At 50.0% G+C, this 57,671-nt stretch carries 45 protein-coding genes and 1 tRNA gene (1 of these 46 running past the window's edge); 22 read left to right on the forward strand and 24 right to left on the reverse strand.

What is annotated here, in order from left to right; genetic code table 11:
• Window positions 1-273: 273 nt before the first annotated feature.
• Window positions 274-798, reverse strand: a complete 525-nt coding sequence (gene purE / locus AS151_RS09600) for a 5-(carboxyamino)imidazole ribonucleotide mutase (RefSeq protein WP_071516832.1) — start codon at window positions 796-798, stop codon at window positions 274-276.
• Between the two features lie 80 nt (window positions 799-878).
• Here purE and nagA point away from each other — a divergent pair, with 80 nt between their 5' ends.
• Together nagA and bchM are read left to right on the forward strand one after the other, a co-directional pair.
• Window positions 879-2,063, forward strand: a complete 1,185-nt coding sequence (gene nagA, locus AS151_RS09605) for an N-acetylglucosamine-6-phosphate deacetylase (protein ID WP_071516833.1) — start codon at window positions 879-881, stop codon at window positions 2,061-2,063.
• A 68-nt stretch (window positions 2,064-2,131) separates the two neighbouring features.
• On the forward strand, window positions 2,132-2,827 hold the full coding sequence (bchM, locus tag AS151_RS09610; RefSeq protein ID WP_071516834.1) for a magnesium protoporphyrin IX methyltransferase: 696 nt from the start codon (window positions 2,132-2,134) through the stop codon (window positions 2,825-2,827).
• Window positions 2,828-3,041: 214 nt separating this feature from the next.
• On the opposite strand, the gene AS151_RS09615 is transcribed toward bchM, so the two are convergent.
• A tRNA-Lys gene (locus AS151_RS09615) sits at window positions 3,042-3,113 on the reverse strand.
• An 8-nt stretch (window positions 3,114-3,121) separates the two neighbouring features.
• Between AS151_RS09615 and AS151_RS09620 the strand changes: the two genes are divergently transcribed.
• Window positions 3,122-3,373 (forward strand): hypothetical protein, encoded by a 252-nt coding sequence (locus AS151_RS09620; RefSeq protein WP_071516835.1) that lies wholly within the window; start codon window positions 3,122-3,124, stop codon window positions 3,371-3,373.
• 89 nt (window positions 3,374-3,462) lie between these two features.
• Window positions 3,463-3,780, forward strand: a complete 318-nt coding sequence (locus AS151_RS09625) for a DUF6679 family protein (protein ID WP_071516836.1) — start codon at window positions 3,463-3,465, stop codon at window positions 3,778-3,780.
• A 378-nt stretch (window positions 3,781-4,158) separates the two neighbouring features.
• On the opposite strand, the gene AS151_RS09635 is transcribed toward AS151_RS09625, so the two are convergent.
• Window positions 4,159-4,611 carry a hypothetical protein gene (locus AS151_RS09635; RefSeq protein ID WP_071516838.1) on the reverse strand — a complete coding sequence of 151 codons (453 nt, stop codon included), beginning with the start codon at window positions 4,609-4,611 and terminating at the stop codon, window positions 4,159-4,161.
• A gap of 35 nt (window positions 4,612-4,646) precedes the next feature.
• Between AS151_RS09635 and AS151_RS09640 the strand changes: the two genes are divergently transcribed.
• Complete coding sequence (locus AS151_RS09640) at window positions 4,647-4,994, forward strand: hypothetical protein (protein ID WP_071516839.1); 348 nt, start codon at window positions 4,647-4,649, stop codon at window positions 4,992-4,994.
• A gap of 48 nt (window positions 4,995-5,042) precedes the next feature.
• Here AS151_RS09640 and AS151_RS09645 read toward each other — a convergent pair whose 3' ends face one another.
• The 4 genes from AS151_RS09645 to AS151_RS09665 form a co-directional block, all read right to left on the reverse strand.
• The gene (locus tag AS151_RS09645) at window positions 5,043-7,367 is read right to left on the reverse strand and encodes a heavy metal translocating P-type ATPase (protein ID WP_071516840.1); all 2,325 of its coding nucleotides are present in this window, start codon (window positions 7,365-7,367) and stop codon (window positions 5,043-5,045) included.
• 228 nt (window positions 7,368-7,595) lie between these two features.
• Window positions 7,596-8,303 carry a helix-hairpin-helix domain-containing protein gene (locus tag AS151_RS09650; protein WP_071516841.1) on the reverse strand — a complete coding sequence of 236 codons (708 nt, stop codon included), beginning with the start codon at window positions 8,301-8,303 and terminating at the stop codon, window positions 7,596-7,598.
• A 52-nt stretch (window positions 8,304-8,355) separates the two neighbouring features.
• The gene (locus tag AS151_RS09655) at window positions 8,356-8,709 is read right to left on the reverse strand and encodes an NINE protein (protein ID WP_071516842.1); all 354 of its coding nucleotides are present in this window, start codon (window positions 8,707-8,709) and stop codon (window positions 8,356-8,358) included.
• A gap of 414 nt (window positions 8,710-9,123) precedes the next feature.
• The gene (locus AS151_RS09665; RefSeq protein WP_071516843.1) at window positions 9,124-10,704 is read right to left on the reverse strand and encodes a type II CAAX endopeptidase family protein; all 1,581 of its coding nucleotides are present in this window, start codon (window positions 10,702-10,704) and stop codon (window positions 9,124-9,126) included.
• On the opposite strand from AS151_RS09665, the gene AS151_RS09670 reads away from it, so the two are divergent.
• Both AS151_RS09670 and AS151_RS23075 read left to right on the forward strand, forming a co-directional pair.
• Window positions 10,676-11,665, forward strand: a complete 990-nt coding sequence (locus tag AS151_RS09670) for a class I SAM-dependent methyltransferase (protein ID WP_343327427.1) — start codon at window positions 10,676-10,678, stop codon at window positions 11,663-11,665. The two genes, AS151_RS09665 and AS151_RS09670, sit on opposite strands and share 29 nt — an antisense overlap.
• Window positions 11,666-11,721: 56 nt before the next feature.
• A complete protein-coding gene (locus tag AS151_RS23075) occupies window positions 11,722-13,023 on the forward strand; it encodes a GH25 family lysozyme (protein WP_071516845.1) in 1,302 nt (433 codons plus the stop codon).
• Window positions 13,024-13,089: 66 nt separating this feature from the next.
• Here AS151_RS23075 and rimK read toward each other — a convergent pair whose 3' ends face one another.
• Genes rimK through alr form a run of 3 tightly spaced genes read right to left on the reverse strand, consistent with a single transcriptional unit; the run spans window position 13,090 to window position 15,595 of the window.
• On the reverse strand, window positions 13,090-13,989 hold the full coding sequence (rimK, locus tag AS151_RS09680; protein WP_071516846.1) for a 30S ribosomal protein S6--L-glutamate ligase: 900 nt from the start codon (window positions 13,987-13,989) through the stop codon (window positions 13,090-13,092).
• 35 nt (window positions 13,990-14,024) lie between these two features.
• Window positions 14,025-14,474, reverse strand: coding sequence for a RimK/LysX family protein (locus AS151_RS09685; RefSeq protein ID WP_071516847.1), 450 nt, complete (start codon window positions 14,472-14,474; stop codon window positions 14,025-14,027).
• A gap of 8 nt (window positions 14,475-14,482) precedes the next feature.
• The gene (gene alr, locus AS151_RS09690) at window positions 14,483-15,595 is read right to left on the reverse strand and encodes an alanine racemase (protein ID WP_244532965.1); all 1,113 of its coding nucleotides are present in this window, start codon (window positions 15,593-15,595) and stop codon (window positions 14,483-14,485) included.
• Window positions 15,596-15,896: 301 nt separating this feature from the next.
• Here alr and rfbC point away from each other — a divergent pair, with 301 nt between their 5' ends.
• From rfbC to AS151_RS09725, 7 genes are all read left to right on the forward strand, one after another.
• A complete protein-coding gene (gene rfbC / locus AS151_RS09695; RefSeq protein ID WP_071516849.1) occupies window positions 15,897-16,445 on the forward strand; it encodes a dTDP-4-dehydrorhamnose 3,5-epimerase in 549 nt (182 codons plus the stop codon).
• A complete protein-coding gene (gene rfbD / locus AS151_RS09700) occupies window positions 16,442-17,341 on the forward strand; it encodes a dTDP-4-dehydrorhamnose reductase (RefSeq protein WP_071516850.1) in 900 nt (299 codons plus the stop codon). The genes rfbC and rfbD overlap by 4 nt, the downstream gene beginning before the upstream one ends.
• 301 nt (window positions 17,342-17,642) lie before the next feature.
• Window positions 17,643-19,475 carry a hypothetical protein gene (locus AS151_RS09705; protein ID WP_139240596.1) on the forward strand — a complete coding sequence of 611 codons (1,833 nt, stop codon included), beginning with the start codon at window positions 17,643-17,645 and terminating at the stop codon, window positions 19,473-19,475.
• A gap of 226 nt (window positions 19,476-19,701) precedes the next feature.
• Window positions 19,702-21,888: a hypothetical protein gene (locus AS151_RS09710; protein WP_139240597.1), complete on the forward strand. Its 2,187-nt coding sequence runs from the start codon at window positions 19,702-19,704 to the stop codon at window positions 21,886-21,888.
• Between the two features lie 56 nt (window positions 21,889-21,944).
• Complete coding sequence (locus AS151_RS09715; protein ID WP_071516853.1) at window positions 21,945-22,745, forward strand: class I SAM-dependent methyltransferase; 801 nt, start codon at window positions 21,945-21,947, stop codon at window positions 22,743-22,745.
• Window positions 22,746-22,758: 13 nt separating this feature from the next.
• Window positions 22,759-23,706, forward strand: a complete 948-nt coding sequence (locus AS151_RS09720) for a glycosyltransferase family 2 protein (RefSeq protein WP_071516854.1) — start codon at window positions 22,759-22,761, stop codon at window positions 23,704-23,706.
• Window positions 23,706-24,134: a VanZ family protein gene (locus AS151_RS09725; protein ID WP_071516855.1), complete on the forward strand. Its 429-nt coding sequence runs from the start codon at window positions 23,706-23,708 to the stop codon at window positions 24,132-24,134. Before AS151_RS09720 ends, AS151_RS09725 begins: the two co-directional genes overlap by 1 nt.
• A 127-nt stretch (window positions 24,135-24,261) precedes the next feature.
• Here the strand turns inward: AS151_RS09725 and AS151_RS09730 are convergent, their stop codons facing one another.
• From AS151_RS09730 to AS151_RS09745, 4 genes are all read right to left on the reverse strand, one after another.
• Window positions 24,262-25,431, reverse strand: coding sequence for a PAS domain S-box protein (locus tag AS151_RS09730; protein WP_071516856.1), 1,170 nt, complete (start codon window positions 25,429-25,431; stop codon window positions 24,262-24,264).
• Window positions 25,432-25,434: 3 nt separating this feature from the next.
• Window positions 25,435-25,959 carry a Rab family GTPase gene (locus AS151_RS09735; RefSeq protein WP_170861360.1) on the reverse strand — a complete coding sequence of 175 codons (525 nt, stop codon included), beginning with the start codon at window positions 25,957-25,959 and terminating at the stop codon, window positions 25,435-25,437.
• 232 nt (window positions 25,960-26,191) lie between these two features.
• Window positions 26,192-28,627, reverse strand: coding sequence for a PAS domain-containing hybrid sensor histidine kinase/response regulator (locus tag AS151_RS09740; RefSeq protein WP_071516857.1), 2,436 nt, complete (start codon window positions 28,625-28,627; stop codon window positions 26,192-26,194).
• Window positions 28,628-28,679: 52 nt separating this feature from the next.
• On the reverse strand, window positions 28,680-30,989 hold the full coding sequence (locus AS151_RS09745) for an OmpA family protein (RefSeq protein ID WP_084639488.1): 2,310 nt from the start codon (window positions 30,987-30,989) through the stop codon (window positions 28,680-28,682).
• A gap of 21 nt (window positions 30,990-31,010) precedes the next feature.
• On the opposite strand from AS151_RS09745, the gene AS151_RS22070 reads away from it, so the two are divergent.
• Entirely contained in the window at window positions 31,011-31,154 is a 144-nt protein-coding gene (locus tag AS151_RS22070; protein WP_170861361.1) for a hypothetical protein, read from the forward strand.
• Between the two features lie 5 nt (window positions 31,155-31,159).
• Here AS151_RS22070 and AS151_RS09750 read toward each other — a convergent pair whose 3' ends face one another.
• Window positions 31,160-31,774 carry a hypothetical protein gene (locus AS151_RS09750; RefSeq protein ID WP_071516858.1) on the reverse strand — a complete coding sequence of 205 codons (615 nt, stop codon included), beginning with the start codon at window positions 31,772-31,774 and terminating at the stop codon, window positions 31,160-31,162.
• A gap of 212 nt (window positions 31,775-31,986) precedes the next feature.
• On the opposite strand from AS151_RS09750, the gene AS151_RS09755 reads away from it, so the two are divergent.
• Window positions 31,987-32,703 carry a phosphate ABC transporter permease gene (locus AS151_RS09755; RefSeq protein WP_071516859.1) on the forward strand — a complete coding sequence of 239 codons (717 nt, stop codon included), beginning with the start codon at window positions 31,987-31,989 and terminating at the stop codon, window positions 32,701-32,703.
• A 4-nt stretch (window positions 32,704-32,707) separates the two neighbouring features.
• On the opposite strand, the gene AS151_RS09760 is transcribed toward AS151_RS09755, so the two are convergent.
• Window positions 32,708-33,331 (reverse strand): precorrin-8X methylmutase, encoded by a 624-nt coding sequence (locus AS151_RS09760; protein ID WP_071516860.1) that lies wholly within the window; start codon window positions 33,329-33,331, stop codon window positions 32,708-32,710.
• A 161-nt stretch (window positions 33,332-33,492) separates the two neighbouring features.
• Window positions 33,493-34,317, reverse strand: coding sequence for a TPM domain-containing protein (locus AS151_RS09765; RefSeq protein WP_071516861.1), 825 nt, complete (start codon window positions 34,315-34,317; stop codon window positions 33,493-33,495).
• Window positions 34,318-35,121: 804 nt separating this feature from the next.
• On the opposite strand from AS151_RS09765, the gene glpX reads away from it, so the two are divergent.
• The 3 genes from glpX (at window position 35,122) to AS151_RS09785 (ending at window position 40,868) form a co-directional block, all read left to right on the forward strand.
• Entirely contained in the window at window positions 35,122-36,159 is a 1,038-nt protein-coding gene (gene glpX / locus AS151_RS09770) for a class II fructose-bisphosphatase (protein WP_071516912.1), read from the forward strand.
• Window positions 36,160-36,420: 261 nt separating this feature from the next.
• On the forward strand, window positions 36,421-37,722 hold the full coding sequence (locus tag AS151_RS09780) for a glutamyl-tRNA reductase (RefSeq protein WP_071516863.1): 1,302 nt from the start codon (window positions 36,421-36,423) through the stop codon (window positions 37,720-37,722).
• A 107-nt stretch (window positions 37,723-37,829) separates the two neighbouring features.
• A complete protein-coding gene (locus tag AS151_RS09785; RefSeq protein WP_071516864.1) occupies window positions 37,830-40,868 on the forward strand; it encodes a UPF0182 family protein in 3,039 nt (1,012 codons plus the stop codon).
• Window positions 40,869-40,960: 92 nt separating this feature from the next.
• Here AS151_RS09785 and AS151_RS09790 read toward each other — a convergent pair whose 3' ends face one another.
• Window positions 40,961-43,057 carry a S8 family serine peptidase gene (locus tag AS151_RS09790; RefSeq protein WP_071516913.1) on the reverse strand — a complete coding sequence of 699 codons (2,097 nt, stop codon included), beginning with the start codon at window positions 43,055-43,057 and terminating at the stop codon, window positions 40,961-40,963.
• Window positions 43,058-43,373: 316 nt separating this feature from the next.
• Here AS151_RS09790 and AS151_RS09795 point away from each other — a divergent pair, with 316 nt between their 5' ends.
• The gene (locus AS151_RS09795) at window positions 43,374-44,003 is read left to right on the forward strand and encodes a hypothetical protein (protein WP_084639494.1); all 630 of its coding nucleotides are present in this window, start codon (window positions 43,374-43,376) and stop codon (window positions 44,001-44,003) included.
• A gap of 94 nt (window positions 44,004-44,097) precedes the next feature.
• Here the strand turns inward: AS151_RS09795 and AS151_RS09800 are convergent, their stop codons facing one another.
• Window positions 44,098-47,073, reverse strand: a complete 2,976-nt coding sequence (locus AS151_RS09800; RefSeq protein WP_071516865.1) for a tetratricopeptide repeat protein — start codon at window positions 47,071-47,073, stop codon at window positions 44,098-44,100.
• A gap of 148 nt (window positions 47,074-47,221) precedes the next feature.
• On the opposite strand from AS151_RS09800, the gene AS151_RS09805 reads away from it, so the two are divergent.
• Window positions 47,222-47,932 (forward strand): HAD family hydrolase, encoded by a 711-nt coding sequence (locus AS151_RS09805; protein WP_244532963.1) that lies wholly within the window; start codon window positions 47,222-47,224, stop codon window positions 47,930-47,932.
• 64 nt (window positions 47,933-47,996) lie between these two features.
• Here the strand turns inward: AS151_RS09805 and AS151_RS09810 are convergent, their stop codons facing one another.
• Window positions 47,997-48,605 (reverse strand): CPP1-like family protein, encoded by a 609-nt coding sequence (locus AS151_RS09810; RefSeq protein ID WP_071516867.1) that lies wholly within the window; start codon window positions 48,603-48,605, stop codon window positions 47,997-47,999.
• A gap of 639 nt (window positions 48,606-49,244) precedes the next feature.
• Here AS151_RS09810 and AS151_RS09815 point away from each other — a divergent pair.
• Entirely contained in the window at window positions 49,245-50,018 is a 774-nt protein-coding gene (locus AS151_RS09815; RefSeq protein WP_071516868.1) for an SDR family oxidoreductase, read from the forward strand.
• 360 nt (window positions 50,019-50,378) lie between these two features.
• Here AS151_RS09815 and AS151_RS09820 read toward each other — a convergent pair whose 3' ends face one another.
• From AS151_RS09820 to AS151_RS09835, 4 genes are all read right to left on the reverse strand, one after another.
• Window positions 50,379-51,374: a hypothetical protein gene (locus AS151_RS09820; protein WP_071516869.1), complete on the reverse strand. Its 996-nt coding sequence runs from the start codon at window positions 51,372-51,374 to the stop codon at window positions 50,379-50,381.
• Window positions 51,375-51,717: 343 nt separating this feature from the next.
• On the reverse strand, window positions 51,718-52,596 hold the full coding sequence (locus tag AS151_RS09825; RefSeq protein WP_071516870.1) for a DUF928 domain-containing protein: 879 nt from the start codon (window positions 52,594-52,596) through the stop codon (window positions 51,718-51,720).
• A gap of 886 nt (window positions 52,597-53,482) precedes the next feature.
• Complete coding sequence (locus AS151_RS09830; RefSeq protein ID WP_071516871.1) at window positions 53,483-56,122, reverse strand: CHAT domain-containing protein; 2,640 nt, start codon at window positions 56,120-56,122, stop codon at window positions 53,483-53,485.
• A gap of 8 nt (window positions 56,123-56,130) precedes the next feature.
• Window positions 56,131-57,671, reverse strand: the 3' portion of a protein-coding gene (locus AS151_RS09835; RefSeq protein WP_211517566.1) for an S-layer family protein. It continues 1,117 nt past the right edge of the window; the window shows 1,541 of its 2,658 coding nt (coding positions 1,118-2,658); its start codon lies off the right edge, out of view; it ends in the stop codon at window positions 56,131-56,133.

Raw genomic sequence — 57,671 nt, forward strand, 5'->3', positions numbered from 1 at the left:
TAGCTGAGAGTCAACATGATGTACGAAAAAAGATTTATAAAATTTCGCCTGCTTTTCCAAATTCTAGCACATCAACTTGATTTTAACGGCGGCTAAAGCCGCACGGGTCGCTTTTCATCCCTGCTTTAAAAAGTCAGGGCTTTCAAGCTCCCGATTCATGCTCGTAAAATTGCGGAAGAGAAGCGTCGGGGCGTCGGGGCGTCAGAGCTTCGGGGTATGGGAGAAAACAATTGATTGTACTTTTCGCTCTCCCAAGCTCCCCATCTCCCACATCTATTTTTCTTTCGAGTGCAAGTAGGCTTGATACCCCTGTTGTTCTAAGTTTTCCTGTTTTTGATAGACCGATTCTGCTAGATTTTGGCGGTATTGCTGTACCTTTTCCAATAGTTGGGGCTGGTGAGCGGCTACCATCTGTACGGCAAGCAATCCGGCGTTTTTGGCGTTGCCGATGGCGACGGTGGCGACGGGGATGCCTCCTGGCATTTGCACGATGGAGTATAGGGAATCAACGCCTTGGAGGTGGCGGCTGGGAATGGGTACGCCGATGACGGGTAAGGGGGTTAAAGACGCTACCATGCCTGGTAAGTGGGCAGCGCCGCCAGCGCCGGCAATGATGGCTTTTAATCCCCGTTGGTGGGCGTTTTGGGCGTACTCGACCATCCGTTGTGGGGTACGATGGGCGGAGACGATCGCGACTTCGTGGGCAATGTCAAATTCTTCGCAAATTGCGATCGCTTCTTTCATGGTGGGCAAATCGGAATCGCTGCCCATGATGATGCCGATGATAGGTTGCGTCATGGTGGTTGGTTCTCCCAATCGTTGCTGTTTGTTATTGGTTGTGTGTCTCGCGTTTTTTGTCAAGAGCTAGGGAAGGTGCCATGACTCTAGAGATTACCAATGCCCGCATTGTCGGCAAGCAGGGGTTGTATTGGTTGCGTGTAGGCGCTGGCGGTACGATCGAAGCGATGGATACGATGGAGAAGGCTCCCAGCGATGGCGAACCCCCACAGCTAGATTTGGCGGGAGATTGGCTGTCGCGGGGTGGTCTGGATTTGCAAATAAATGGGGCTTTGGGATTTGCTTTTCCCGATATGGATGGGCAACACCAACACCAGCTTTCTGAAATTTGTCAGTGGCTTTGGATGCAGGGTATTGATGGGTTTTTACCGACCATTGTTACTACTTCGGTGGCCAAAATTCAGAAAGCGCTGGCTGCCTTTGCTGATTTTATGGACCAACAGCAGGCACAAATTCAGCCCACAAATGCTGCCAAAGTTCTGGGCGTACATTTAGAGGGTCCGTTCCTCAATCGCCAAAAATGCGGCGCTCATCCCCCGCAACACTTACAAACGTTTGATGTGGAACATATAAAGCGGGTATTGGGCGATCGCGCCGAGATTGTCAAAATGATGACCGTTGCTCCGGAACTAGACCCTACTGGCGAAGGGATTGCTTATTTATCGAAATTGGGTATTCGGGTTAGTTTGGGGCATTCCATGGCTACCTACGAACAGGCGAATCGAGCGTTTCAACAGGGGGCTACTTTGGTAACTCATGCCTTTAATGCCATGCCCGGTTTGCACCACCGAGAACCGGGTCTTTTGGGGGCGGCGATGGTCCATCCTCACGTAAAATGCGGTGCGATCGCGGATGGGGTTCACGTTTGCCCCACCATGCTACAAATTTTACTCCGTGCCAGCGAATACCAGCGGGGCGTATTTTTGGTCAGCGATGCCCTGGCACCTTTGGGATGCCCCGATGGGGAATATCCTTGGGATACCAGAGCGATCGCGGTGAAAAACGGTACGGCGCGTTTGTCGGATGGTACCCTGGCGGGGACGACGCTGCCTTTGCTAGCAGGGGTAAAAAATTTGGTACGCTGGCATCTGTGCGATGTAGAAACCGCGATCGCTCTAGCAACTCACACCCCCCGGGAAGCTTTGGGAGAAGCAACCATTGCCCCAACCCAACCGGCAACCCTGCTGCGCTGGCATTGGGATGCTACCGAACAACAACTAACCAGCCAGCGTTTGCTTGCGGATAGACAAAAAGAAAAATGTTGATATTATAATAGTTTCCCGTTATCCAACAAGCGAACCTTATTCACCCACCAGCCCAAGGGCAATTTTTTATGAAAACTGCTGACGATAAAACCGAAGTCAAAGAATATTTCAATACCACTGGTTTCGATCGCTGGCGGCGTATTTACGGCGAAGGCGATGATGTCAACAGAGTACAACTAGATATTCGCAAAGGGCACCAACAAACTGTTGAAACCATTCTCAATTGGCTCCAAAAAGATGGCAATTTAGCGGGCATGTCTATTTGCGATGCTGGTTGCGGTGTCGGTAGCCTCAGCATTCCCCTTGCCGAAGCGGGCGCGATCGTTTATGCCAGCGATATTTCTGAAAAAATGGTTGGCGAAGGTTGGGAACGGGCAAAAGCCACCCTATCTCCAGCCCAGTTGAACAATTTGCATTTTTCCGTGCAAGATTTGGAACAGCTCAGTGGCAAATATCACACCGTGGTTTGTTTGGATGTGTTGATTCACTATCCTCAGGAAAATGCCGTGGAAATGATGAACCATCTGGCATCCATGGCAGAATCGCGCTTGATTGTCAGTTTTGCCCCCAAAACTTTTGCCCTGAGCTTATTGAAAAAAATTGGCGAAATGTTCCCCGGTCCCAGCAAAACCACGCGTGCTTACCAGCATCGGGAAGCCGATATCGTGCAAATTTTACAAAACAATGGTTTGACCATCCAACGCACGGATATGATTCGTAGTCGTTTCTACTACGCCTGTATTTTAGAAGCTGTTCGCCAGTAACGTCCGTGGCCATCCCTCTAGTCTCCTAATTGTAGATGTTGGAGGCTGGAGGCGACCCCCACGAGAAAATTTCCATTGAGAAAATCCTACAAAATCAAAATATCGATATCTTTTCCTGTCTCCCAAACAGGGAAGACAAACATAGAAAAAACCGCACTCACTCTGGGGGAAAAGCACGGCTTTGGAGATTTTCTGGGTTGGTTGATTTGAAGAATGGGTCGCCTGGGATTCGAACCCAGAACTAATCGGTTAAAAGCCGAGTACTCTACCGTTGAGTTAGCGACCCAACCCTGGGTGGGTGTTGTACTGTATCGCTCAGCACAGTTTCTAAATGTAGCACAGGTTTTGCTGGTTGTGCAAGCGATCGCCCCCAAAAAATATGGAGAAACCTGGAAATTTTCCAAAACTTCCTTTGAAGGTTTTTTGCGACAGGGATGTAGGCCAAGCCATAATGAGTTAAAATCTAGTCTGAAAGCCATGCCTGTGGGGGAGGTAAGCATCCACCAACTGGCAGTGGTTCGGTGGCGTTGGCATCTGAATATCTGAGCTGGATATTCCCCAAAAACGCACTTCCCACCGATCGATAGCAAAACCTATATTTGGGAAAGAAGTTGACGGCCCAGGAGAAGCGACTCATGTTAAACCGCAAGATTTATCAACTTTGTTGCGATGGTCAGGAAATCTGCGTCTTCTTGCGGGATCAACAGCGCTGGATTGAACGAACTCGCATTGTTGATATTGAAGGAGATTTGGTAACGCTGCGGTACGAAACCGAAGAAGAAGAAGAAATTTGCTCTTGGGAAGAAATGGTGCGCCTGGAAAGCATCGGTGCCATTACACAAAAGTTAGCAGGGGTTCCAAAAGGTAACGTGGATCCTTTGGTTTCGGATGAATGTCCGGAAGCAGAACAACTGCGCAACAATCAATATCCGGACTCAAACTCGGAATCGTAAGCAAGGGATTCGGTTGGTTGGTCGTGTCGGTAGGTTAGGGAACACCGATCCCATCCAGTGGAAGAACGGACGCCCAAAATCGACTTGCAGCGCCCTGGCTTCCCATCCCACCACACAAAGCAACCAACCGAACGGGAAAACGAAGCCTTCCCAAACAGCATGGGGGTTTTTCCCAACCGAAAAATAGCGTTGCCGCGCGTAGCAAGTTCCATAGCCAGACAGCGGCTACGAACTGCTATTTGTACATTTTCAAAACTCAGCATGGCTCTGGGAGGGAGGGAATTGTAACGGGAAAGCGTTAGATGCTCTTATCAGTAGCGATCGCGTTTTCCATCCCTCTCTTTTTCATTTTTTGGCAGGGAAATTTTTCTATTGCCATCATGGCCAACTTAACACCATGCCACCCAAGCGGATTCCAGTTACCTGGTAGTTGCTTGGCTGTTTGGCCTTGGGAAATAAGGAAATTCCGGTATAATTGCGATTAAGTGGGGAAAACGGGGTGCGATCGCGGGTGGCAATGTTTCCCTTTCCTAGATAGCGGTCAAAAACGCCACCATGTCCCAGGGGCGATTGGCAGCGTTGCTGGCGTTTGGGAACTCTTGCAGCCGCTGGCGTTTCCCGCCCCATCAAATCGCCAAAAACGAACGATTCCGTACCGCCAGGCAAACGGGAACGGGTACTCTCAAAGTACGGAACGCTTGGGGAGAGCCACTGGAGGGCAGTTGCCCCACCACAGACCAACGGTTCCAGTCTTGCTGGTTGCCAGGCTGCTGGAAAAAGTGGACTCAGCGAACCAAGAATCCGCGTTTGGTTGCAAACGTGGAGTGTCAAGCCAGAGTTGTTCTACGAAAGGCCGGGAGTTCTCTATGGCTCGCTACACGGGTTTATTCGTTGTTGCCGTTTCTGTTGAAGGTTTCCGGCAGTTACTAGCAGAGATGTTGGAGTCCTGCGGCTTTGATATTATTTACGATACGGGGGATTACATGATGGCACGGGAAGTGCCGGGGAAAGTCCCCTTTGGCAAGTTAGTGACTGTGGAAATCTTAATCGACAAAACCACTACCACCAATGAAGAAGTCCACATGAACTTCGTGCTCAAAAACGAAGAGTTACCGTTGCAGGTAAACAATCACTGCCATCAAATGTTCGATTTGCTCAGTAACGCCATTGCTAACAACCAGCAGTGGAAATTATTGGAAAGCGTGGCTGGCTAAGCATCCCCCCAACCTCCGGGCAAGGCTAGGGGGTATTTTTTTTGCCTTTTAGCGATCGCTGGAGCGTAGCAACAGAGAATTAACAGCGACGCTAACGGAACTGAACGCCATCAACGCACCGGCTGTAGAGGGATTGAGCATAATTCCCCAACCAGGCAACAGCACTCCTGCCGCCACGGGAATGCCTACGGTGTTGTAAATCAAAGCCCAAAATAGATTTTGGCGAATTTTGCGGAAGGTCGCGCGGCTGAGGCGAATGGCTGCGATCGCATCGGTGAGGCAATCGCGCATTAAGGTAATGTGAGCGGTTTCCATCGCCACATCGGTAGCCGCCGACATGCTAATGCCCACATCTGCCTGTGCCAGTGCCGGCGCATCGTTAATACCATCGCCTACCATAGCCACCCGATGCTGGTTTTTCTGAATGGCTTCGATCGCGGCTGCTTTGCCATCCGGGGGAACCTGCACCATAATATCTTCCCGAGGCAATCCCAAAGGTGCGGCAACGGTTTCCGCCGTGCGATCGCCAGTTAAAACCATCACCCGCAAGCCCATCGCCTGCAAGCCTTTTACCGTTTCTACGGCCCCTTCCTTCAAGCGATCGCTGAGAGCAATCACCCCCGCCAAAGCATCGTTGACCGCTACGTAGGCTACCGTCTTGCCAGCGGCTTCTAATGCCGCCACTTTCTCCGCCGCCGCTTCTACTGAGATCTCGTGTTTGACCAACCAATCCGACGTTCCCACCAAAACCCGGTCTGTTTCCACGGTCGCGCGAATCCCCCAGCCAGGTTCTGTATGAAAATCTTGCGCCGGTAACAGTGTCTTGCCATTTTCTGTGGCTGCTGCCTGCATGGTGGTGGCGAGGGGATGGGAAGTACCGCTTTCTGCCGCTGCTGCTACCTGCAACAAGCGATCGCGAGTCATTTCATCCGTCAAAGGCAAACAATCGGTAATCGTAGGCTTGCCGGTGGTCAGGGTTCCCGTCTTGTCAAACACCACCGTATCCAAATGGCGTACCCGTTCCAAGACATCGCCGCCTTTGATGAGCAATCCCTTTTCCGCCCCCCTGCCGGTACCCACCAAAATCGCCGTTGGCGTTGCCAATCCCAACGCGCAGGGGCAGGCGATGACCAAAACTGCAATGCTCAATTTCAAACTCACCAACAATGGCGAAGCGGTTTGGGTAGCTGTATGGGTAAGGGTGGGAACGTTCGCTGCTACAATTTCCGGCCAAATCTGACTGCCGAGGAAATACCAAAATAGAAATGTCACCGCCGCGATCGCCATGACCCCGTAGGTGAAATACCCCGCCACCGTATCTGCCAGTTTTTGCACTGGGGCCTTGCGCGTCTGGGCATTTTCCACCAGAGAAATAATATGGGAGAGGGTGGTATCTTCGCCGGTTTGGGTGACCCGAACCACCACAACGCCTGATTGATTGCTGGTTCCCCCTGTCACGCGATCGCCGGTTTGTTTGCTTGCGGGTAGGGATTCCCCCGTCAGCATCGACTCGTCAACTGCCGTGGTGCCCCAAACCACTTCTCCATCTACCGGAATGGTTTCCCCTGGTAGCACCCGCACGTATTCTCCCACACGCACGCGATCGGCTGGTACTTCTACACTGGTACTACTGTCAGCCTCCGGATGGTTGACCAACCTAGCAGTGGTAGGTTTGAGGGATAGTAAAGAACTCAGCGAAGATACGGCGCGATAGCGGGCAATTTGTTCTAACGTGCGACCGAACAGAATAAATCCCAGCAACATCACCGGTTCGTCGAAAAAGCATTCCCAACCCAACTGGGGAAACCACAAAGCCACACAACTTGCCGCATAGGCACTCATTGCCCCCAATCCCACCAACGTATTCATGTTGGGGTTGCCATGCCACCATCCTTTCCAGCCATCCTGCAAAATCGTCCGCCCAGGTAGCAATAAGGTTGCAGTCGCCAATCCCCAGTGAAACCACATATTGCTCAGCCAGGGAATTTGACCGAAATGACCCCAGCCAGAAAGCACAATTAACACCGCTGCCAGGGAAAGACGCCAGATGGAGGCGCGAATCTCTTGGCGTCTGGAAGCGTTGATATCTTTGTTTTGGCTGGTATTTCCCAAACGGGGTTGACTGGGAAAGCCCGCTTCCGTGAGGGTTTTTGCCAATCCTTCCGCCTCGACGGTGTCGGCTTCGCACTCTACGGTAGCTAGTTCCATGGGCAAATTGACCCAAGCGGAAACCACGCCGGGATGCTGGGTCAGTTTGTTTTCCACAGCTTTGACGCAGCCAGCGCATTTCATGCCGCCCACATCGAGGGTGAAGGTTTCGCGGTGGGGAAGTTTTTCTTGGGAAATGGTTTCTTGGGAATCGGTAACTTGCATAAAATGGAAACGCAGGAATTTGGGAATTTGTTGCTTTTAAATACTGTATCTCGTTCCCTCAAGGCTGACAAGTTGACAGGGTGTCACAATTGTGGGGGTTTCGTAAAATTGTAAATCTAAAAATAAAATAAAAATCCTTTGGCAAAAGCATGGAAACCTTGCCACCCCCACCAGTTAATATATTGTTTTTTCTGTTACTTAAATTGAGCGCGATCGCGATTTTTTTAGTTAGTATACTACCATTTCATAAGCTTTCAAGGGCAAGCCGGTGCGGCGTTTGACATCAGCAACCGAGCGAAATTCCCCATTTTTTTGTCGTTCGGCAACAATTTGTTTGGCAACATCAGCTTCCATGCCTCTGGTAACCAATCCATCTATAGATTCGGTATTCAGACAGCGCCAGGAAAACTCGGCTTCGCTTTGGGTATAGTAACCAAAAACCAACAAAGGTTCTACTCGCTGCATAATATTGTTGGGAATATCTACGAGATTGGCTAGTTCTTCGCTGCTGGTAAAAATATGCCCTTCGTTGCGTAGCAGTTCGATATCGTTGGCATAGGCAATGGGCAATCCCGCGCCGTAAACCAAATCGTCTTTGCTACAGTTGTTAACATCAACTTTGGGGCGTTTTTGGGCAATTGTTTGGGCGAGTTGGGGATTGTCTGGTAGGGGCAAGTGATGGGGATATGTTTTAATTAAATAGGATTGTTTGATAGCAAGGGCCGTTCCAATTTGAGCAAACCACAATAGGGTGAGAAACGCATCTTGCACTTCCGAAAGCACCAAGGAAACAGCGGTTAATCCAATGCCAATAGCAATCCAGACTTTGGTATTGCTTTTTTGGCCAGCATAAGCGATCGCCAAGCCACCAAGAACTGGAAAAAACGACCACCAAAACCATTTGGGTGTTTTTTGAAACCAATTGATTTCAGACACGGAACCTTCCTCCTAACAGCTTGTCTCCAGCCAATTAAGGTTATTGCTTTGCTTACAAATCTTTCAACAATTTTTGCCGTTTTTCTTCATATTCGCCAGCGGTAATGACCCCTTCTTCGTAGAGGCGTTTCAGCGAAGATAAAGTATCGGTAATTTCCTGGGGATTGCGCTGGGATTGCGCCTTTTCTTCCAAAATAGGCATGTTAAACCGGCGGTCAAACTCTTGTTCCGAGACAAGCAGCAGCCACAGAAAATCAAAAATAGAAATAATGCCGGGAATGCCAGACCAACAGAAGAGTAAGTACAAAACCCCAGCAGCATTTTCGCCGAGATAGAATTTATGAATGCCGAACCAACCACCAAAAACGGTAATAACGAGAGCAATCCATTTATTTCTCTCTTTCATATCGAAAACCTCAAATGCCAAATCTTGTCAATGTTTTTTCATGAAAGATTCAATAATCTTCGGAATTCTGAGCGTTTTTTCGCTGTTTATTTTTTGCTAGTTTTGCTCCTAGAAAATAAGCCAATAAAATACCAACTTGAAGTTCTAGGACCAGCAAATATCCTCTAAAAAAATAATGAAAGTTACTGGCCGAAGCCAGGGAAAACGCGATCGCGCCGAAGACAGCAAAGGGAAGGAGGCGTTTGATAGCCACTCCCCCGCTGAGACGTTCGGCATTTGGAAACCATGGTTGTTTGTTCAACGCTACCTTACAAACTCCCCAATCTGCCCTATCCCAATCTTAATCGATTGATTGTGGAAATGCCGAGGAGATAGTGGGGGAGCGATCGCGTTTTTTCAGGCAACTGAGTTCCCCTATTGCAAGCCGCTACCTAAAATATACAGGGTGAGCAGCGTACCGCTGTTCCACAAACTGTGGAGCAAAATAGAAGAGAGCAAATTGCGCGATCGCGCGTACACAAATCCCAAAATCACCCCTAACGTAGCCAAAGGAAGCACTTCTGACAAATTGGAGTGGGAAATAGCAAACAACGCACTGCTCAAAAAGATGGCATTGCGGGTATTGGTATATCGCGTCAGCGAAGGCAGCAAGAAACCGCGAAACATAATTTCCTCATAAATCGGCGCGGCGATGGAAGCCGTAATAAAGAAAATCGCCAGTGCCGTCACATTATTGCTCTCCAAAGCAATACGAATCAAAGGATTGCTACCCCCGCGACCTTCCCAAATTTGCTGGTTAATGAGGGAAACCAAAATAACCAAAGGCACCGCAGCCAAATAACCGCCAAACCCCCACCAGAACCAATTGCGTTCCGGTTGGAAGCGAAACCATCCCGACGGCAAAGGAGCGAACTGGCGCACGGAAAAATAAAGCACGCCCAAACCACCAGCCGCCAAAGCCACATAGTTCAACAAAATATAAACAGCCCGTAACGTTTCGTTAAGATCGGTCAAATTATTAATGGGAACGCCAGACAGTTGAAACAGCAAAGGCAGGAACAAAGGAATCACCAACTGGCTGACCAAGAAAAACCCCACCACAAATACCTGTAGGGGAATTTCCCAATTCCAGGGAACTTCCCAACCCGCACTGTCAGGAGTTTTTAACACCGCTTTTTCCGAACGGAACAGCCGCTGCCATCCCAAAAACAGCAATACCCCCGAACCAGCGACAAATCCCAACAAAGGCAGGGTACTAACAATGCTCAACTTCACAATCGAAGACTCCGCTTTGGCTTGCATTTGGGCTTGCAAATCCGCCAGAGCAGCATCCCGTTCCTGCAAACTATAGAGTTTGGCTAAAGCCACATAGCGAAACCAGCCATCCAGGTTTTCCTGCAACTTAGCTTCCGCCTCTGGCAGTAACCTAACTGGTTGGTCGTACAACCCTTGCAAAATTTTGGCAGTTTCAACTTCTATCCCTAAAGCTTCGTTTGCCTCGTATTGGTCGATGGATTGCTGCCAAGTGGAACGAGCCACATCAATTTTGTCTTGGTAGGCTTGCAACAATCCCAACCGCAAGTCAATTTCTGCCAGCGTTTTTTGCAACTCCTGTTGGATCTGCTGTTCCTGAGAACTCCCCACCGGCGTTGCCGAGGGGAGGGAAGCATCTTCACTTGCTACCGCCGAGGAAGGTTGGAGTTGTTTTTGCAAGCGTTCCAGGTTGTTCTGGTTGACATCGCGAACCGACTGGTATTGGTCTATAGCTGTTTGATAGGGATTTTCCCCCAAAAGCGATTCCGGGGATACAGAAGGCTCTTCTCCCAGGCTGCTGGCTTCGGGTTCCCATTGGGTTGCTTGCAGCAGCAAATTGGTTTGGGAGAGTTCCAAACGGCTTTGCACTTGGGGTTGGCTCCAGCTACTCCAAAGAGACCCGCCAAGAAGCAAAACCGCGGCTACGGTAAAAATGGATAAAACAACACGTTTTACAGTCATAAGTTTTTGTCAACAAGCTTGGGCATCCCGTGGTGTTTGTGCGGAAACAGCACCACGTTCGAGCAAAGAAATTCGGGCAATATCAAATCTTTATCTTTTCAATGGTACGCTAGCAGCGATCGCGTGGGACGAACTCCGCTACGATTGTACTGGCAAGACGATTTTCCATCCAGAACTTATGGGTAATTTGTCCGAAAGCAATACAAAAACCATTTTCCCAGGGGAGGTATTTGCCGACACCGCCCAATTCGACCGAGGGATCCGCACGTTGTTGCCGCGCTACGATGAAATGTTAGATGCGATCGCACGTTGTGCGGGTACGGTGCTCGAGCCAGCTGCCCAAAATGGTACAGCCAAAATTTTAGAGCTAGGCTGCGGTACGGGGGAACTCACGCGGCAGTTGCTTTCTCGTTACCGGCAAGTGGAGGTGGTGGCGGTGGATTACTCCGCGCGCATGCTGCAAACAGCCCAAACCAAAATGGCAGCCGAGGGCTACGAAAATCGCGTTCGCTGGATCGAAGCCGACTTTGGTGCTTGGGCGAATGGGGAAAACGAGGAACTCACCGCAGCCATTGGTGGGGGAATCCATGCCAGCGTTTCCACCCTAGCTATCCACCATCTTAGCGATGAAATGAAACAAAAACTCTTGGGACGGATTTGCCAAAGCTTGCAGCCAGGGGGATGCTTTTTTAATGCCGATCCTACCCTACCGGAGAACGATGCTGTGGCCAGGTTGCACGAGTCGATCCGGGAAGAATGGGCAGCCAGCCAAGGAACGACGATGGAGGCAGTGCGCGCTCAAATTGGCAACAGCCAACCCTACGGCTATTCTGGCAAAGATTGCTTGGCTACTTTGACAGACCAGTTACAAATGTTGAAGCTGGCAGGATTCAATCCGGTTACGGTGCCTTGGAAATATTACAATTTGGCAATCTACGGTGGCTTTGTGCCTACGAGGTAAGGAAAAGTTGCGATCGCACGGCAATTTTGGGCAATTTTTGGCGATAGGGGGTTTCCATGAGTGGCATACCTGGTATTGATGTTTCTGACTGGCAAGGAACTGTAAATTGGTCTGCCGTTGCCAATGACAATATGTCTTACGGCATTACCAAGGCGACGGAAGGTACTTTTTTTGTTGCCGAAACGTTTTCTCGAAACTGGTCTGAAATTAAAAAAGTGGGGCTGGTGCGGGGAGCTTATCATTTTTTCCGTGCCAAAGAAAGCGGTCGTGCCCAGGCGGAGAAGTTTCTCAGCGTGGTCAAAATTCATCGCGGCGATTTTCCCCCGGTTTTGGATATTGAAAGCACCGATGGGGTGGATTCTGGAACCATTCGCAGCCGCATGGTGGAGTGGCTGGATGTTGTGGAAAAGGAAACCAAGCGCAAGCCGATTATTTATACGTTTCCCAGTTTTTGGGAACGCATTGGTAACTATACGGAGTTTGCCAACTATCCTTTGTGGATTGCCCATTATACCAGCGATTCGCAGCCTTTTGTCCCTGGCGGATGGGATACGTGGACGTTATGGCAGTATACCGACCGCGGTAGCGTTTCTGGGGTTCAAGGGGGCGTGGATGTAAACTGGTTTAATATTGCCATCGAAGGCGATCGCAATCAAAATGTCAAGCAGTTGCAAAAAACCCTCCACGACCAAGGATTTTTGCAAGCACCGGTGGATGGCTATTTTGGTAAAACCACCAAACAAGCTTTAATGGAATATCAAAAAGCGGCTGGCTTGAAAGTGGATGGGATTATGGGTCCGAATACTTGGTCGCTGCTGACGGATATGACCTACCATCCTGCCCCCTCCCCACCCACCCCATCGCCAACGCCTACGCCTAAACCAACGCCGACGCCGACGCCTGCCCCTAGTCCAGATGGTGGTTCTATCTCCCAGGATAAATTGTTGCAAGTCTGTCGTTCTTATAAGGGATTGCCCCACCAAGACCAAGCGTTAGAATGGCTTCAGGATGAGGTTCCCTTACAGACTTTGCGGGAGTTTACCCGCCGCTGGCGCAATCAGGGAATGATGCCTCTGGTAGCTGCCAAACTAACGGATGTGTGCCGCTACTACCAACAGGCTTCCTATCAAAACCAAGCGCTGATTTGGCTGCAATCGCAAATTTCCGAAAACACTCTCAAGCAATTTTTACGTCGATGGCGCAACGAATCCCCTACACCGGAGGAAGAACCGATTAAATTGGTCAATGTGGGCTTATCTTACCAAGGGTTGCCCCATCAAAACCAAGCTTTAGAATGGTTGCAATCGCAAATTCCCCAAGAAATTTTGAATGAATTTGCCCGCCGCTGGCGTAAGTAATATTAACTATGCCCACTTCAGCAAAATTTCAATTGACAGAAAAGCGATCGCTGGGATTGTTCGCCCCTAACCATCATGGCGATCGCTTCCTTTACTGGCATTTTTTTCGATATAAGCAATAATTTTCCCAGCCACATCTAAGTTGGTAGCGGCTTCAATCCCCTCCAACCCCGGCGAAGAATTCACTTCCATCACCACCGGTCCGTGATTGGAACGCAAAATATCCACCCCAGCCACCTTCAACCCCATAATTTTCGCCGCGCGTACGGCGGTAGACCGTTCTTCCGGGGTTAATTTAATTTTTTGAGCGCTGCCACCGCGATGTAAATTAGAACGAAACTCACCCGGTGCCCCCTGGCGCTTCATAGAAGCAATAACTTTATCTCCCACCAAAAAGCAACGAATGTCCGCACCACCAGCTTCGGCAATATATTCCTGCACCAAAATATTGGCATCCAAACCGCGAAATGCTTCAATAACCGAAGTAGCCGCTTGTTTGGTTTCCGCCAACACCACGCCAATTCCCTGGGTTCCCTCCAACAATTTGATGACTAAGGGCGCACCGCCGACCACTTCAATCAACCCATCAATATCTTTAGTCGAATGAGCAAATCCTGTTACCGGCAACCCAATGCCTTCCCTGGCTAAAAGCTGCATACAGCGCAATTTATCCCGCGATCGCGATATGGCTTGGGAGGCATTGGCTGTAAAAACTCCCATCATTTCAAACTGACGTACCACTGCGGTTCCGTAAAAAGTTTTAGAAGCGCCAATTCTAGGAATGACAGCATCTAAATCCACCAAAGGTTTCCCTTGATAGATCGCCGTCGGTCGGTGGGAAGTAATATTCATATAACAACGCAGGTAATTAATCACCCGCACCTCGTGACCCCGCTTTTCTCCAGCTTCTTTTAGCCGCTGGGTCGAATAAATAGAGGGTTCTTGGGATAAAATTGCAATCTTCATGACCGTTCAAAACCGCATCAGTGATAGTGTACAACCTAATTGCGGCTAAGGAGAAAAGACCTGCCTGGATTGACCAGAAAACGCCGCCTGACGGCTTGTCTCCCTAGCAATATCCGAAATCCCATTAAATCGCGATTGGTCAGGGTTAGTTCAATCGACCATTGTTCCTCTTGCAAACAGGCAGTGGTAACAATGGCAATACGTTCCTCCGCATGACCGCCAGAATTACGAACGTGGCGGCGGTCGAGAATTTCCGCTTCCGCAGCAATCGTATGGTGGTTATCTCTTTGATAAGGATGGATGTGAAATTGCACCATATCCACGCCATGACGCTGAAAGGTGTGAATGTTAAAAGCGTGGATGGCAGAGGAACGCGCGCCAGTATCGATTTTAGCTTTAATGGCGTCTACCCCCAAATCGGGTAGGGAAATCCATTCCCGCCATCCAATAGCGGGTAACATATGGTGGTGGTGATGTTTTTCCATAGACAGCTTTAGACGGTAATGCGGGGAAGACGGTGTTTGAAACCGCAAAGAATCTCCCAAGAAATTGTATCTAAGGTTTGCGCCCAATCTTCAGCGGAAATGGTACACTCGCCTTCAGTTCCCAGTAAAGTGACAATATCGCCAGCTTGTACGTTGGGAACATTGCTCACATCAATGGTAAGCTGATCCATGGTAATGGCACCGACCTGTCGTACCAAACAACCTCGCACGATCGCTTCCATGCGATTGGAAAGATTGCGCAATACTCCATCAGCATAGCCGATGCTAACCACAGCAACCCGCATTTCTTTCTGAGAAACAAACAGATGACCGTAGCTGATTCCCGTACCTGGGGGAATGGTTTTCACTTGGGTGATACGCGCTTTCACGCTCATGGCTGGTTGCAAGTCTACCCCAAATTCTTGCAAATGAGGCGCGGGATATAAACCATACAAGGCCAATCCTACCCGAACCAGGTCGTAATGGGTACTGCGATCGCACAATGTGGCAGCAGAATTGGCTAAGTGTAATTTGGGTATGGTAACACCGGCTTTGCGAATCGCGGCGATCGCTTGGCGAAATCTTTGGTGTTGTGCCGCCATAATTTGCCGGTCTGGGCTATCGGCTGTGGCAAAATGGGAATAAATAGCTTCTACCTGTAAATAGGGAAGTTTGGAAATCCACGGCAAAAATTCCGCTGCCTGCTGCCAGTGGATACCAACCCGCGTCATACCAGTATCGATGTTGATATGAACCGGTAATTGTTTTTGTTGGTCGGTGGGTTGGCTGCGGCAAGCTTCCGAAAAAATTAAGGCTTGTTGGGGCGTACAAATGGTAGGTTGTAGCTGCCACCGCCAGCAATCTTGTGCCTGTTCGCTGCTGTAGGTAGCGCCGAGGATTAAAATAGGAGCATCGATACCAGCTTCCCGCAATTGAATCCCTTCGGCAATGGTAGCAACACCCAACCAACTGGCACCTGCTTCCAAAGCCACCTGGGAAACACAAATATCCCCATGACCGTAGGCATCGGCTTTCACAATGGCCATCAATTCAGTATGGGGTTGCAGGTAGCGGCACAGTTGGCGTATGTTATAAGCGATCGCCTGGGTGTTAATTTCCACCCAAGCGCGATCGCAGGCGCGATTGGTGGGACTAGCTAGCTGAAACGATACTTGCTTGGAACTAGGATACCAGCGAACCACAATAAAACCGTCCTTATTTTACTCACACCACGAAATTCCCTTCGAGAGTACCAGTATACGGAAATTTCCCCCAAAAAATAGACAAAATCAACGCCAAATCGTTTCCCTAATATCTCAAAACCAATCAAATCTAACCAAATCCCCACCCTCGGTACGCTCGGTATACTCGGTACGCACAATTTATGGGATAATGACCTGCGGATGTTAGCCTATTGTTTCCATGGATGTAACGCCAACAGAGATTCCAGAGGTTTTGATCCTCGACCCCAAAGTCTTTGGTGACGAACGGGGATTTTTCATGGAAAGCTTCAATCGCCGGGTATTTCGCGATCGCACTGGTGTATCATTGGATTTTGTACAAGACAACCATTCTCGGTCTTCAGTAGGGGTTTTGCGGGGGTTGCACTATCAAATCCAACAGGCGCAAGGCAAGCTCATTCGCTGCATAGTGGGAGAAATTTTTGATGTGGCGGTGGATTTGCGCCAAAGTTCCCCTACGTTTGGCAAATGGGTGGGTTGTCGTTTGAGTGCCAGCAATTTTCGCCAGTTTTGGATTCCACCGGGGTTTGCCCACGGTTTTCTGGTACTCTCGGAGGTAGCGGAAGTTTTATACAAGACAACGGATTATTACGCACCCCAACACGAACGGGTGGTTCTGTGGAACGATCCCAATATTGGCATTACATGGCCGTTGAATGGGATGGAACCGATTCTTTCCCAAAAAGACCAAGCTGGCAAAACGCTAAAGACAGCAGATTTATACTCATGAGCGAACCAATTTCTACTTGTTTGATTCTTGGTGGTGGCGGTCAGTTGGGTCAGCAGCTCACTTGGTTGTTGCAGGAGCAATCTCCCTACCAAGTGCGATCGCTGACCAGTAGTGAGTTGGATATCACCAACCCCGATGCCATTGCAGCCGAGTTGGATGGCCATCCCACCGACCTTTGTATCAATTGTGCGGCTTATACCCAGGTAGACAAGGCAGAAAGCGAATCGGAAGCTGCCTATCGGGTCAACGAAACGGGAAGCCGCTATTTAGCCGAGGCTTGTCGCGATCGCGGCCTTTGGCTGATTCATATTAGTACCGATTATGTCTTTAACGGCACCCAGTCTACGCCTTATTGCGAAACTGACCCTACCAATCCCTTGGGTGTATATGGCAAATCTAAGCTGGCGGGGGAGGAAGCTATCCGGCAGATTTGTCCCTACCATATAATTTTACGCACGGCATGGGTGTATGGCGCTTACGGCGCTAAGAATTTTGTTAAAACGATGTTGCGCGTGGGGGCAGAACGTGAGGAACTACGGGTGGTTTGCGACCAAATTGGCTCTCCCAGTTGGACGGGGGATATTGCTCGCGCGATCGCACAGTTGCTCCCCTATCTCACGCCGGAAAATGCCGGTACCTATCATTTTACCAGCAGCGGTGCGGCAAGTTGGTACGATTTTGCTGTTACCATTTTTGAAGAAGCACAACAGTTGGGATTCCCCTTACAAGTCAAGCGCGTGGTTCCCATTCCCACTTCTGAATATCCCACGCCAGCCACCAGACCCGCTTATTCGGTTCTCAATTGGCAAAAGTTCGCGAACTTGGTGGATACCTATCCTCCCCACTGGCGCAATGGTTTGCGGAAGATGTTGGCGGAGTTCCAGCAGATGGGATAGTTGGATGGCCAGCAACAGCATTAGTTGCAATTCGCTGTTGGAGGATTGCTTAATATTTCTTCATAAAAATATTTTGTGGCAGGTTAGATGTTTGAGCGAAAGAGTTCCAAAAAGCCACTTTCCCCTATATAGGGCAGGGAGGAAAAATCAAATCCTTTGCACCAGGCGCGTATTTGGTTTTTCTTAATTGTAGATATCCTTACGTGTTTTGTCAAGTTGTGAAAGGTGACAATTGGCGATATCGTTTCTGATGGTGACGCTTCTGGAATTTCGTAATTTTTGACCAATGAAGGGAAAGTTGGTGCGATGGTTGGTTCTAGCTGTTTCTATAGCAGGAATTTGCTGGGGATATCTCTCGGCAGAGGAAACATTTTACTGGTGGGATTATGGGGGATATCACAATTGGAGTGTCAAAATTGCGGGGAATTTACAAACCTCTCCTAGGGAGACAATCAAGACATTTTGGGATTCTCTCGATAAAGATTATAGCCAATTGCCCCTGTTGCCTGCGATCGCTTTTATTTTAATATTTGGCGAATCGCGGTTGGTCTACATTTTGGCAGTGGCGTTGGTCTATTTTCTCCCATTTGGTTTGATGCTAGGCGCGATCGCCACCCAATTGCTTTCTCATTATCCCCATCGCCGCGTTTTTTGGTCAACCATCGCCATAATCATCTTAACCCCCGTAGCCTGGTCGCCAATATTTCGCGGATTTCCCGATATGGGGGCAGCTTTTTTGGTAGCATCAGCATGGTTTTTCTATTTCCGAGGCAAGTTGTCAACACAAGCATCCCTTTCCCAGCAAATCCTTACCTCCATGGTTCCGGCTGGGATTTTATTGGGATTTGCCATGCTATTCCGCCGCCATTTTGCCTACGATATCGTAGCGTTTGCGGCAGCAATTTCAATAAACGCCGCGATCGAACTTTTTATCTCTTGGCGACAGTCTCGAAAACAAGCGAGACAATCTGTTTACCAACAAGCCACCCAAATTTTGGCAGTGGGGTTGAGTACAATTTTACCAATTGCGGTTTTGGCTGGGGAATTTTTACAGAAAATTGTAGAAAGGAACTACCGGGAACTGTACGCTTCCTACAGTTTGCCTTTATCGGATAGTTTGTTTCACTATACCACAGCTTACGGTTGGGGAATTTTCATGTTGGCGGTTTTGGGATTCTCCGGCGGAATCGTTACCAAGAATATCCAGCCAGTGGTTGCTAGAACTCTGGCTATTGCTTTAACGGTTAGTATTCTAGAATGGGTGGTTTATCTTCGCTACGATAATATTCAATATACACTTCACCTAACGCCTTATATGATTTTAGGTCTGGTGGCTTGTTTTGGGACGGCTTGGCAAATTTTACCGCAAATTTCCAAGCAAGTTTTTGTTGGCATCGCCACTATCTTTGTTACCGTCAATGCCATGGTGGGTTTTTTCCCAGTGGTTGACAATCCAACAGCAACTCCCCTTGGCGTTGCTACCCATCGATGGCTGCATCCTTTATTTTCCGCTACCCACGCGCCTATTCGCCGTCAGGATATGGATGAAATTGCCAAATTGGTTCGTTTCCTGCGCGATAGAACTTCCCCCCAAGACCCTATTTACGTGGCGGCTTCTTCCCATTTGTTCAATCGCAGTTTGCTATATAATGCCGAACTAGCATTATACGATCGCGACGAAACCCAATTGCAAATTCCGCGCATTCCCCAGGTAGACTCTCGGGATATTTTTACGGGGAAAGAACTATTTAACGCACAAGTGGTACTCATTGTCAACCCCATTCAGTATCACTTACTACCGTCGGAACAGGATGTTATACGGGTGGTGGTGGATGCTTTTACGGAAAATTGGGACTTTTCCCAAGATTTTCGCCGACTTTCCCTGATGTTTTCTTTACAAAATGGGGCTACGGTACAAGTTTACCAGCGGGTTCGTTCAACTTCACAGGAGGTAGCGGCGAAAACGCTGGCGCGAATGCGGCGGGAGGGGGAGGAGTGGGAGGAGTGGGAGGAGGGGGAGGAGGGGGAGAAAACTACAAGAAGTTTTCGCCTTCGTCTGGATCATCGGGTCTTTGCAGTACGGATTTGGTATGGAAAAAACAGACGCGTCTACAATTATATTGGTGGTTTTTAGGATAGAATAGCTGGGGTTTTGTTCGCGCCTACCCAAATATTATTGTTTATCTTCCCCCTCAAATTGGTTCCTCCCTTCGTGGAAATCCCTTAGATAAGCATCGCTAGGAAGAATTTTGCGCACTATCTCGTATTTGCAACAGGCGGAAAAGACCTTAGTTGCAAAAATATGGGAGGATTTTTGCAACTAAGGGAGAAACCTGGAAATAGGAAAGCAGTCTCTTGGTATGACGAGTCGTATGCTAGATGACCAACAGCAGCAAGTTGTTTCCCTGCCTGCTTTTATCGTTCCTGTTACTGTCATGGCGGGTGCGATCGCGCTACTATATGTAGCCATGGAACATACCTTCTACTGGTGGGATTTTGTTTTCTATCAAAATCGAACTTTAGAAGTTTTCGCCGCTTGGCAGGATTCCCCGGCTGCGGCTTGGCAAGATGTGGTGGATTCCCTGGCTTTCGATTATAATAAATTATTTACTTTACCCATTCTCCCCTTTTTTATTGTCTTTGGTCCTACCCGCGAAAGCTACATTCTGGCGTTGGTTCTAGTTTACCTGGTTCCCTTTGCTATTACCGTAGGTGCGATCGCTACGCAACTCATTGGCAGACCCCAGAAAACCGAATGGGTTACCAACCGTTTAATTTTTTATACCACTACCCTGCTGGCTTTACTCTTTCCCCTCACTTGGGTTCCCACATTGCGCGGATGGCCTGATATTGGCGGCGCGTGGTTGATGGGAGTAGCCATTTGGCTGTATTTTCAAGACCAAAACCACTGGTATCGCTGGTGGCGTATCCCCGTCATTGGCATCGCCATCGCCATGGCATTTCTCTTTCGCCGCCATTTTGCCTACAGCGGCATTGCCTTTTTCATAGCAGCCGGTATCCAAGCTTTGGTGGCTACTGCAACCTGTTCTCACAAATCCCCTTTTGCGACCACGCCTGCTGCAATTTTTTCCCAACAATGGCAAACCTTCGTTTCCCAAGCCATCCGCATTGCCTTGATGGGAATTTCAGCATTGGTCACCTTACTGGTGGTTGCTAGGGAATTTACCTATCGCGCGATCGCTCATGATTATCGCAGTCTCTACACCTCCTGGCAAGTACCCATCCCCGAAATCCTGCAAACCTACGCCAACGGTTACGGTTGGGGAGTGTGGCTGCTAGTCATGGTTGCCATCGTAGTTGTCACCCGTATGGGATTGGTCAACGGCATCGCCGGTCGTTTTTTGCTGGTTTACGGCGTGGTTTTAAGCGGGGAATGGCTGGTATGGCTGCGCTACGACTTTATCCACTATACCCTCCATTTTACCCCTTTGGTGATTTTAGCGGTAACCACCCTTTGCTGGTCGATTGCCCAACATCTAGACCGCAATCTCCGTCGCTGGCTTTTGGGAACCATGATTGCCTATTTAAGTCTGAATTTCCTATTGGGGTTAACCACTTTGGGAAGCTTTTCCCATCCCCTGCGACCCATCTTTGCAGCGAACTACCCGCCGTTGGTACGTCAAGACTACCCCAAAATCGTACGTTTGACCGAAAAATTACGGGAGGTGGCATCGCCAGAACAACCTATTTTGGTGGCGGCGGATTCCGATATTCTCAATCGCGGCTTGTTACGCAATGCCGATTGGAACCTGCATGCTCCGCCAGAATTACCTTCCCACTGTAGCATTCCTTGCGATTTTCTGAACTTTTTGTCGGCACCCACCATCGATTCTCTTGGTTTCCATCCCCTGCCTTCGCTTTTATCGGCGGAATTTGTGGTGGTTGGCAAACCGTTTCAACATCGTTTGCTGGCAAAAGAACAGGAGGTGGTCCAAGCAGTGACGGTTCCATTTTTACACAATTGGGCGATCGCGGAGGACTTTAAAAAATTATCCCCCACATTTGCTTTGGAAAATGGGGTACAAGCAACTATTTACCAACGCATGAAACCAACTTCTATTGCTACAGCCTTACAAACTTTTACTGCCATGCATGACAATTGGGAAATTTCCCACCCTGGTAATGGTTGGCTGCCGTTGGAATTTCCAACTAGCAAGCAAATAATCGCCACCACCCCTTCTACTTCTCGCATTCAAGTACAGTTAAATGCTGGCGAAGACCGCCATTTTCTCTATTCGCCGCCACCTGATTCTTTTTCTGCCAACGAAAACCAAGCTTTGCGCGTTTCCGGGAAAGCAATTTTGGACAATTGCCAACCCCAAACATTGATTTTTTCTGTACGCAACCACCGTGGCAAACCAGTGGCTACCCACGAAATTTCTCTCACTCAGACAGATACAAAATTTCGCTTTTCCATTGGCGATCGCAATTTTTCCTATCTATTGCTGGAAATTCCCCAAAAACAACAAAACCAATCCCCAGTTTGCTCTCTTTCGATCGAAGAGTTGACAGTTTCTCCACTTTAGAGTAAAATCTGTGCAATCGTTTATCCCTTTTATTTTATTTTATTTTTTGGGTTCTTATGTCAGAACGCATTTTAGCAAAAGAACGGGATTTTCACGATCGCTGGGCAGCAGGTATTGATATTGATGGCATTCGCGTCACTGATTATTTTGAAGTTTGTACAGCACCGGAAAATCGTTTTATCTTACAGCATTTAGGAAATTTACAAGGAAAAACCATTCTCGATTTGGGATGCGGTGCTGGCGAAAATAGCGTCTACTTCGCTATCCAAGGTGCCAATTGCGTTGCTGCCGATTATTCTCCCAAAATGGTTGATGTTGCTTTAAAACTAGCGGCAAACAATCGGGTTTCCATATCTGGTAAAGTGGTGAATGCTATGTCAATTGATTTTCCCGATAATTGTTTTGATGTGGTCTATGCTGCCAATTTGCTGCACCATTTAACCGAACCCAAACAGGCGATTTGTGAAATGCATCGGGTTCTCAAACCAGGTGGCAAAGCTTGTTTTTGGGACCCTCTCAAACACAATCCCATTATTAATATTTACCGACGGATGGCTACCAACGTGCGTACGGAGGATGAAACGCCTTTGGATATTCAAATTGTGGATTTTGTGGGCCATATTTTTTCTGAGGTTCGCTACGATACGTTTTGGTTGGCTACTTTGTGGATTTTTTTACAATTTTATTTCATTGAAAGGGTTCATCCCAATCAAGAACGCTACTGGAAGAAAATTATTACCGAACACGAACGTTTGGCACCGGTTTACCATCGTTTGGAAAAATTAGACCGAGCGTTCAAGAAATTGCCTTTTAGCAAACGCATGGCATGGAATTTGGCGGTGGTTGCCACGAAATGAAGTAAATCAACATATGGCATGTCATCCTGTTTATTCGGTTGCCATTCCTGTTTACAACGAACAGGATAATTTGCCAGAACTGTTTCGCCGTTTGTCGGCAACACTGGCAGCGTTGGATGGCGATTATGAGGTAATTTTTATAGATGATGGCAGCCGCGATCGCTCTTTGTCTATTTTACGAGAATTTTACCAACGCGATCGCCGGTGGCGCTACCTGAGTTTGGCGAGAAATTTCGGACATCAAATTGCGGTGACAGCGGGATTAAATTATATTCGGGGAAAAGCAATTATTGTCATGGATGCGGATTTACAAGACCCGCCAGAATTAATTCCCGATTTAATCCAACGCTGGCAGCAAGGCTATCAAATTGTTTACGCACAGCGAATTTCCCGGCAAAAGGAAGGCTGGTTTAAGCGAGTAACGGCTTATGCTTTTTACCGCCTGTTACGCCACCTCACGGATGTGGATATTCCCCCCGATACGGGCGATTTTTGCTTGATGGATCGGCAAATTACTGATATTTTAAATAGTATGCCGGAACGCAACCGCTACATTCGGGGATTGCGTGCTTGGGTGGGATTTCAACAGACATCGGTGCCTTTTTCCCGCGACCCGCGTTTTGCCGGTCAGGTGAAATACACTTTTGGCAAGTCGTTGGGATTGGCGGTTGATGGGGTGATTTCTCTTTCCCAAGTTCCTTTGCGATTGGCAACGTATTTGGGTTTGCTGGCAGCCGCGATCGCAGTTTTAATGGTTTTTTTGGTATTGTACTGGCGGTTGTTTTATCCCAACTCCCCTTTAATTGGCTATACAACGATTACCATTGCTATTTTTTTTATTGGTGCGGTACAGTTGGTCTGTTTGGGAATTTTAGGGGAATATATCGGTCGCATCTACGAGGAAGTGAAGGGAAGACCTCTATATACGGTCAAAGAAATGAGCGATGTTGGCACCGATTGATGAAAAAGTCTGCTATCGTACGGCGAAAGTGGATTGTTACTAGCAGTGTCTATTTGTTGGTGTTGCTAGGGATTTTCATGGCAGCCAATTTGGGTTGGTTGCCGACGGCGTTGCTATCGAAGATTCCCCGTTACGATCTTTGGGGACATTTTTTATTATATGGTGCGGCAGCCTATCTGATTCACCGTGCCTTTGGCAAGCGGATGTTGCGAGTAGGTCGATTTTCCCTTTCTTTAGGGATTTCGATTTTGATTGGGTTGATGGTAGCTGAGGAGTTTTTCCAGATGGCTTTGCCAAGACGCACTGCCAGTTTGGTGGATTTGGCGGCGGGTTGTTTCGGGATTTTGGTGTTTTATGGGTGGGGAGAATCTCGCGATCGCGTGGCTAGAAAAAAGCTTGACATCAAGAAATCACCGAGAGTAAAATAGGGGAAAATAGTTGCTTCGGGGAAGGTTTCGTTGTTGATTCTTTACCTCAAACACTTGCCCTGCGCGAAAATTGGAAAAGATTGATTTTGAGAAAAACGTTCTAGAAGCAAGCAATTTCACAAAACTGTTACTCGGCAGCGGATTCCCTATGGTTGGAAGAGGTCGGTTGAAGTAAATATACGTATCTGGGAACTTCCTGGTGGTCGTAATAAATAATGGAGGCGGATATCGACATAGAGAGGGAACCATCGTCTTTCGCTTTACAGATACATGTTACGTTGTTAAAGAGTTCGCTGGTGTGGCGGTAGTTGGTATAGTTGCGCGGATGCAAGCTGGTGTCGGGAATCAAGATATCGATGGGTTGTTGGATGAGATCCACTTCGGAATAGCCAAGTAATTGTTTCAGTTTTTGGTTGACCATTTTGATGGTATCATCGCGGTCGCAGACGAGCAATCCTGCATTGATATGCTGTAAGATGCTATTGATATATTTTTGGTAGCTATCGGCAGGATTTTGTCTGGCTAAATAAATATAGTAAGAAGCTTCCGGTTCGTCGTAGAAAATGACAGAAGCGGAAACCAACAACGACACAAACAGACCGGTTTTGGTTTGGCAGGTAACAGCTATATTTTGGAATAATTCTGTTTTTCGAAAATAGAGAACCTGGTTTTGTGGGTAAAGCTGGGGATTGGGAAAGATGGTGCTGATGGGTTGGTCAATTAGTTCCGATTCGCTGTATTGGAGCAAATTTTGCAAGCTGCGGTTGGCCATTTTAATGGTACCAAAGCGATCGCAAACGAACAGAGCATCGCTCATGTAGGTTAAAATATTGCTGAGGTATTTCTGATAGTCATCCAGAGCATTTGCCAGCAACATGGTTTCTTTGGCAATTTGACCGAGTCGCTGTTCCAAAGCCATGCGTTCGGTGGCATCTTTTAATAAAATGGTTGTTACTGGCGTTTCTTCGTCGAATTCGCGATTGCTTGCTTTTAACCAAAAAGTTTTTAATTCTTGATAGCAAGCAATATACAGGTCTACGTAGAGAGGATTTTGATAGTTGGAACGCCGACAAATGCCTTTTAACTCGAAGGCTTCGCTATCTCCTTTGGCAATAGAAAGCATCTGACTTTCCAAGCCTACCAATTCCGGAAATCCTCCTCTGACATCTTCTCCCAATATAACTTGACGCTCGTCTTCTGCATATCGAGCAACTCCCGAAGACATATCGACAATGCGAAAATCTTCGCTGACCAGCAAATATTCAATTTGAAGATGTCCTAAAAATTTCGCCAACATGGTCTACTTTCCATCAAGGATATGAGTTGCTAATTGCAAGAACATTTCATCAACATTGACACCAGTTTTCGCAGAAGAAGTATAGCTAGCGATTGCGCGAGCAACTTCGGGAAAGGTCTGTATGTAAGATATATATTTTTCTTCTAACTCGCTGTTCGTTAAATCGGATTTATTTAAAGCGACAATCGCTTTTCCTTGGGGATTGATGTTCGTAAAAGTTTGGATATGTTGTGGCAAGTGTTCCATACTTTCTTTGCGGGTAATATCAGCTACAACCAACGCACCACTGGCACCTTGCAAATAGGAAGGTGCCACTCGCTTGTACTTTGTACTGCCTTCCAAATCCCAAATAAGCAACTGTACGGTTCGATCTTTCGAGGTCACCTCTACTTTTTTACGGGAAATCTTGACGCCAACTGTTGACAGGTAGCGATCGCTAAATTCACGATCGATGAAACGTCGAATCAGGCTGGTTTTGCCGACGTTAAAATCACCAATCAAACAAATTTTTTTAGAAACAAGTCCCATAAATCGAGCCGTTCCAATTTATTGGCAAACCATCGCCAAGGCCAAGCTGCATTTTTTTACCGAACCAAAACCGAACTCGTCGCGAATTTCCCTTTCCCTTACGTACTGTCCCAATTATATAACTTCCCCTGACAGGGGTCTAGAAAATTGACCATCCTCTCCTAAAATTTAATAGAAACTTTAGGTTACAAGCGATCGCCAGGAAACGGCACCAATTAAAATTTCATAGCCATTACATCTGTGTATGGGTTTCTTCTGAGGAATTGAGGCAAGCCATCTCTAATTTTTGGCACCAATGGCTTAAAATTTCTTGCAATCGTGCTTTGCGAACCGGCTTGCTGATATAATCATTCATGCCAGCATTCAAGCATTTCTCCCGGTCTTCGCTCATGGCATTGGCGGTCATAGCAATAACCACGGGATATAAAATATCGGTTTGCTGGTCTTGCCACTGCTGGCGGAGGCGTTCTGTGGTAGCGTAACCATCCAAAACTGGCATTTGGCAATCCATAAAAATAATATCGTAGGTTTGCGCTTCCAACCGCTGCAAGACCTCTTCCCCGTTGGTGGCAACATCGGCAGTATATCCCAGGGTTTCCAGTTGCTTGCAGGCAACTTTGCGATTGACCGCATTATCTTCGGCTACCAAAATTCGCAGTTTGGATTTAGCTGCTTCCTTAGCAAACCAAAAGCGATCGCTAGCAGTAGATTCCCCAGTTGGTTGCTTGCCGACCGCTTCCATTTTGCCACTGGGAAGAATCTGCGTCAAAATTTCCTGTAGTTTTTCCCGTTTCACCGGCTTCACAGCCACCGCTGCCAATCCAGTTTCCTGCAATTGTCTGGCTTGCTGGCGTTGGTGAATCGAACTTAATACCACCGTAGGAATGGGAGGGTTGCCACAGGATTGTTCGATCTGTTGCATGCAATTCCAGCCACCGTAGGGGGGTACCCCCACATCCAGGCACAGTCCGTGGTAAGGGGTTCCCCGGTTTTCGGCTTGTTGTAACGCGGCTACTACTTCCGTACTACTACGGACGGCCGTGGTTTTAATTCCCCAAAACTGAAGTTGGTATTGGATGGCTTCCCGGGAGATGGCACTGGCATCGGCAACTAGAAAGCGATATCCCTGCCAATTGGTGGGAACACGCACAGCCGGGGAAGTGGATTTGGGAAAGGGAATGGTGACAGAAAAAGTGGATCCGCGTCCCAGTTCGCTGTTTACTTGAATATTACCATCCATTAACTGCGCCAGTTGCTGGCAAATGGCAAGTCCCAAACCAGTGCCACCGTACTTGCGCGTGGATTGGGAATAAACTTGAGAAAATGGCTGGAATAATTTTTCACAATTTTCTGGGCTGATGCCAATGCCAGTATCGCTAACGTGCAAGCAAACGGTAACCGCGGTATCGGTCTGGGAAACCAATTCCGAGCGTACGGTTACTGAGCCTTGTTCGGTAAATTTAACAGCATTGCCAACCAAATTCATGAGAATCTGCCGCAAGCGATCGCGATCGCCCCGGATAAAGTCAGGAACTTCTGGGTTGCACAAGGCAGCAATTTCCAATCGTTTTTCCGAAGCGGTAGGCGCAAGCAGTTCCACAGCTTCTTCCATACAGGTAGAAAGCTGGAAATCTTCTTCATCCAGGACCATTTCCCCAGCTTCCAGTTTCGATAGATCCAAAATTTCGTTAATCAAGCTTAACAGGGCATCACCACTGACGCGAATAGTCTCTACCAAATCTTGCTGCTCTGGGGTTAGTTCGGTTTCTGCCAGCAATCCTGCCATTCCCAATACCGCATTGAGGGGAGTACGGATTTCGTGGCTCATGTTGGCCAAAAAACTACTTTTGGCTTGGGAAGCCAGTTCTGCCTGACGGCGGGCATATTCTAATTCCTGTTCGGCGCGCTTGCGTGCGGTAACATCCCGAGCAATGTAAACAAAATCTTGACTTTGGGTGAGTCTGCCTTGGATGGCCGCACAGGAAAGAGAAACAATAAGCTCTTCGCCGTTTTTCTTGCGACAGGTCACTTCCCAAAACTCACCGGCCGAATGTAGGGCACGATCGCGGATTTGCTGGGCGCGATCGCCATCGGGTACAATCCAATCAATGGGGCGATCGAGCAGTTCTCCTTCCGCGTAGCCAAACAACTCCTTGGTAGCTTGATTGATGGTTTTAATCGTACCCTGTTCGTCGGTCACCAGCAACGCATCCGCCATGGATTTAATCATTTTATCCAAATCCTCTTTGGCAGTGGTTAACGCCTGATACAGTAAGGTGGTATCGTTGGTTCGCTGTACCAGGGTTTGTTCCAACTGCATGCGTTCGGTAACATCTTCGATGGAAACCACCAATGCCTGGGGATTGCCTTGCGCGCGGTCGGCAAATACCCGCAAATCGATATAGGTAGAAGTTTGCTCGCACTTTCCCCGGCGAATGCCGCGAATTTCAAAACTCGACTGTTTGCCAGCCAAGATATTGTATAGGGTTTGTTCGGCACCAATGAGTTCTGGAAAGCTTAAACGAATATCTTCCCCGAGGGCTACCTTGTGCGAAAATTCGCTATAGGCACCCACACCTGACGAAAACCCCGCGATCGCCAGATAGCGGTCAATTTCTAAATATTCAATGCGGTGTTGGGCCAGGAGTTGTTCCAGAATTGGTTTCATAAAAAAAAGCGATTGGACAATTGGCTGTGGGACTACCGATCGATCCTACAAACTACTTAAGCGTTTGGCTGCTGGAAAACTGGGTCTGGAAACGAACCACCCGCGCCAGTCTGGAGGGTTGCTGGGAATTCCACTGGGGAGGTGGTTGTGGAATGCCACGAATTTGCAACCGGCGACCGTCGATGCCTTGGCTTTGCAACGCTTTTTGGACGGCTGCCGCTCTTTGTCGGGAAAGTTGTTGGTTGGTGGCGCGATCGCCACTAGGATCGGTATGGCCGACAATGGTGAGTTGTAGTTGGGGATGCTCTTGCAAAAATTGTGCCACTGGCAGCAACATTTCCGGCAAAGTTCTTGATAAAAGTTGATTTGACCCAGGGGGAAAGTATACGCGGGTGGTGAGGGGAACTTCCCCAAACTGCAACCCCACCACCAACTGCGATAGACCGGGAATTTGCTCCATTGCCATGGTAATGCGACGCGCCTGTGTGGGATTTTGAGCGCGGCCGCTGACCGTCAGTTTGCCGTTGGTATAGGTGGTGGCAATGTCAATCCCCGCTTGCTGGTTGAAAACCTGGGTAAGCCGCCGAATTTCCGCTGTAACTTGTTCTGGATAGGGGGGAACCGCCGCTGCCACAATTTGGTTGTCTACAGTGCGGTTGTTCGCCGCCGCCACCGCCACTGCAGCAGCTTCTTGGCGCAAAGAGGCGGTGGGTAGTTTGCCAGATAGCACTATCTCCGAACCTTTTACTTTTGCTTGCAGTTGGTAAATCGTCAAGGTAGGGGTACCTTCCCAAGCTTTTTCTATCTTGCCAATCAGATACTGCTGTTGCCAGTGACGCCATCCCCAAAAACCCAATCCTCCCAGCAGCAAGAGCAAAATCACTAACAAGGCTGGTGGGTAGCGGCGAGGGGAGTGGCTGTGTTCTTCTTGATGAGCGTGGGATAGATTTTCTAAAAGAGCGGGAATTTCCGCGGGAACGGTTTCCGGGTCGCCATCAAAATCTTTGATGGGTTTGTGGTACCGTTCTACAATTTTGCTTAAGGTGCGCCGCATTTTGGCGATAAATTGGGTGGTGGTTTCTCCTTGAGTTACCACGGCTAGGTAGCAGTATCCCGCTGCTTCGATTTCGATGGTGAAGGTATCGTATTCGATTTCGTGGAGTTCGGAGGTGGTTTCCCCCACCGAAAGGGTATCGTTGGCAAAGCTGCGAATGGCAGTGAGCATGCCGGCAATCATATCGGATTCTAGCTGCTCCATATCCGCAGGTTGGGCTTGCGCGATCGCCAAACCGGATTCTTTATGAATCAGAAAAACCGCCCGTATGGTAAATTTCATAGATTCGCGCACAATGAGTTCCGCTTCCGAAACCCCTTGCATGTGCGCCCGAACCTTACGAGTGACCCCTTCAACGCTAAGAGCTTTCTCAATTTTATCATTGATAGACTTGACCAGCTCCGTCATGTACTTACTTACCGTATTGCCAATCACGGGATACAAAGCATCTACCATGGCATCCCGTTCGATGCTGATTTGCTCGCGAATAGCGGCACCCATAGTTGGTGCTAGGGCTTTGGCTAGGTCTTCCGGGTCTTCGTGGATATGTTCGGAAATGGCGCTGGGAATGATAGAAGAAAGTGCTTTGCTCATGGCAATGCGGTCTTGTCGCCCCCGTTCCGCGATCGCGCGGTCGATAACTGGTACCATAGCCGCATAAACATCTTGTTTGGATTCTTTAACCTTTGACTCCATCAATTCCGCAATCAGGGGAAGTAAGGGATTAACCAGGTCGGTGGGTTCGTACACCTGCTGTTTTAAATGCTGGATTTGCTGGCGCAACTGTTCCACCGATTGCTGCAGTTGCTGCCATTCTACCGATGTGGGTTGCTGTTTGGCTGGTAGGGGAGGCTGGGAAGCAGCGGAATTGGTTTTGGTTTGGGTTTGGGAGATTTTCTGGGTCTTTTTCGGTGTGTGGGTATGGTTTTGGGGAGTTAAGTTCCTTTGACTGCCTTCCTGCTCTTGCTTTTGCAACTCCCACAAAAGACCCTGCAAGCGGCGGCGACGGGGGGTGACAGGGGATGGGGAGGTGGTAGAACGATCGGTTTGGGTCGATGCGATCGCAGCGCGATCTATTTCTGAGTCGGTTGCTGTCTGTCTGGGTTCTTCTGGCAGTGGTGTAGAATCGCTGCGGTTGCGATCGCGGCTAGAATCAATTTCTTCCACCAGCATCTCTACCAACTCCGACATGGGTTCTGATGGTTGGGCATCGGATTCTCCTGGGCGATCGCCCGTATAAGCCAAGATTGCTTGCAATGCTTGTAAAGATTGGTCTTGCTCCTGACTTGACTGGGATGAATCGCTCATAGTTTCCCTCAGAATGCTCGAATGAATACGAACTACCTACCCGTCAAAACCCATGCTATGGCAGCTATCCATGCAGGTGGATTGGCCAAATGGAATTACATCTATTGTAACGGCTATCAAGAGGTTTGTAGTTGCACCCATGTAGCTGGTTTGGTTGCTTCTTAGCGCCGCTAAGCTTCTGGGTGATTTTCCGGTTGGTAAGAGGATTGGGATTGTGGTAAGTACAATTCGCGATCGCTGTCTGCTTGGGTAGGGGGTTCGCTCCCTTTTAACCGCATGCACAGATCGAACAAAATTTCCGACATATCTTCTCGGGAGAGTTTGGCATCTGCCAAATCCTGGTATTGCTGCTGCAACTGGTCGAGAAGATTTTGTTGCAGTTGTTGGATTTCGGTTTCCAATTGACCTTTGGTGTTGGTTAGTTCCTCGCGAATGGCACCGGTTTGCGATCGCAGGTTCCGGTCTACACTAGCGATGTGGTGGTTAAATTTGCGATCGCTATTTTCCAGATGTTCGCGGAGGCTGTCGATTTCTTCATCCGCGGCAGCACTGATATATTTCAATTTCTTTTCCAAAGCATCTCTGGTATGGCGCAATTCCGTTGAAAGCGACTCGCGCAGTTGTTCGATTTGCTGTTCCATTTGCTGCTGCAGCGAACTGACATGCGATTCCAATTCCGCAAACCGGCGGTCGTACTCCTGCAACTGCTCGCCAAACAACAAATCGCGAATTTGATTGAGATTGCCCAAGCGATCGCGCATTTCGTCTTTGCTCATTTCAGCCATTCGTTCCATTTCCCCAAAAAATTGCTATTATCCTATCCTAAAGCAAACGCAAAACAAGCAAAAATCGGATTGTTATTGGTTTGCTAGCACAATCAACCACCATTTTCCCAACCAACCAAGAAAATCTCCCCAGCAGCGAGATTTTGCTAAAATCGAAATATTGGCGCTTGCGGTAGGCTTGTCCACCCAATAACAGATTCCCAGATGGTCGTATGCTCGTACCTCTTAAACCGGAAACCGTACAAAAATTAATCCCGATCCTAGCCACCGGACCGCAATACCAATATTATTGGGGAGAATGGCCCGATCTGCTGAAACGTTTGATTTTCTCCGCCATCGGTGCCATAGTAGGGGGATTGGTTTTGTTGCCCCTCTCTGGCGGTTTATTGAAACTTTTGGTATTTTTACTCGCGATCGCTGCTGGTTTGTATTGGTTTTGGGGACCCATTGCCCTAGCTAGCTGGCGCAATCAAGAGTACCGTCGCTTCCCCTATGCTGCCCTGTGGCGGGGGCAAGTGTTGGATTTGTTCGTCACCGAAGAACTCATCGGTCTAGAAGAAAACGTCAACCAAAAAGGGGAACTGGTAGTCGTAGAAAACCGCGAAAGGCGGTTAAACGTAGAAGTTGGCGATGAAGAAGGATTCACCGCCATCTCCCAAGTAAGGTTGCAGCGCCACCACAAAGCCATCAAACCCGGAGACGTTGCCGAAATGGTGGTTCTCTCCTACCAAGGCAACTTCAAACGCATCGCCAAAACCACCGACATTTACTTACCCAACCGGGATATGTGGTTGAGCGACTATCCTTGCCTGCATCGAGAATTCTTCTTAGAAATGCGCCCCTACCTGCAAAAAAGTTCCAAAAGCAAATCGCGGCGGCAACCTGTCTCCAGTAAGCGACGCGCCGCCATGGATCGCAGAAATCGCTAATTCTTTAGCCATTGCCTTCCTGACCGTAAGCTTGCCAAGCCAAATCCACCAACCCCGTCACTATAGCCACCGCCACCAACGACCCCCCTTTGCGACCTTCAATGTGAATGTTGGGAACCATGGAATCGTTTAGGCGTGCTTTCGCCACATCCACACCCACAAAACCCGCCGGCGTACCAATCACCAAAGCCGGTCGTATTTCTTCTGCTTCCACCAACTCCACCAACGAGGTGAGGGCCGTTTGCGACTGACCGATGGCAAAAATGGCCTCCGGATAGCGTCTAGCAAGCGTTTCAATACCCCAAGCCGTTCGCGTTTTCTCCTTTTGCGGTCGGGTCAGTGCTTCCACACCAATAAACACTGGATTGGCAAAGGTGTTTTGTAAGTGGGGCGTAATGCCTACTTGTACCATCGGTACATCCACCACAATGGTGGTCCGAGCCGCCAAAGCCGCCGCACCTGCTTGCAAAGCCTGTTCGGAGAACCGAATCAACGACTTGTATTCAAAATCCGCCGTAGCATAAATAATACGGCGCACAATTTCGTATTCTGCAGCGCTAAAACTATGCTCGCCAATTTCCTGGTCGATGATAGCCAGGCTTTGCGCATCTGTCGTGTGCCATTCCATAAGCACGGTTATCGTTTCCTTATCGAGCGATCGGGTACCAAAACCATAGTACAAAATGCGTCATTTTAGGGAGCATGGGGGCGTAGCGAGTGTGGGAGATTAGGGAAATACAAATTATGGTGGTCTCCAACGCTCCGAGGCCCCCCATACTCTGCTTCTAACTAGGTCTCCGACTCGGAAAAATCGGGTCGGTTAAATCCTGGGGAGAGATACGCAGCTAAAGCACCGATCAGGAAAGCCAGAATGTTCCGTACCAGAGGCAACCAATCGGCAGTACGGGAAACCACCGGTCCGATGCCAAAGGCAATAAATAAAATACTCCAAAGGGGGGAGAAAATTAATGCCCACTGCCAAGCAATAATTTGCCCTTTTTTGCGGGGATGAGCAGCAAATCCGAAGACCAGACCGCCAATGGCGGAAGTAATCAGGGTTAAAATCCACTGTTCCCTGGGCAAACCGGGTACGACCTGACAGCCTCCCTGGCGCAGGCAGCCTTCAATGGCGTCTAGAGAGTCGAGGATAGCGGCATCTTCACCGTTATCTCGTACGTAAAATTGGTTGCCGTAGCGGGTTTGCAGTTCTACCCAGAAGGTGCGCGGGAGAAACTCGTATACGTCTAAGCCAACGTTGAAGCCGAGGAGATTGCCGCCGCGGGGGTCGGCGATGGTGAGAATGCTTTTATCGTTTAAATCCCAGAACTCCCGTACCGCCACGCCGGGGGTGCGGTCGTATTGGGTTAAGATTCGCAGTTTCCAACCGGTTTCTGCTTCCAGCTTCTCGATGTTGGAGATGAGCTTTTCTTCTTGAGCAGAGGTTAAAATATTGGCGAGGTCGATAATGGGGGTGGGTTGTTCTGGCAACAACTCCGGATTGTCGTAAGCAAGGGCGTTTGGAGAGACCACCCACAGGGTTACGGCTAACAGGCTACAGGCCAAATATAAAAAGATTTTTTTCCCTAAAGGATAGTTTCCGTTCGACAGCTGCATCGTAAATGGTTTCCAGGTTTATTTTCAGGTTTATAAGAGCTGCTTTACACTTATTTACCTTATAGTAACACTACGAAGCATTTTCCTGGAACATCAATGAATGGAGAATTTTTTGCCTTTCTTTTTGGGTGCGTAGCCGTGGGAGAAAGCAATAGGGGGCGATCGCGTTGTGTTTGGCAAGTGGAAGAACATGCGAACTTTTGTCAAGGGGGGCTGGTGCCCCAGGCAACATTTTGCGATCGCCACCAGAGCAAAATTTGTAAAACTTAACACGCACAGGTCTGCCAAGCCCCAGTAAAGGCATCCACCCTCTGATAGACTTTTACACAACAGTACCCACCGGCAGGGGGAAACTACCTCGAAAGAGGGGACGACTGGGGAGACAGCCGCCTGGTGCTGATAGTGGGAAACCCAATTCAGCCAGCGGTATCGCCAAACCAGTAACTGCCGAGCCGGAATCACCGTCCTTGCAGGGGGGTGAACTTACCAGAAAGAAAAAGCCACAAACGTGGTCTTGGAGTGGATGGTAGGCCATCTGGCGGCCCGAACCACAATTGTTGAGGTCTGGTTAAGCAAACAACAAATACCAACCGGCGTATCCGGCTGATTGGAGGGGGGATGGTTCCCCCAGAGCCAGCCACCGGTACGCTCCAAGCTCAACTAGCTGTTTTCAGCTGTTCGCGATCCGGTCGCCAGAGGTCGTGCTTTGGCAGCGGTCTCGTTCCAGCCGAATGGCGACCAGCGCACCCCAATTCCAGAATTGGTATAGCGCCCAGCAGATTTTCATCGGGAGGAAAAACTTTGATAGAAACAACGTTAGGATTGGAGATTATCGAGGTGGTCGAACAAGCCGCGATCGCATCCGGTCATTGGATGGGCAAAGGCGACAAGCATACCGCCGACCATGTGGCGGTGGAAGCCATGCGCAAGCGCCTCAACGAAATCCACATGCGCGGCCGCATCGTCATCGGCGAAGGGGAACGCGACGAAGCACCCATGCTCTACATTGGCGAAGAAGTGGGCATTTGCACCCGCGAAGACGCCGAAAAAGTTTGCAACGTACAAGAGCTCGTCGAAGTTGACCTCGCCGTAGACCCTTGCGAAGGCACCAACCTAGTGGCCTCCGGTCAAGACGGCTCCATGGCGGTGCTAGCCATTTCCGAAAAAGGTGGCTTGTTCAACGCCCCCGATATTTACATGAGCAAACTCGCCGCCCCACCAGTAGCCCGCGGTCATCTGGATATCCGCAAATCCCCCACCGAAAACCTCAAAATCCTCGCCGAATGCATGAACCGCAGCGTCGAGGAGCTGGTGGTAGTAGTCATGGACCGCTCCCGCCACAAAGAACTCATCCAAGAGATTCGCGAAGCCGGTGCCCGGGTCCGCTTGATTAGCGATGGCGACGTTTCTGCCGCCCTTTCCTGTGCCTTCTCCGGCACCAACGTCCACGCCTTGATGGGCATTGGCGCTGCCCCAGAAGGCGTAATCACCGCCGCTGCCATGCGCTGCTTGGGCGGTCATTTCCAAGGGCAACTGGTCTACGACCCCTCTGTAGTCAAAACCGGCTTGATCGGTGAAAGTAAAGAGGACAATGTTGCTAGGCTGAAAGAGATGGGGATCGAAGATCCCGACAAAATCTACACCGCCGAAGAACTTGCCTGTGGCGAAACCGTTTTGTTCGCCGCCAGTGGCATCACCCCCGGAACGCTCATGAAAGGAGTGCGTTACTTCCACGGTGGTGCCCGTACGGAATCTTTGGTCATCTCCACCCAATCCAGTACAGCTCGGTTCGTGGATACCATCCACCTGTTTGACCAACCCAAAACCTTACAGTTGCGCTAAAACAGCAACCCAGGCGTGGGGGGGTTGTTCCTTGGTTGGGCTGCGGCAGGTACCAGGAACGACCACCGCGCTAGAAGGGAGAACACCCATCCATAGCCATCCCCACGATTGCTGGGAGCAAGGCAGCTTTCAGCAACCTCCACCGTTAGGGTTTCCCAGTTCCTGCCAAAAACTGGGCGCTCGATTCCCACCGCACATCCGATAACTGGTTCCCTTTTACACTCGTACCCAAGAGGTTTCCAAACTCCCGGAGGTTTACGTATGAATATTGCCGTCGTAGGGTTAAGCCACAAAACGGCATCGGTAGATATCCGAGAACAGCTCAGCATCCCCGAAGCAACACTCGACAGCGCCCTCGCCGAACTCAAATCCTATCCCAACATCGAAGAAGCTGCGATTATCAGTACCTGCAACCGCTTGGAAATTTACGTAGTGACTCAATCTACGGAAGCAGGTACCTTAGAAGTGGTTCGATTCCTCTCGGATTACAGCACCATTCCCAAAGGAACCCTGCGCCAGCACCTGTTTATTCTACTACAGCAAGATGCGGTGATGCACTTGATGCGCGTATCGGCGGGATTGGACAGTTTGGTCATTGGCGAAGGGCAAATCTTAGCCCAGGTCAAACACGCCCACAAACTGGCACAGCAGTACAAAGGATTGGGGCGCGTTCTCAACCAACTATTCAAACAAGCCATCACCGCCGGCAAGCGCGTCCGTTCCGAAACCAGCATCAATACTGGTGCGGTATCCATCAGTTCCGCTGCGGTGGAACTGGCGGAAATGAAGCGACAAAACCTACGTTCCGCGCGGTTTGCCATTGTGGGGGCAGGCAAAATGTCGCGGTTGTTGGTGCAGCATTTGCTAGCCAAAGGCTGCCAGTCTATTACTGTCCTCAACCGCAGTCGCAAGCGGGCCGACGAATTGGCGGAACGCTTTCGCAGCGAGGCAACCATTGAAGTGGCTCTGCTGTCGGACTTGATGTCTGCTCTCCCCCAGGCAGATGTGGTCTTCACCAGTACCTCTTCCACCGAACCCATCCTCGACCGCGCCAAACTAGAAAGCCACCTACCGCCAGAGCATCAAATGATGTTGCTGGATATTTCGGTACCGCGCAATATTGACCCGGATGTGAAAGACCTAGATAATATCCAGGCTTTTAATGTGGATGATTTGAAAGCTGTGGTGGCGCAAAACCAGGAAAACCGCCGTCAGATGATGCTGGAAGCGGAAAATATCCTGGAAGATGAAATGAACTCCTTTGAAGCTTGGTGGCATTCCTTAGAAACCATTCCCACCATTAACAGCCTGCGCAAGAAAGCCGAAACCATCCGCGAACAGGAAATGGAAAAAGCTCTATCCCGCTTGGGATCGGAGTTTGCGGAAAAACACCAGGAGGTGATTGAGGCGCTGACCCGGGGGATTGTGAATAAGATTCTCCACGATCCGATGGTGCAGCTACGCGCCCAACAGGATAGCGAGGCTCGGCGGCATGCCATGCAGACCTTGCAATTGCTATTTAATCTGGAATCAGAAAACAGTTCGAGAAAAAAATATAGCTAAAACCAACATGCATCTATTCTAAGTAGGGGCGTTTCGCGGGACGTCCCTACTTTGTCGTATTGGGGGGAAGATTGGCTACAATAGGAAATTATTGTCGGTAGCGCATTATGGTCAAGGCTACGCGATCGCGACGTCTCGTTATCTGGCTGGCCCTACTGGTTTTTGCCGGGGTAGTGGCGGTGGATTTGACGGTCACCCTGGTGGCGGAAGGACTGTGGTTTCAGCAAGTTCGCTATTTGGAAGTTTTTCAAACCCGAGTGGCGACGCGGGTGGTGTTGTGGGTGGTCGTTGCCCTCGCCAGCGGTGCGTTTTTGTGGGGCAATCTCTCCCTTGCCAGCCGCTGGGAAAGCCAACCCCCAGCCACGGAAAAGGATTTGCCCGATGGTTCGGCGCTGAAGTTTCGCTGGCTGTTGGCGAGTATTGTGGCCCTGTCGTTTCTGGTAGGGATCGTTTTGCTGCACTACGGACAGGTAATGGTTGCCAGTTGGACCATGCCGGCGGATACGCCGACGCCCAGTTGGACGCCTTTGCCAACACCTTTGGGATTTCGCGTGCTGTGGCAGGATATTCTCACCTATACCCAACATTGGTGGTCGGGGGTGGCGCTCATGGGGATAACTCTGGCACTGATTGCCTTTCCCCATGCTTGCTTGAGCGCGATCGCGGTCGTATTTGCTTTGGGATTGGCTTGGCTGTTTTCCCAACACTGGAGCAAAGTTCTTCTGTTTTCTCATCCGGTGGATTTTGGCACCGACGACCCCATTTTTCACCTGGATGTGGGATTTTACCTGTTCCAACTCCCGTTTTGGGAACTGTTGGAATTTTGGCTGTTGGGCTTGTTTTTATACGGTACTGTGGCGGTGGCACTTATTTACCTGCGCCAGGGGAACAGCCTCGGTCACGGACGGTTTGTGGGGATTTCCCCTCTCCAAAAGCGGCACTTGCAAGTGCTGGGAGGATGCTTGTTAAGTGCGATCGCGCTTAGCCATTGGTTGGAACGCTACCAAATGCTCAACACCCAGCAAGGGGTAACCTACGGTGCCAACTATACCACCGCCAACGTTCTTTTCCCAATATATTTCCTACTCACCCTGGTAGCTTTGCTACTGGCCGGACTTCTATTTTGGCGTGCCTGGTTTGCCAAGCGTCAAATATCCGACCGACACCGGCACGAGCAACCAAAAAGCTTGCCCACCTCAAAACCTTGGAAAAAACGCTTTTCCATACCAATATTTGCTCTGGGTTTCGTGGCTTACATCGGCATGGCTGTGGGCAGTATTTTCTTACCCATAGCCGTGGAAAGACTGGTGGTACAGCCCAACGAACTGGAACGGGAACAACCCTACATCGAACACAATATTGCTTTTACCCGACAAGCGTTTGCCCTAGACCAAATCGACGCGGAAACTTTCCAACCGGCGGGGCAGCTCACTTACGAAGAGCTGATGCAAGACCAAGAAATGACCGTCAGCAACATCCGTCTATGGGACAAGCGCCCCTTACTTGCTACCAACCGCCAGTTGCAGCAAATTCGCCTGTACTATGCATTTCCCGATGCCGACGTAGACCGCTACACCATCAAACGCATGCCCACCCCGGAAGACCCCCGGCAAACAGAAAAACAACAGGTATTTTTATCGGCACGGGAGTTAGACTACCAAGCACTGCCTTCTGAGGCACAGCGTTGGGTGAACCGACATCTAATTTACACCCACGGCTACGGGTTTACCATGAGTCCAGTGAATACCGTAGCACCCAGCGGTTTGCCAGATTACTACGTTAAGGATATTGGCATTCCCGATCGCAGCGCCAACACCCCGGAAAACGTTACGACCTTGGGTACGTCTTCCGAACGCATTCGCGCTAGCATTCCCATCGGCCAGCCGCGTATTTATTACGGAGAACTGACTGACCCCTTTGTCATGGCACCCAGTCGTGTAAAAGAACTAGATTATCCCAGCGGTAATGAGAATGTATATAATAATTACGACGGTCGGGGTGGGGTTTCGTTGGGTTCTTTGTGGCGGCGTTGGCTGTATGCTCAATATTTTAATAACTGGCAAATTGTTTTAACCCAGAATTTAACGCCTCAAACTCGTTTGCTGTTTCACCGCAATATCCGCGAACGGGTACAAGCGATCGCGCCATTTTTACGTTACGACAGCGACCCCTATATGGTCGTTGCAGATGCAAATTTATATCCCCAGGAAAATGATTCTGAAGATAAAAAAGCTCATAACTATCTTTATTGGGTCATCGATGCCTATACCACCAGCAATTATTTTCCTTACTCCGACCCGGGGGAAGAAGAATTTAACTACATCCGCAATTCAGTGAAAGTGGTAGTGGATGCCTACAACGGCGACGTTGTCTTCTACGTGGCAGATGAAGACGACCCCATCGTGCAAAGCTGGCAGCAAATTTTCCCCAACCTTTTCCAACCGCTTTCGGAAATGCCGGTTACCCTCAGCAGCCACATCCGCTATCCGGTGGATTTCTTTAGCATTCAGTCGCAGCGATTGTTGACCTACCACATGACCGACCCGCAGGTTTTTTACAACCGGGAAGACCAATGGCGGATTCCGTCAGAGATTTATGCCGGTGAATCGCGACCGGTGGCACCCTACTATCTGATTATGCGATTGCCTACAGCAACATCGGAGGAATTTATTTTGCTCTCGCCGTTTACCCCTCAAAGCCGCAACAATTTGGTGGGATGGCTGGCAGCGCGTTCCGATAGCGATCGCTATGGCAAACTATTACTATATCAATTTCCCAAACAAGAGTTGGTATACGGTCCCGAACAAATCGAAGCGCGCATCAACCAAGACCCCGTCATCTCCGAGCAAATTTCCCTGTGGAACCGGCAAGGGTCGCGGGTCATCCAAGGCAATTTATTGGTGATTCCCGTGGAACAATCTTTACTATACGTAGAACCGCTCTATCTGGAAGCCGAACAAACCAGCTTGCCCACTCTAGCGCGGGTCATCGTGGTTTCGGAAAATCGCATTGCCATGGCAGAAACCCTCGACGAAGCTTTAAAAGCTGTCTTCCAATCAGAACAAACCACCGCCCCACCGATTATCCGACCGGTGGAAGAAATTGCGCCCCCGCTGACCGAACAAGAGCAAAACCAACAAAATTAAAATCTTCCCATCTCTAAAAAATAGTGATTTTCTGGAAATTTCCCCACCTTCCCGATATTGAAAAAAAATACTACGATTATTGATTGCAAACTTTAAACACCCAACTGCAGATGCCATCCATGGAGTTGGCCCGTATCTCCGGCAGCGCGATCGACAATCCACAACTGCCAATCTCCTTGCGCCGACTTGTGCAAAACCTTCTTGAGAGTCGGAGTATTTTGTAGAGAATAGGTTTTCGAGAGAATCTTTTGCGACCCCAAAGTGCGCCCTTGCAGCAACACCGTAGTTTCGTCGGGGGCAATCAAGAAAATATCCAAATCCCCCAAAAAATCGTGTTTGATATCCACAAACACTTGCACGTCGCGTACCGGCGAAGACTCGGAAACCGACACCTTACTGGTCGTACCCATCCGCTGTTGCTGGCGGAACAGAGATAGCAACGAAAACCCGCGGGCAGATTCCCCTTGATAATCAGCAATATCCATTTTTTGGCGGTTAGCCGCACGAACTTGTCGGGAAACGTGCAACCTTTGCACGTGCCTTTGACTGGCTTTTTGCACGGCTTTATAGGCATTTACCTTCCCGTAACCGAACCATTGGCAATGACCCTGGCTGTCGTACTTACCCATGCGAGTTCCCAGTTGCGGATCGGGTTCGGCATCTTCAATTTTATCGGTAGTTTCCTGAAGAATTTGCTTTACCTCCCGCGCTGTCAAATCGGGGTTGACCGACAGAATCAAAGCCGCTACGCCAGCCACCACCGGACAAGCACTAGACGTACCGCCAAAGGTACCAGTAAAATCTCCCGTATCGTAACCGGCAGAACCCACGCGATCGGCGGTGAATACCCCCAAACCAGGCAGCCAGGTATTAATTTGCGGCGGGGTTTGCACGTAGCCAGTTGATTGCAACCATAAGCCAGGCGGGGCGTTGTTGCTAGGGGCGCAGACGGAAATGCTGTTGCCCCAATTGCTATAGGCAGCTTTTTTGTTGAGGCTGGTACAGGCAGACACAGCAATGGTATCGGGGTGAACCGCATAGCCATTCAGCCATTTGGTAGAACCTTTCAAGGCTTTGTTGGGCCAGCCGCTTTCGTTGATGGTACCGTTAACGGGGCGATTGGCATTGCCGGCAGCAAAAATCACCACGCATCCTTTGCCATCTCGTCCTTCAGTGGCGGCGCGGTGAATGACGGCGCGTTGCCTGTCACTGAGGGGAAAATGGACGGCACTGGCACCCCAACTGCATGCAATCACATCCGCCCCTTTTTCCATTGCCCACTCAAACAATTGCTCGATGGAATTATCATCCAAATAGCCGCTGGTACGGAGGGGCATCAAAGCACATCCCGGGGCCACCCCTACAATGCCCGTACCAGTTTCTTCCGCAACTGCCACACCAGCACAGGCAGTACCGTGGTTGTCGCTGGTTTCCCCTGGTAGCGGGACAAAATCCCGTTCGCGAAAGTCTCTGGGGGCAACAATTTTGCCCATGCCTTGAAAATCGGGGTGGTTGAGATCGATGGAATCGTCGGCGATGGCAACGGTAATCGACCGCAGACCGCGGGTATAGTCCCAAGCTCTTTGGGCATCGATGTGGGATCCCTGGGCGAGTTGCTTGGCGTTGCCGTTGTTCTGTAAATACCATTGCTTGTGGTAAAGAGTATCCTGGGGGCGATAAAGCTGCTGGCTGTGCAGGATAATGTTGGGTTCGGCGGATAAAACTTCCGATTGCCCCGCCAAACGATTAGCAATTTTGATGGGATTTCCCGGACTTTGTGGCGTTACCCGGAAAATAAAAGTATTCTCCATCCCGGCAACCGGGCGGACCAAAATTAATTTTTCGGTTTCGACAATTTGCTCGCGGGTGGCTTCGGGAACATCGCCAAAGTGCAGGGTGATTTCATCGGTGAGGTAAACCAGGGTTTCGGGATTTTCCACGCACTGATAAATATGGCTGGCAAACTCCACCCAGTCAAACTGGCGGCAGCGGGACATGGCAGCGTCCAATTCCTGCGGTTTCACTTGGATTTCGTGCAAAGCCACGTGGGATATTTGCCGGCACCAAGTGCCCTGAATGCGCCTTTGCCAGTTTCTGGGAGCGTAATCGTTGAGGTGAATGGTAAAGCGATCGCTTTCTTTTTGTAGCAGTAATTCTTCACCACCGCGTTGGAGAATCAACCCCAACATGGTTTCCGGAACGCCAAAACCAGGATAGCGGTCTTCTGGAGGATTGATAGAAGGATTCACAGGGCTCGCTCCTCAAAGATGTTCCTCAAGTCAAAACGTCCCCAGCGATCGCATCGGCGGGTGTGGCTAGGCTCGGTGGTCCCCTTCTCGAAAATCGCCGGCACCAGTTGAAAGATATCGTCGCCACCGATCCAAGGGATATCTTGCAATGATAATATACCCTATCATTAGCACCACCTATTTTAAAAATTTCTCCGGGTTTGCTGAGCAGTCTAGAATTTGTTTCCCCTGTTGCCTTCTATTGTTGCTTGATTTTATGAACTTCAAAACCCTACGCCAATTTTTCCCCCCAGCGATCGCGTGTTGGTCGGTGGCTGCAACCCTCATTTGGGGCGCCGTTCTGCCCGTAGCAGCTCAAAGCAGCTCCAGCAATAGCAACAACGACACCAACTCTGCTGTGGAAAACTCCGATGTGGAAGCTACCAATTCCCAATCCCAGGGAGAAGCGGAAGTGGTTCGCCCTAGCTCTGGAGACAATCTGTTAAGTATGGCGAGCGGCGAAAAGCTCCTGGAAGAAGCCAAAACAGCTATTTCTGAAGAAAATTACGAAACCGCCGTTAGCAAACTCCAAGAAGCCAGGCAACTGTTCAATCAGCTTTCTAATTATTATCAAGAACTGGCATCGAGCTTTTCCGGCATTGACAATCGCATTGCCCGTTCCCAGCGTTCCCTTGCTGCCGATACTGCTCAAATGCGCGACGAAGCCACCTACCGTCTGGCTTTGGTTTATCGCAGCCAAAACCAACCCGAACGCGCTGTTCCCCTATTGGTCCAAATTATCCAATCGCAACAACCCACCCGAGAGCTGGGGCAAAAAGCCTACCAGCAACTTTTGGAAATGGGATTTGTCAACGAACCCTATCCCCGTTCTGGTAACGATAGTTAGTAGGTCGCGGTGGTTGCGTTTAGGGCGTGGGAAATTGGGAGATTGGGAGATTTAGGAAATCAATTTATTTTTGTCTCCCATGCCCCCATGCCCTCTATCCCCCCACCACTTGATTCAAAAACCACTTCCAATGTCGCGCTGGTTTTTCCCAAGACCAATCCTGCATAGCTTGGCTGGCTTGAATGCCGACGGCTTGGGCGATCGCGCGATCGCTGTAAACTTGTTCTAGCTGTTCCACCATCTCTTCTATATCCGATTCCCCCCATCCCTCAACGCCGGTTTCTTGGTTGGCTGGCGTAACGGGGGATTGTTGGTGCAGGGGATAGCAAATATCGTCTCGGATTAAGTCCAAATGTCCGGTATTGGCAGATAAAATCGTAGGAACGCCGCAAGCAAGGCATTCTTTAGCTATTTGATTGGTACCTCCTTCCGCGCGGGAGGGAAAAATGGCCGCATCGGCGGTGCGCAGAATTTGCCCCATCATGGGATTGGGAACGGTACCCACGTCAACCACGGCTTCCGGGGGAATGCCATTGGCTTGCAACCAAGGGGCGATCGCCAAGCGAGCCTGCCGGTCGATTTCGGGAACGCCCACGATGTGGGGGCTGCGGGCTAGATCCGCGACCAGTTCTGGCCAAAAGTTGTGCCAGGCTACCATTAAAATGGCTTCGGGGTGGCGCTGGCGAAATGCTTTAAACGCAGCAATAACCAAATCCTGCCCTTTGCGGTATTCCAATTTGCCACCGGAAAACACCACAAAGCGATCGCTCAATAAGTTCGATGGTGGTGCTGGATGAAAAACCGTTCGGTCAATGCCTTCGTGGATAGTGCGCACCTGGGAAATGCCTGCCTCCTGCAATCGTTGCCGGTTCCAATGGGAACTTACCACCAGCCAGTCAAAGGTTTGCGCTTTTTCCCAAGCCGCCGCCGACAGTTGCGTATCTTCAAACACCAACACACCGATTTTGACCGCCGCTTCGATGCGATCGAATACTGGCAGGGTTTCCAACTGGTTGCCTAAGGGATAAAGCACAGGAAAATCGCAGCGAATGGTTTCTCCGGTTTCCAGTTTTTCCTGTAGTTGCTGCTGTTGCCGCAGGAAAGGATACAGCCAACGGCGATAGAGCGGATGCAGGTAGCTCAGGCTGCTGGCTGCCGGCTGCAGCAACACCGGTTGAAACCGATTCTCTCGATCGCAAATTAGCTGTAATGTCAAGTGCAATCCGTACAATCCCCAAGCTGTATTCAAACTGAGGGGAAAGCCCAAACCCACCTTTTGCCTAGATGTGCGAGGGGCAGGGTCGCTAGCGGCTTGCATTTGAGCCAGTTGGTCGGTGACCTGTTGCCACACCGATGCCCAATCTCCAGGTTGCGGTTGGCGGAACAGTCGCATGGTGGGATACCAAGGGCTATCCCGGCGATGGAGCAACCAACGCCAGTCGGCAGCAAAAGGTAACAAAAGCCAAACCGGTTGACCCAAAGCTCCTGCTAAATGGGCTACAGCAGTATCGATAGAAATAACCAAATCCAACTGCGCGATCGCGGCTGCTGTATCGGCAAAATCGGCAAACTGGCTGCCCAAATCGATCGTTTCGGGAACATCGGCAACTTGTTGGGCGGCAACACCAGTTTGCAAGCTGTAAAGAACGACCCCCGGTATTGAAGCCAAAGCACGAAAATCTTCCCAAGGCACAGAACGCCGTCTTTCCATGGGATTTTCTGGATTGCCTGCCCAGACAACCCCCACCTTCAAGCGATCGCTGGGAAAAACCGCATCCCCCTGCCAGGTTGGTGCTTCCAAATAGGGCACGCTGTTGGGTACGGTTTCCAGGGTCGTTCCCAACCGATGGGGCAACCCCATCAACGGCACGTACAGGTCAAACGCGGGCAAATCTTCCTGTGGCGATATCAACGTGACATATGGCTGCAAGCAGGAAAACAAACGTCGCAGGGGGTCGGGACACTCGAAAATCAGCTCGGCACCCTGCCGTGCTAGGATCGGAAGGTAGCGAACGAACTGAATGGTATCGCCCCAACCCTGTTCGGGGTAGACAAACAGCGTTCTCCCTGCCAGAGGTGACCCATCCCATAAAGCAGCGTTGGTATTTTTTTTGTCAGTAGCTCGATGGTCAAGGGGGTGGGAGGGCAGTTGGGCGCGCCACTCGTATTCGGCAAATCCTTCCAACCAATTTCCCTGTAGGAGCGCGATCGCTGCCAATCCCATATGCGCGCGAGGGTGGTGGGGGTTGGTTTGTAAAGCAGCGGTATAGCTTTCGGTGGCTGCTGCAAGATTTTGTTGCTGTTTGTAGGTATTGCCTAAATTCACCCAAGCATCCTCGTATTGGGGGTTGTGTTGTAAGGCTTTTTGATAGGCAGCGATCGCTTCTGCTAGCTGACCTTGGGTTTGCAGGGTATTGCCAATATTGTTGTGAATTTCTGGTGCCTCGGGTTTGTCAGTCAGGGCTTTTTGAAAGCAATCAATGGCGGCGGCAAATTGTTCTTGCTGTGCGAGGGCAATGCCTAGATTGTTGCGGGCTTCGGCAAAGTTGGGCTGCAGTTGCAGGGCTTGGCGGTAGTAGGCAATGCCTTCTTCGATTTTTCCTTGTGCCACCAAAATTTGCCCAATATGGTTGTAGGCGCTGGCGTTGGGTTGAATGGCGAGGGAACGGCGAAATTGCGCCATCGCAGCTTTGGTATCGCCGGCGGCTTTGAAGGTACTGCCCAACTGGTTGCAAAGTTCGATGGAATTGGGTTTTTGTTGCAAAGCTTGCTGGTATTTGGCGATCGCTTCGGTATACTTGCGATGGGTTTTGTAAACCAATCCCAAGTTCGCCAATGCTTTGACATGTTGCGGGTCTATGGCTAAAACCTTTTGCCAGCAAATGGCTGCTTCCGAGAGGTTTCCCTGGAAATAAGCCACCACACCCAAACCAAACCAAGCATCCACCTGGTTTTCATCTCGTTCCAAAACTTGTTGGTAGCGCCTTTGGGCAGCTTGCCAGTTACCCGATTGGCACTGCTGTTGGGCAGCTGAGAGGGTTTGGGAAATAGAAAAGGAATCGTCGGCCATATGGCAGCAAAAACTCCGGCACCATCGCAGTATTTGCGTTTATTGTCCCACAGGTTGAGCTTTTTCCCTCCCCAACACGGCAATAGCCGATTTTGACCGGGCTCAGCACAAGCGGGAGATAAATTTGTTATAAAAGTTTACGAAATAAATGGGTAGAGCAATGCTGAGACTCATCACCGATTTCGACGGACCAATTATGGATGTCTCCCAGCGCTACTATCGCGTTTACCAGCATTGTCTGGGGGCGACCCGTTGGCGGGGGCAACAAGTACATATGTTGCCAAAAGAGGAATTTTGGGCGTTAAAGCGATCGCGGGTTCCCGAACGCAAGATTGGTATGCTCTCTGGCTTGGATGAAGAACAGGGGCAACAGTTTGCCCGCTGCCGCCGGAATTTGATTCACAGCCCGCCGTTTTTGCCCCTCGACCGCCCCCAACCTGGTGCTATAGAGGCAATCGAAAGGGTACAAAAAGCTGGTGTTGAGGTGGTCATTCTCACCATGCGGACCATTTTAGAGCTCGAAGCCGGTTTAAATTGCAGCCGCCTGGGGCATTTATTTCCCGTTTCCTCGCGCTGCTGTTTTGGTCACGATTGCCAAAAAACCATTGATGTGGAAGACAAACCAAAGCTGATGGCAAAAACGCTAGACACGCTGCCACCAGCTTCCAAAACGGTTATGGTTGGGGATACGGAAGCCGACATTATTGCCGCCAAATCTCACGGGATTCCCGTTATTGCCGTATTGTGTGGCATTCGCGATCGCGAACGGTTGGCGGTTCATCTCCCCGATGCCATTGTTGAGGATCTGCCTGCCGCCGTCGATCGATTGTTGCAAGACTTCTTTTTAGAAGCCAGCTAATAACCGTTCGCGAAAGCTGCCATCACCTGAAGCCGACCGCGCTCAAAAACCAGCAACCTCAACTCTAGCGAATGTAGTTGCTGGTCAGCCACAACATCCCTAAAGTAACCACCGATGCCACGGCTTCCGGCTGTACCCCACTAGGTAGAGTTAGGGGAAGCAAAGCTTCTAAGGCGCTACCAAGCAGCAAACCAACAGCTAATCCACCTAGAGAAAGCAATACCGAACGCCCAAAGCGTTTTTCTTTGCTATTGAGCAAGTACAGCGTTCCCCCAAACCCTAGGGCAAGTGCTAGAGAAGGAGAAGCCAGTACGCCAATGGCCGCTAAAACGGCAAAAGCAGCGCTAGAGCGCAGTAAAAATGGTTTGTCTGGTTGGTCGAGAAATCTTTCCAACCACTCAGGCCTTTTTTGCGGTGGGTTGACATTCAGCTTGGGCGGGGCAGCGGGCGCTTTATCTTCCGCAAACCGGATGCGTTCGGGAACTTTGATTTTCCCTTCCTGCCGCATCCGCAAGCGTTCCATCAAAATCGCGTCGTAGGCAGCTTCGATGGACTCCAAGCGAGCGCGATCGTCTTTATACTGTTCTACAAGACGTGCTTTGGCGGCCTGAATTTCATCAAACGAGGCATCCTCCGGAACCCCAAGCTGTTCGTAGTGACTTAGATCGCTCATGTTTCAATCTTTTATTTCCCCTACAACCTAGCTTAGCCTGAGATTGGCTTAACCAGCACTGGTTTTATCCAGGAGTTGAAAATAATTTTTGTGCCTACTGCTAAAGCAACTTGACACTCTCACAAATAGAATTCGTGAGATTCTCGCCCCATCGGGTGTGCCTAGATAGATTAGCTATGAATTGGTCCATCCCCGGTAACAGGGACCCTCGACGAGCATTTTTCCGCCCTGTTGTGAACGTACTCCAGCACAAATGTAGCACATTTTTGACGGCGGCTAAAGCCGCACGGGTCGCTTTTCATCCCTGCTTTAAAAAGTCAGAGCTTTCAAGCTCCCGATTCATGCGGTAGAATAAAAAACTTAGCCCAGATCCAAATCGCTGGTCGTTTCTTCATAAAAATTCAAATGGTTGTATACCAGATCGCCAAGTAGGCAACTTGGAAAGGACCAGGGTCTTCGCTCGGCAAGAATCAAAACCGTCACAGCGAAAGGAAGTTTCGATGTTCGGGTGGGGCCAAAGGTGGTCAGTGTCTCGCGCCGCTATATCCCACGCATATTTCGCCATGATGGCTATGGATATGAATGTCAAAGAAGCCGAATAATGTCAAGGAAATCACCCATGAGGAGGTAGCAGTATCGATGGGTTCTGTGCAAGACCAAATCGTCGCAATTACAGGAGCAAGCAGCGGCATTGGTGCTTCCTGTGCCAAATATTTTGCGGCTGCCGGTGCCAAGTTGCTGCTAGCGGCGCGCCGTCTGTCGCGTTTGCAGGAGCTAGCTGCGGAACTGCGCCAAGAATACGATGTTGAGGTAAAAACCATACCTCTAGACGTACGCGATCGCACTCAAGTAGAAAATGCCATTGAATCTTTACCCCCCGAATGGCGAAATATTGAAATTTTAATTAACAATGCTGGTTTGAGCCGCGGTCGCGATCCCCTGCAAGACGGTCACTACCAAGATTGGGAGGAAATGATCGATACCAATGTTAAGGGATTGCTATACGTTTCCCGCGCGGTTCTTACCGATATGGTGGCACGCAACAGCGGTCATATTGTCAATATTGGTTCTATTGCCGGTCGCCAACCCTATCCCGGGGGCAATGTCTACTGCGGTTCCAAGGCAGCTGTGAAATCCATTACCGAAGGGTTGAAACAGGATTTGCTGGGAACGGCGATTAAAGTAACCTGCATCGAACCGGGATTGGTGGAAACGGAATTTAGCCAGGTTCGCTTCCACGGCGATACGGAACGCGCCAAAAAGACCTACGAGGGTCTTACACCGCTCACGCCAGACGATATTGCTGATGTCATTTTGTTTGTCGTCACCCGAGCTGCCCACGTCAACATCAGCGATATGTTGGTTCTTCCTGTAGACCAAGCGACAGCCACTATGACACACCGGCAACAGTGAGGAAGAAAAAAAGATAGCAACAAGGGATGTGCCTGTTATTCGGGTTGAAAAATTGGGTACGTCAAGCCACTTCTTTAAAAATATGCAATAGACAATCGGGGATGTTTCTAGGGGCGTAACGCGTAAGCGCCCCTACAGCCAGGGCAATTGGAACATTCCAGACAATCGTTGTTTCTCAGAAATGGGATCGACCTACAAAATATCGGGGTAGTACCCCCCACGAAAGGAGCAACCCTGGTGTAGTTGCCCCTACAGACAACTTGTGGTTTCCCTATTTCGGATTTGGCATCAATCATTCCTTACATGTTTTCAAGAAATTCTTATAAGTCTGTAGCCGTATTTTCTACACCTAGGGAAAACTCAAACAATTTCTATGCCTTCGCACTTATAATTGCCTAAAAAAATCTCCTCGCTGAGCAAGTCTCCATTTAAATGAAAACAGAAGATATACGTTTCGGTGCGATCGCCGCATTCCAGGCTTTTGAGAGCCACGCATTCCTCGGGATGTCCGGGAATAAACTTAATGGAAGAAACCCCGCGTTCGGGGATACAATCGCCTATCCTACGCACTTGGATATCCTGAAACGTCTCATCAGCCACAATCAACGTATTGCTGCCGCGATCGCGTTCGTCGGCTTCCTCATCAAACGGTTCAAAACTTACCTTCCGGGGAAAAAAATACCAAAGTTGCTTGCCTGGATGCCACTCCGCTGCTTCGTGGGTGAGATATCCCTGACTGGAATCAACTCCCACCGCGCGTCGCATAGCTTCATAGCAATCGTGCCAGTTGGCGCTATGAATGCGATAGTCCGGGTCCACAAACTTCACCCACTCCAGTTCGCCGGTTTGTACGTTGCCTTTGTCATCCGTAGTTACCCTGCCGTGGCTGCCTACAACCAATTGGTCGCCTTTGAGGGTTGCCCACTCGGCTTTAAACCCTTTAAATTTCTCGTCGCCGCTGCCAGTTATCAAAATATTGCGGGGGATTAACTCGTGTTCGTGGCGAATCTCGCAAATCAACCCCGTGCGATCGTCAAGGGCAATTAATTTGTCGCCAAAGCGGACCAACTCCGAAAACTCAGCTCCGCGACCGGCTTCGGCAATAAGACTAAGGAGATGGTTGCGTCCACCTTGGGTTTCGGGAACTTCTTCAAAAGAATAGCTGACTTTTCCAGTACTCGGATCCAAAGTACGATACATGCGATCGTAGCGTAGGAGAGACTGCCAAGCAATCTGCCCGTCTTCTAATTCTACCTGCGAATCCAAATCTTCATCCGTGACAATGGCAACGTTATAGGTGGATGTATCCGGGCTATAACGAGCCAGGCGCTGTTCGTCGAGATGCTCGCCTAACATAGTGTCTCCTGCAAAGGTTTGACGAAAAAAGACGGGAACTTGAAAGCCCTGCCTCTTTCCCAGCAGGGATGAAAAGCGACCCGTGCGGCTTTAGCCGCCGTCAAAATGTGCTACAGTTACATGAAAGTACGTCCACAATGGGGCGGAAAAATGCTCGTCGAGGGTCCCTGTTGCCGGGGATGGACTAGTTCGTAGCTAATCTATCTAGGCACACCCAATGAAGCGAGAATCTCACGAATAGAATTCGTGAGAGTGTCAACGGCAGAGAGCATTGTAGGCAAAGCCTACAAGATTTTCTGGCCGCAATCGCGTATCGAGCCGCTACCATAGAACCATGCTCTACCTATTGTGGTTGGCTGCTAGCCGGCGATCCCTCTAACACTGAAAGCGCCGATGCGGGTTCAAAACGAGAGGTTTGTTGGTTTTCCGGTGCTATACAGCAATCCAACAGCGGTTGCTGAGCAATGTCACCTAGGGCAACCGTATCTTGCTGCAGTAAATGAACCCAGGTGTCCTGAACGGCTTGATTGTTTGGTTGTTGGCGTTTCAGCTGCGCTACAATTTCCGTGGTTTCGTGCCAAATGCCATTTTCCGCGTAGGCTTGAGCTTTGGCTAGAGGTGTTTCGGCGGCAGCGAGTTGCCGTTGCAGTTGGTCACTTTCTTCCACCCGTTGCAACCGACCGAAAGCTACAATGTCTTGCAAGCGGTCTTCTGGTTCGCAGATGGCGGCTACCGACCAGCGGTATTGTTCGCCCACTTGCAGCGGAGGTGCGGTTTCTGGTAGGGAAAAGCTGATAATCCCGGGTGTTTCCCCCACTTCTAGGGTTTGGCGGTAGGTATAGGTTTCGGAAGCATTTCGAATGGTAAATTCTACTTTCTGGGCGCTGGTTTGCGATAGGTACGCGAAGAAAGTGGGACGTTCGGAAACGGTCATTCCCGTTTTGTTTTGGGGCAACAGTAGGGCAACTGTGGTCATGTTGGCAGAGCCGTTGTTGCTGGCTGTGGGGGCTTCACAACCACCGCGCGTACCACCACCAGCGGTTTGTTGTGGTCCTCCTTCGGTGGGAGGTAAATCAAAGTGAATCTGAGTGGCTTTTTCTAGGGAGTTGGCAGCGGTGGTTTGCGCGCGTGCGGAACTGCCCGCCTGGGGGAAATTTCCGATGCCCATGGTGCCTGCCAAGACAATTGTGGATAGATAAATTGGGAGTTTGCGAGCTTTCATCAGTTTACCTTCTCAATTGTGGAATTGTGCTGCGTTCTGATAATACACTCGGAGAGGTGGGAAGATTTTGGCGATGGTAACAAAGCACCGGGGCTTTTAAAACCATTCATGGTGGCAAACATCTTTTCAAGTTTGCCGATAACGCAGAGAAGAATCACTGGTTTTTGTCGATTTTCTGAATATTCTGAATATGTTGCTATTGTTCCGGTTGTCGTACGGGTGGCACGACGATAAAAGATAAAAACACGGTGATGGTTCTTGGTTTGACAACATCCCTAGTGCGGAGATCCCCCACAAAATTGCTTCGGTGTTTGGGTAGATACTGGTAGATGCTGGGTGGGGTTGGTTTTCTTCCGGGTGTTTTTACGGTTCCCCTAGTTGTTGCCCCCAACCCGATTCCGAGTTAGGGAATTTTCATCTTACACTATATTATAAAAGCTGGTGCCCAAATAAAAAAGCCCCTGTTTGTGACAAAACCGTAATTGTCCCCTGATTTTTGTTAAAAATCAGTAAAGATGCTCCCGGTGAGATTAGGTTTTTTTAGGAATTCCTGCAATTTTGGCTGCGATTGTATTCCGTGGGAGCATTTTTTGGTAGGCGATCGCGTTTCCCGTTCCGGCCAGCTCGATAAAAATGCCTACAATCGTCCCTTCCCTACTGGTTTTGATACCATCAGAGGGCATGGGATGAGACTTTTTTCCCTGAGGTGGCTTCCCTTTTTTTTAATCGATCGATTTTTGGAAACGACAGGAGCAATTTAATGGTTTTTAAAATAACTTGGCACACCAAGTATCTAATTCGTTTTGATACCATACCCTGCCTTAAATGTCAATCCATTTTTGGATAAAATTTCACCTCTCCCAGTGCGTGTAGAAACCACAACAGGCTACAGCCAGTTGCCTACCAACACAAAAGGTGCCCAGTAAAAGGGATGGCTAATTTCCTCCATCAAAAATAATTGGGCGCGGCGTAGGGCTTCGGCTTTGGCGATCTGATTTTGAGACAATTCCTGGTAAAACTTATTCATTAAACGAGCGGTGGAATCATCCTGAACCGACCAGAGGGTAGCTGCGGTACTGCGGGCACCGGAACGCACAGCCAATCCTGCCAATCCCAAAGCAGCGTATTTATCCCCGGCAGCGGTTTCGCAGGCACTCAACACCAACAGGTCGATGGGAGGCGTATCCGGTTGAAAGCGCGATCGCAGCAAAGCTTCCAACTCCTTCGCTTGAATTTTTTCCTCCCACGTTAGAATAAACGTCTGTTCCGGTTCGGAACTAAACTGCCCGTGGGTAGCCAAATGCACGATGGGAGAGGGATTTTCCTGGATACTTTTCTGCAAAGACGCCTTGGTAAATCCGCGGTTGAGCAGCGTACGTGCCGATACCTGTTGGGAAATTTCTGAGATTTCCCGTTCCACCGCCGGCAAAGGAGAAAATCCCTGAGTAGATTCGCTAATCCCTGCCGCGATCGCGCGCGCGTCTACCTGAGTTTGGGCATCCGCCACCAATAGCTGCAACCCCGGCGTCAGAGCGATCGCATATTTCTCCAACAAATACTGTTGTCCGTCGTACAAAGCCGCCATGGGAATGTTGCGCAACGCCCCATCCAACACAAACACCAACGTCTGCACCTGATTTTGCTGCAAATCTGCCTCCACCGGTCGCACCAACCAATCGTAAATTTCGCGGGCTACCGGTTCGCGGTCGGAACGGAAAGAATTGGGGCGCAGCGACTGGCGCATGCGATTGATAGTCTGTTCGGCCTCGGCGGCAGCAATGGGAGTAGCAAAGTGTTGCAGGGGTTGCCCGGGAATGGAAACCACCACCTCCAACCGTTGGGGAAGGATAATGGGATAAATCACCGCCGCCTCGGGGTCTACGCTGTCAATTTTTTGGGGGCGCACCTCCAAACAGGCTTCCCGGAAAAAATTATCCAACTCCGCCAGTTGCAGTGACTCAATGGTATCCAAAGCTTCCCGCAGCTCCGCTTGGGTGGGATGGTTTTCCGGGCGCAGCAACAAATCCACCAACTGCCGGTACACCGGTTCCACGCGATCGCGGAAGGAAAATTGCACATCTTGGTTGGTAGCCACCAGTTCGCCGCGCAGGTCGTTGAGGGTACGCACCGCTTCTCGATACGCCGCGATCGCGCGCTCGGTCTTTTCTAACTGCTGCCAAATGCGCCCCAGCTGCCATTCCCATTGATAGGCAATATCCTCACCAACGACTTGCGACGCCAAAGCCAGTGCCTCCTCAGTCAGTAACCTCGCCTCGGAATACTGCTGTTTTTCCTCGTAGAGATGGGCTAAGCGACCCAAAGCATAGGATTGAGCGCGCCTATCCCCCAACTGCCGTGCCTGTTGCACCGCTACCGCTAGGATTTCCGCAGTTTCCCGCATGTTGGGCAAATCCTGCAATTGGCTATCCATAGCGCGCAGGCGATTGATATATTCCGCCAGCTGAATGCGGGCATATACCCCTGTAGAAGCTATGGGCAGCGCCGCGACGTGTTCTTGAATGGTAGGCAGCAACGCCACCGCTGAGGAAGTTCGTTCCAGCAGCAGCAACACTTCCAGGCGATTGAGCTGTGCTTGCAACCACAAAGGACAATCCCGAGATTGTTTTTGGGGCGAACAGCTTTCCACTGCCTGTTGGTAAGCTATCAACACTTGCTGCACTTGGCGGTTTTCCAGTTGGGGGAAATTGTTATTCACCGACGAGGAAGACCGGGAGAGTTGCCGCGTAAGTTCTGCGCGCATGGTGTTGCCCAATCCCAGCCAGGCAGCTTGCGTTTGGGCGTTCATGTTATTTTGATAAGCAACAGTACGTGCTTTTGCCAGCACTTCTTTCGATGGTTCCAGATTGCCCGTCAGCCGCAGGGTATTCCCCAAATTCAGCCACGCCGCCACTTGCAGTTCCCGATCGGATAAATTTTCGATGGGCGATCGCACTTTTTCCAGAATTTCCTGGGCGCGGCGGTACATGCCCAAAGCTTGTAGAGCTTTCCCTTGGTTGATTTGCGCCCCAATTTCTCCCACCCGGTCTTCGGCGAGGGTGTAGGTTTTTGCCGCTGCTTCCCAACGATCCAAGGCCCCCTGGTAGTCGCCGCGGTTGTAGTTGATTTCGCCGGCAATATTGTAAATTTTGGCTAAGATCTGCTGGTTGACCGGAGGTTTTTGGGCGATTGCCAACGCTTGCAATAGGGCATCTTCTGCTGGTTCCCACTGCCCCAGTTTGTGATAGGCTAGTGCCAAATATCCCTGCACTTGAGCCTGTTGGTCTTTCTCGGATGAATCCAACCGCGCTGCTACCTGCTGCCATATTTGCAATGCCGCCTCAATGCGTCCGTTTTGGTACAATCTTTGTCCCGATGCCACCGAAACCATCGGTGGGCTGCCTTGGGTTTGGGAGGGTTGGGGCATCGCCGCTTCGGAAACCACTTGTACGCCCAAAGCGATCGCCCATCCCACAACCAACAACAACAGCCATTTACCTACTTTTTTCACCCCAGCCGAAACCTTCATAACCACCGTCACCGTTCGTCACAACCAATAGAAAAATACCAATTTGTCTTTTGTTCTCCGGACGCTACCAATTCTACCGTGCCGTCTTGGTGGCGTCTCCAGCCGCTGGCTTCTTGAATGCCATGGCGAACGGTCGCTGTGGCACCAAAAGCCGGCGATCGCTGGTGGCTGCGCCAATCCATCCAAGTAGAAAATTGGTTGAGGCTTTCTTGCGGTGCAGGGGGCAATCCGCCATATCCGGTCATCACAAATTCGTTTCCCTCAATCCGCTGGCAGGGGGTGGCCACAATTTGCTTGGGTTGGTTCAAATCGTTGTCCACCTGTAACAGCCCTGCTTCTGGGTTCACTTCCGGCGAGTTCACGGCTACCTGACCATCAACGCCAAATTGAGAACTGGCGGTTATCTGACTGTCGGGAGATAGGAGCATCCCTGAGGTGGTAATTTGAATGCTACCACCATCGCCGGCGATCGCATTAGCCGTAATATCGCTATTTTCCAAACTGGCTAGGGTCCTGGTGGCAATGGCAATGTTCCCCCCTGGTTCGGTACCGGTGGCGTTGGTGGAAATTTGGCTGTTTCCCCGCAGCAGCAAATTGTCGGTTTGCAAGTTGATATTGCCCAATCCGGCCGCACTGTCGGCGCGCAGGTGTCCGCCGCTATCGAGACGCATCTCCCCAGTTTCAATCCCCATGGATCCGGCATTGCCGCTGCCGGTACTGCTGACAGTAATTTCCCCATGCGATCGCAGTTCGATGTTCCCCGCGCTCACTCGTAGCTGACCGGCGTGACCGCTGCCTTCGGAGGAAGTGGACAAACCGCTGGGAAATTGGGTTTGGCTCTCGTCTCGGAAAAAGTCCAAATCGGCTTCGGGAATCTCGCGCGCGGGAACTGCCCCGGATACCAACAAGCGATCGCCGACACGCACCCTCACATCACCGCCGTCACCGCTTTCAAAAGCGGCCGAACTCACTTGAGCGCCATTTTGCAACACCAAACTCGGCGTTTCTAACCTCACTTGACCGCCATCGCCCGTCCCCACAGTACTGGTGGTAATAGCTGCCGGAATCCCTTCGCTGCTGGTGCCGTTGAGGTAAATTTCGGAAGTGGCGCGCACGGTAATATTGCCTCCCCTGCCCTGGGTACTTTCGCTGCTGGTGGCTGTGGAGAGACGACCCCCGTTAGCCAGGACCAATCGGTTGGTTTCTAGGTTGACGTTGCCCCCACGACCGGTAGCACTCGCTTCTACGCTGGCGGCAATGGTACTTTCAAAGCTGCCATCCGCCCCGCGGACCTCGATGGTATCGCTGGCTCGAATGTCAATAGCCCCCGCCTTGCCCCTGCCTTGGGTAAAAGCCAAGATTTGCGTACCGCCGCTGATGGTGAGGGTGTCGGTGGCGATGACAATGTTGCCGCCATCACCGGTAGCGCCGCGAAAGCTGGAACCAGACCAAAAAGACCGGCCGCTGGTTTCTACGGTTTGCGCCTGTACCTGCAGCGTTCCCGCATCCCCCGCGCCCAAGGTATCGGTGCCAATGATGGCCAAATCCG

It is taken from the genome of Geitlerinema sp. PCC 9228 (assembly GCF_001870905.1).
Classification (GTDB): Bacteria; Cyanobacteriota; Cyanobacteriia; order Cyanobacteriales; family PCC-9228; genus PCC-9228.

Coding starts and splice junctions, on each gene's coding strand:
- AS151_RS09805 (WP_244532963.1), top strand. CDS start 47,222: ATGGGTAGAGCAATGCTGAGACTCATCACCGATTTCGACGGACCAATT.
- AS151_RS09825 (WP_071516870.1), bottom strand. CDS start 52,596: ATGAAAGCTCGCAAACTCCCAATTTATCTATCCACAATTGTCTTGGCA.
- AS151_RS09730 (WP_071516856.1), bottom strand. CDS start 25,431: ATGTTGGCGAAATTTTTAGGACATCTTCAAATTGAATATTTGCTGGTC.
- AS151_RS09760 (WP_071516860.1), bottom strand. CDS start 33,331: ATGGAATGGCACACGACAGATGCGCAAAGCCTGGCTATCATCGACCAG.
- AS151_RS09815 (WP_071516868.1), top strand. CDS start 49,245: ATGGGTTCTGTGCAAGACCAAATCGTCGCAATTACAGGAGCAAGCAGC.
- AS151_RS23075 (WP_071516845.1), top strand. CDS start 11,722: ATGAGTGGCATACCTGGTATTGATGTTTCTGACTGGCAAGGAACTGTA.
- AS151_RS09785 (WP_071516864.1), top strand. CDS start 37,830: ATGGTCAAGGCTACGCGATCGCGACGTCTCGTTATCTGGCTGGCCCTA.
- AS151_RS09765 (WP_071516861.1), bottom strand. CDS start 34,317: ATGCAGCTGTCGAACGGAAACTATCCTTTAGGGAAAAAAATCTTTTTA.
- AS151_RS09725 (WP_071516855.1), top strand. CDS start 23,706: ATGAAAAAGTCTGCTATCGTACGGCGAAAGTGGATTGTTACTAGCAGT.
- AS151_RS09795 (WP_084639494.1), top strand. CDS start 43,374: ATGAACTTCAAAACCCTACGCCAATTTTTCCCCCCAGCGATCGCGTGT.
- nagA (WP_071516833.1), top strand. CDS start 879: ATGACTCTAGAGATTACCAATGCCCGCATTGTCGGCAAGCAGGGGTTG.
- AS151_RS09740 (WP_071516857.1), bottom strand. CDS start 28,627: ATGAAACCAATTCTGGAACAACTCCTGGCCCAACACCGCATTGAATAT.
- AS151_RS09830 (WP_071516871.1), bottom strand. CDS start 56,122: ATGAAGGTTTCGGCTGGGGTGAAAAAAGTAGGTAAATGGCTGTTGTTG.
- AS151_RS09655 (WP_071516842.1), bottom strand. CDS start 8,709: ATGAAAGAGAGAAATAAATGGATTGCTCTCGTTATTACCGTTTTTGGT.
- AS151_RS09645 (WP_071516840.1), bottom strand. CDS start 7,367: ATGCAAGTTACCGATTCCCAAGAAACCATTTCCCAAGAAAAACTTCCC.
- bchM (WP_071516834.1), top strand. CDS start 2,132: ATGAAAACTGCTGACGATAAAACCGAAGTCAAAGAATATTTCAATACC.
- purE (WP_071516832.1), bottom strand. CDS start 798: ATGACGCAACCTATCATCGGCATCATCATGGGCAGCGATTCCGATTTG.
- AS151_RS22070 (WP_170861361.1), top strand. CDS start 31,011: ATGAATACGAACTACCTACCCGTCAAAACCCATGCTATGGCAGCTATC.
- AS151_RS09670 (WP_343327427.1), top strand. CDS start 10,676: ATGGATAAAACAACACGTTTTACAGTCATAAGTTTTTGTCAACAAGCT.
- AS151_RS09625 (WP_071516836.1), top strand. CDS start 3,463: ATGTTAAACCGCAAGATTTATCAACTTTGTTGCGATGGTCAGGAAATC.
- rfbC (WP_071516849.1), top strand. CDS start 15,897: ATGGATGTAACGCCAACAGAGATTCCAGAGGTTTTGATCCTCGACCCC.
- AS151_RS09685 (WP_071516847.1), bottom strand. CDS start 14,474: ATGGAAAAACATCACCACCACCATATGTTACCCGCTATTGGATGGCGG.
- AS151_RS09720 (WP_071516854.1), top strand. CDS start 22,759: ATGGCATGTCATCCTGTTTATTCGGTTGCCATTCCTGTTTACAACGAA.
- rfbD (WP_071516850.1), top strand. CDS start 16,442: ATGAGCGAACCAATTTCTACTTGTTTGATTCTTGGTGGTGGCGGTCAG.
- AS151_RS09800 (WP_071516865.1), bottom strand. CDS start 47,073: ATGGCCGACGATTCCTTTTCTATTTCCCAAACCCTCTCAGCTGCCCAA.
- AS151_RS09780 (WP_071516863.1), top strand. CDS start 36,421: ATGAATATTGCCGTCGTAGGGTTAAGCCACAAAACGGCATCGGTAGAT.
- rimK (WP_071516846.1), bottom strand. CDS start 13,989: ATGAAGATTGCAATTTTATCCCAAGAACCCTCTATTTATTCGACCCAG.
- AS151_RS09820 (WP_071516869.1), bottom strand. CDS start 51,374: ATGTTAGGCGAGCATCTCGACGAACAGCGCCTGGCTCGTTATAGCCCG.
- AS151_RS09665 (WP_071516843.1), bottom strand. CDS start 10,704: ATGACTGTAAAACGTGTTGTTTTATCCATTTTTACCGTAGCCGCGGTT.
- AS151_RS09710 (WP_139240597.1), top strand. CDS start 19,702: ATGACGAGTCGTATGCTAGATGACCAACAGCAGCAAGTTGTTTCCCTG.
- AS151_RS09755 (WP_071516859.1), top strand. CDS start 31,987: ATGCTCGTACCTCTTAAACCGGAAACCGTACAAAAATTAATCCCGATC.
- AS151_RS09750 (WP_071516858.1), bottom strand. CDS start 31,774: ATGGCTGAAATGAGCAAAGACGAAATGCGCGATCGCTTGGGCAATCTC.
- AS151_RS09715 (WP_071516853.1), top strand. CDS start 21,945: ATGTCAGAACGCATTTTAGCAAAAGAACGGGATTTTCACGATCGCTGG.
- AS151_RS09735 (WP_170861360.1), bottom strand. CDS start 25,959: ATGGGACTTGTTTCTAAAAAAATTTGTTTGATTGGTGATTTTAACGTC.
- AS151_RS09640 (WP_071516839.1), top strand. CDS start 4,647: ATGGCTCGCTACACGGGTTTATTCGTTGTTGCCGTTTCTGTTGAAGGT.
- AS151_RS09810 (WP_071516867.1), bottom strand. CDS start 48,605: ATGAGCGATCTAAGTCACTACGAACAGCTTGGGGTTCCGGAGGATGCC.
- AS151_RS09745 (WP_084639488.1), bottom strand. CDS start 30,989: ATGAGCGATTCATCCCAGTCAAGTCAGGAGCAAGACCAATCTTTACAA.
- AS151_RS09790 (WP_071516913.1), bottom strand. CDS start 43,057: ATGTTGGGGTTGATTCTCCAACGCGGTGGTGAAGAATTACTGCTACAA.